This is a genomic window from Falsiroseomonas stagni DSM 19981 (genome assembly GCF_900114315.1).
GTDB classification, from domain to species: Bacteria; Pseudomonadota; Alphaproteobacteria; order Acetobacterales; family Acetobacteraceae; genus Falsiroseomonas; species Falsiroseomonas stagni.
In genome coordinates this window covers 1-54,230 of the sequence record NZ_FOSQ01000006.1, presented here as the reverse complement: position 1 = coordinate 54,230, position 54,230 = coordinate 1, and the positions used below count along the sequence as shown (strand labels likewise).

The 54,230-nt window shown below is 71.6% G+C and carries 58 protein-coding genes; 23 read left to right on the top strand and 35 right to left on the bottom strand.

What is annotated here, in order from left to right:
• Window positions 1–10: 10 nt before the first annotated feature.
• From BM041_RS16145 to BM041_RS16055, 19 genes are all read right to left on the bottom strand, one after another.
• On the bottom strand, window positions 11–883 hold the full coding sequence (locus tag BM041_RS16145) for a hypothetical protein (RefSeq protein WP_092960920.1): 873 nt from the start codon (window positions 881–883) through the stop codon (window positions 11–13).
• Window positions 884–900: 17 nt separating this feature from the next.
• On the bottom strand, window positions 901–1,119 hold the full coding sequence (gene gvpA, locus BM041_RS16140; RefSeq protein WP_092960919.1) for a gas vesicle structural protein GvpA: 219 nt from the start codon (window positions 1,117–1,119) through the stop codon (window positions 901–903).
• Between the two features lie 173 nt (window positions 1,120–1,292).
• Entirely contained in the window at window positions 1,293–1,835 is a 543-nt protein-coding gene (locus tag BM041_RS16135) for a hypothetical protein (RefSeq protein WP_092960918.1), read from the bottom strand.
• 11 nt (window positions 1,836–1,846) lie between these two features.
• Entirely contained in the window at window positions 1,847–2,356 is a 510-nt protein-coding gene (locus tag BM041_RS16130; protein ID WP_092960917.1) for a hypothetical protein, read from the bottom strand.
• Window positions 2,353–2,847 (bottom strand): hypothetical protein, encoded by a 495-nt coding sequence (locus BM041_RS16125; RefSeq protein ID WP_092960916.1) that lies wholly within the window; start codon window positions 2,845–2,847, stop codon window positions 2,353–2,355. The genes BM041_RS16130 and BM041_RS16125 overlap by 4 nt, the downstream gene beginning before the upstream one ends.
• A 108-nt stretch (window positions 2,848–2,955) precedes the next feature.
• Entirely contained in the window at window positions 2,956–5,544 is a 2,589-nt protein-coding gene (locus tag BM041_RS31870; protein ID WP_092960915.1) for a hypothetical protein, read from the bottom strand.
• Between the two features lie 12 nt (window positions 5,545–5,556).
• Window positions 5,557–5,883: a gas vesicle protein K gene (locus BM041_RS16115; RefSeq protein WP_092960914.1), complete on the bottom strand. Its 327-nt coding sequence runs from the start codon at window positions 5,881–5,883 to the stop codon at window positions 5,557–5,559.
• Complete coding sequence (locus BM041_RS16110) at window positions 5,880–6,101, bottom strand: gas vesicle protein (protein ID WP_175533972.1); 222 nt, start codon at window positions 6,099–6,101, stop codon at window positions 5,880–5,882. The genes BM041_RS16115 and BM041_RS16110 overlap by 4 nt, the downstream gene beginning before the upstream one ends.
• Complete coding sequence (locus BM041_RS16105; RefSeq protein ID WP_092960913.1) at window positions 6,094–6,837, bottom strand: GvpL/GvpF family gas vesicle protein; 744 nt, start codon at window positions 6,835–6,837, stop codon at window positions 6,094–6,096. The genes BM041_RS16110 and BM041_RS16105 overlap by 8 nt, the downstream gene beginning before the upstream one ends.
• Window positions 6,837–7,817, bottom strand: a complete 981-nt coding sequence (locus BM041_RS16100) for a J domain-containing protein (protein ID WP_092960912.1) — start codon at window positions 7,815–7,817, stop codon at window positions 6,837–6,839. The genes BM041_RS16105 and BM041_RS16100 overlap by 1 nt, the downstream gene beginning before the upstream one ends.
• Complete coding sequence (locus BM041_RS31865; RefSeq protein ID WP_092960911.1) at window positions 7,814–9,880, bottom strand: AAA family ATPase; 2,067 nt, start codon at window positions 9,878–9,880, stop codon at window positions 7,814–7,816. The genes BM041_RS16100 and BM041_RS31865 overlap by 4 nt, the downstream gene beginning before the upstream one ends.
• On the bottom strand, window positions 9,877–10,119 hold the full coding sequence (locus BM041_RS16090) for a gas vesicle protein GvpG (protein ID WP_175533971.1): 243 nt from the start codon (window positions 10,117–10,119) through the stop codon (window positions 9,877–9,879). Before BM041_RS16090 ends, BM041_RS31865 begins: the two co-directional genes overlap by 4 nt.
• Before the next feature lie 7 nt (window positions 10,120–10,126).
• On the bottom strand, window positions 10,127–10,891 hold the full coding sequence (locus BM041_RS16085; protein ID WP_092960910.1) for a GvpL/GvpF family gas vesicle protein: 765 nt from the start codon (window positions 10,889–10,891) through the stop codon (window positions 10,127–10,129).
• Entirely contained in the window at window positions 10,888–11,418 is a 531-nt protein-coding gene (locus BM041_RS16080; RefSeq protein ID WP_092960909.1) for an Hsp20/alpha crystallin family protein, read from the bottom strand. Before BM041_RS16080 ends, BM041_RS16085 begins: the two co-directional genes overlap by 4 nt.
• Window positions 11,415–11,705 (bottom strand): gas vesicle protein GvpJ, encoded by a 291-nt coding sequence (gene gvpJ / locus BM041_RS32160; RefSeq protein WP_092960908.1) that lies wholly within the window; start codon window positions 11,703–11,705, stop codon window positions 11,415–11,417. The genes BM041_RS16080 and gvpJ overlap by 4 nt, the downstream gene beginning before the upstream one ends.
• 4 nt (window positions 11,706–11,709) lie before the next feature.
• Window positions 11,710–11,967 carry a gas vesicle protein GvpO gene (gvpO, locus tag BM041_RS16070; RefSeq protein WP_092960907.1) on the bottom strand — a complete coding sequence of 86 codons (258 nt, stop codon included), beginning with the start codon at window positions 11,965–11,967 and terminating at the stop codon, window positions 11,710–11,712.
• 12 nt (window positions 11,968–11,979) lie between these two features.
• A complete protein-coding gene (locus BM041_RS16065) occupies window positions 11,980–12,312 on the bottom strand; it encodes a hypothetical protein (RefSeq protein WP_092960906.1) in 333 nt (110 codons plus the stop codon).
• Window positions 12,312–13,271 (bottom strand): gas vesicle protein GvpN, encoded by a 960-nt coding sequence (gene gvpN / locus BM041_RS16060; RefSeq protein WP_175533970.1) that lies wholly within the window; start codon window positions 13,269–13,271, stop codon window positions 12,312–12,314. Before gvpN ends, BM041_RS16065 begins: the two co-directional genes overlap by 1 nt.
• A 5-nt stretch (window positions 13,272–13,276) precedes the next feature.
• On the bottom strand, window positions 13,277–14,047 hold the full coding sequence (locus BM041_RS16055) for a hypothetical protein (protein ID WP_092960904.1): 771 nt from the start codon (window positions 14,045–14,047) through the stop codon (window positions 13,277–13,279).
• Between the two features lie 260 nt (window positions 14,048–14,307).
• On the opposite strand from BM041_RS16055, the gene BM041_RS16050 reads away from it, so the two are divergent.
• From BM041_RS16050 to BM041_RS16030, 5 genes are read left to right on the top strand one after another with little or no spacing between them, the layout of a single operon-like run.
• Window positions 14,308–16,146 (top strand): GAF domain-containing protein, encoded by a 1,839-nt coding sequence (locus BM041_RS16050; RefSeq protein ID WP_175533969.1) that lies wholly within the window; start codon window positions 14,308–14,310, stop codon window positions 16,144–16,146.
• Between the two features lie 11 nt (window positions 16,147–16,157).
• Window positions 16,158–16,469 (top strand): STAS domain-containing protein, encoded by a 312-nt coding sequence (locus BM041_RS16045; protein WP_092960902.1) that lies wholly within the window; start codon window positions 16,158–16,160, stop codon window positions 16,467–16,469.
• Window positions 16,470–16,496: 27 nt separating this feature from the next.
• A complete protein-coding gene (locus BM041_RS16040) occupies window positions 16,497–17,405 on the top strand; it encodes a methyl-accepting chemotaxis protein (protein WP_175533968.1) in 909 nt (302 codons plus the stop codon).
• On the top strand, window positions 17,402–18,037 hold the full coding sequence (locus BM041_RS16035; protein WP_092960900.1) for a biliverdin-producing heme oxygenase: 636 nt from the start codon (window positions 17,402–17,404) through the stop codon (window positions 18,035–18,037). Before BM041_RS16040 ends, BM041_RS16035 begins: the two co-directional genes overlap by 4 nt.
• A 3-nt stretch (window positions 18,038–18,040) precedes the next feature.
• Window positions 18,041–18,754 (top strand): hypothetical protein, encoded by a 714-nt coding sequence (locus tag BM041_RS16030; protein WP_092960899.1) that lies wholly within the window; start codon window positions 18,041–18,043, stop codon window positions 18,752–18,754.
• On the opposite strand, the gene tcuB is transcribed toward BM041_RS16030, so the two are convergent.
• Together tcuB and tcuA are read right to left on the bottom strand one after the other, a co-directional pair.
• Window positions 18,751–19,899, bottom strand: a complete 1,149-nt coding sequence (gene tcuB / locus BM041_RS16025; protein ID WP_217648739.1) for a tricarballylate utilization 4Fe-4S protein TcuB — start codon at window positions 19,897–19,899, stop codon at window positions 18,751–18,753. The genes BM041_RS16030 and tcuB overlap by 4 nt on opposite strands.
• Window positions 19,886–21,283 (bottom strand): FAD-dependent tricarballylate dehydrogenase TcuA, encoded by a 1,398-nt coding sequence (gene tcuA / locus BM041_RS16020; RefSeq protein WP_092960897.1) that lies wholly within the window; start codon window positions 21,281–21,283, stop codon window positions 19,886–19,888. Before tcuA ends, tcuB begins: the two co-directional genes overlap by 14 nt.
• 103 nt (window positions 21,284–21,386) lie before the next feature.
• Here tcuA and BM041_RS16015 point away from each other — a divergent pair, with 103 nt between their 5' ends.
• Window positions 21,387–22,079 (top strand): GntR family transcriptional regulator, encoded by a 693-nt coding sequence (locus BM041_RS16015; RefSeq protein ID WP_217648738.1) that lies wholly within the window; start codon window positions 21,387–21,389, stop codon window positions 22,077–22,079.
• A gap of 262 nt (window positions 22,080–22,341) precedes the next feature.
• Here BM041_RS16015 and BM041_RS16010 read toward each other — a convergent pair whose 3' ends face one another.
• The 3 genes from BM041_RS16010 to BM041_RS16000 are packed head-to-tail and all read right to left on the bottom strand — an operon-like array spanning window position 22,342 to window position 24,879.
• Entirely contained in the window at window positions 22,342–22,878 is a 537-nt protein-coding gene (locus BM041_RS16010) for a DUF934 domain-containing protein (protein ID WP_092960896.1), read from the bottom strand.
• The gene (locus BM041_RS16005; RefSeq protein WP_092960895.1) at window positions 22,865–24,556 is read right to left on the bottom strand and encodes a nitrite/sulfite reductase; all 1,692 of its coding nucleotides are present in this window, start codon (window positions 24,554–24,556) and stop codon (window positions 22,865–22,867) included. The genes BM041_RS16010 and BM041_RS16005 overlap by 14 nt, the downstream gene beginning before the upstream one ends.
• Window positions 24,557–24,561: 5 nt before the next feature.
• On the bottom strand, window positions 24,562–24,879 hold the full coding sequence (locus BM041_RS16000) for a DUF2849 domain-containing protein (protein WP_092960894.1): 318 nt from the start codon (window positions 24,877–24,879) through the stop codon (window positions 24,562–24,564).
• A 228-nt stretch (window positions 24,880–25,107) separates the two neighbouring features.
• Here BM041_RS16000 and cobA point away from each other — a divergent pair, with 228 nt between their 5' ends.
• Complete coding sequence (cobA, locus tag BM041_RS15995) at window positions 25,108–25,914, top strand: uroporphyrinogen-III C-methyltransferase (protein ID WP_092960893.1); 807 nt, start codon at window positions 25,108–25,110, stop codon at window positions 25,912–25,914.
• Between the two features lie 12 nt (window positions 25,915–25,926).
• On the opposite strand, the gene BM041_RS15990 is transcribed toward cobA, so the two are convergent.
• From BM041_RS15990 to BM041_RS15980, 3 genes are all read right to left on the bottom strand, one after another.
• Window positions 25,927–27,903 (bottom strand): methyl-accepting chemotaxis protein, encoded by a 1,977-nt coding sequence (locus BM041_RS15990; protein ID WP_092960892.1) that lies wholly within the window; start codon window positions 27,901–27,903, stop codon window positions 25,927–25,929.
• Between the two features lie 16 nt (window positions 27,904–27,919).
• A complete protein-coding gene (locus tag BM041_RS15985; RefSeq protein WP_175533967.1) occupies window positions 27,920–28,900 on the bottom strand; it encodes a TRAP transporter substrate-binding protein in 981 nt (326 codons plus the stop codon).
• Window positions 28,901–28,999: 99 nt separating this feature from the next.
• The gene (locus tag BM041_RS15980) at window positions 29,000–29,452 is read right to left on the bottom strand and encodes an RrF2 family transcriptional regulator (RefSeq protein ID WP_092960890.1); all 453 of its coding nucleotides are present in this window, start codon (window positions 29,450–29,452) and stop codon (window positions 29,000–29,002) included.
• Between the two features lie 138 nt (window positions 29,453–29,590).
• On the opposite strand from BM041_RS15980, the gene cysK reads away from it, so the two are divergent.
• Entirely contained in the window at window positions 29,591–30,589 is a 999-nt protein-coding gene (gene cysK, locus BM041_RS15975; protein WP_092961175.1) for a cysteine synthase A, read from the top strand.
• Between the two features lie 6 nt (window positions 30,590–30,595).
• On the opposite strand, the gene BM041_RS15970 is transcribed toward cysK, so the two are convergent.
• From BM041_RS15970 to BM041_RS15945, 6 genes are all read right to left on the bottom strand, one after another.
• Complete coding sequence (locus BM041_RS15970; protein WP_092960889.1) at window positions 30,596–32,353, bottom strand: ABC transporter transmembrane domain-containing protein; 1,758 nt, start codon at window positions 32,351–32,353, stop codon at window positions 30,596–30,598.
• Window positions 32,354–32,428: 75 nt separating this feature from the next.
• On the bottom strand, window positions 32,429–33,748 hold the full coding sequence (locus BM041_RS15965; RefSeq protein ID WP_092960888.1) for a TRAP transporter large permease: 1,320 nt from the start codon (window positions 33,746–33,748) through the stop codon (window positions 32,429–32,431).
• Window positions 33,745–34,263, bottom strand: a complete 519-nt coding sequence (locus BM041_RS15960; RefSeq protein WP_092960887.1) for a TRAP transporter small permease — start codon at window positions 34,261–34,263, stop codon at window positions 33,745–33,747. Before BM041_RS15960 ends, BM041_RS15965 begins: the two co-directional genes overlap by 4 nt.
• Window positions 34,264–34,333: 70 nt before the next feature.
• Window positions 34,334–35,332, bottom strand: a complete 999-nt coding sequence (locus tag BM041_RS15955) for a TRAP transporter substrate-binding protein (RefSeq protein ID WP_092960886.1) — start codon at window positions 35,330–35,332, stop codon at window positions 34,334–34,336.
• 89 nt (window positions 35,333–35,421) lie between these two features.
• Window positions 35,422–35,859, bottom strand: a complete 438-nt coding sequence (locus BM041_RS15950; RefSeq protein ID WP_092960885.1) for a MaoC/PaaZ C-terminal domain-containing protein — start codon at window positions 35,857–35,859, stop codon at window positions 35,422–35,424.
• Complete coding sequence (locus BM041_RS15945) at window positions 35,856–37,394, bottom strand: acyl CoA:acetate/3-ketoacid CoA transferase (protein ID WP_092961174.1); 1,539 nt, start codon at window positions 37,392–37,394, stop codon at window positions 35,856–35,858. Before BM041_RS15945 ends, BM041_RS15950 begins: the two co-directional genes overlap by 4 nt.
• A gap of 64 nt (window positions 37,395–37,458) precedes the next feature.
• Between BM041_RS15945 and BM041_RS15940 the strand changes: the two genes are divergently transcribed.
• The 13 genes from BM041_RS15940 to BM041_RS15880 all read left to right on the top strand — a co-directional run bounded on the left by BM041_RS15940 (window position 37,459) and on the right by BM041_RS15880 (window position 50,805).
• Complete coding sequence (locus tag BM041_RS15940) at window positions 37,459–38,187, top strand: enoyl-CoA hydratase/isomerase family protein (protein WP_092960884.1); 729 nt, start codon at window positions 37,459–37,461, stop codon at window positions 38,185–38,187.
• A complete protein-coding gene (locus BM041_RS15935) occupies window positions 38,184–39,191 on the top strand; it encodes a Gfo/Idh/MocA family protein (protein ID WP_092960883.1) in 1,008 nt (335 codons plus the stop codon). Before BM041_RS15940 ends, BM041_RS15935 begins: the two co-directional genes overlap by 4 nt.
• A 7-nt stretch (window positions 39,192–39,198) precedes the next feature.
• Window positions 39,199–40,236, top strand: a complete 1,038-nt coding sequence (locus BM041_RS15930) for an ABC transporter ATP-binding protein (protein ID WP_245762121.1) — start codon at window positions 39,199–39,201, stop codon at window positions 40,234–40,236.
• Between the two features lie 13 nt (window positions 40,237–40,249).
• Window positions 40,250–40,924 (top strand): SDR family NAD(P)-dependent oxidoreductase, encoded by a 675-nt coding sequence (locus BM041_RS15925; protein WP_245762120.1) that lies wholly within the window; start codon window positions 40,250–40,252, stop codon window positions 40,922–40,924.
• Window positions 40,921–41,196: a (2Fe-2S)-binding protein gene (locus tag BM041_RS15920; RefSeq protein WP_092960881.1), complete on the top strand. Its 276-nt coding sequence runs from the start codon at window positions 40,921–40,923 to the stop codon at window positions 41,194–41,196. The genes BM041_RS15925 and BM041_RS15920 overlap by 4 nt, the downstream gene beginning before the upstream one ends.
• Window positions 41,193–42,545 carry an NAD(P)/FAD-dependent oxidoreductase gene (locus tag BM041_RS15915; protein WP_092960880.1) on the top strand — a complete coding sequence of 451 codons (1,353 nt, stop codon included), beginning with the start codon at window positions 41,193–41,195 and terminating at the stop codon, window positions 42,543–42,545. The genes BM041_RS15920 and BM041_RS15915 overlap by 4 nt, the downstream gene beginning before the upstream one ends.
• Window positions 42,546–42,550: 5 nt before the next feature.
• Window positions 42,551–43,750, top strand: coding sequence for an NAD(P)/FAD-dependent oxidoreductase (locus BM041_RS15910; RefSeq protein WP_092960879.1), 1,200 nt, complete (start codon window positions 42,551–42,553; stop codon window positions 43,748–43,750).
• A gap of 83 nt (window positions 43,751–43,833) precedes the next feature.
• Complete coding sequence (locus tag BM041_RS15905) at window positions 43,834–45,396, top strand: ABC transporter substrate-binding protein (protein ID WP_092960878.1); 1,563 nt, start codon at window positions 43,834–43,836, stop codon at window positions 45,394–45,396.
• 151 nt (window positions 45,397–45,547) lie between these two features.
• Window positions 45,548–46,489 (top strand): ABC transporter permease, encoded by a 942-nt coding sequence (locus BM041_RS15900; RefSeq protein ID WP_092960877.1) that lies wholly within the window; start codon window positions 45,548–45,550, stop codon window positions 46,487–46,489.
• Window positions 46,486–47,373, top strand: coding sequence for an ABC transporter permease (locus BM041_RS15895; RefSeq protein ID WP_092960876.1), 888 nt, complete (start codon window positions 46,486–46,488; stop codon window positions 47,371–47,373). The genes BM041_RS15900 and BM041_RS15895 overlap by 4 nt, the downstream gene beginning before the upstream one ends.
• On the top strand, window positions 47,370–48,341 hold the full coding sequence (locus tag BM041_RS15890; RefSeq protein ID WP_092960875.1) for an ABC transporter ATP-binding protein: 972 nt from the start codon (window positions 47,370–47,372) through the stop codon (window positions 48,339–48,341). Before BM041_RS15895 ends, BM041_RS15890 begins: the two co-directional genes overlap by 4 nt.
• Before the next feature lie 70 nt (window positions 48,342–48,411).
• Entirely contained in the window at window positions 48,412–50,361 is a 1,950-nt protein-coding gene (locus BM041_RS15885) for an oxidoreductase (RefSeq protein ID WP_092960874.1), read from the top strand.
• A 111-nt stretch (window positions 50,362–50,472) separates the two neighbouring features.
• On the top strand, window positions 50,473–50,805 hold the full coding sequence (locus BM041_RS15880) for a hypothetical protein (protein WP_139226085.1): 333 nt from the start codon (window positions 50,473–50,475) through the stop codon (window positions 50,803–50,805).
• Between the two features lie 223 nt (window positions 50,806–51,028).
• Here BM041_RS15880 and BM041_RS15875 read toward each other — a convergent pair whose 3' ends face one another.
• On the bottom strand, window positions 51,029–51,994 hold the full coding sequence (locus BM041_RS15875) for a Bug family tripartite tricarboxylate transporter substrate binding protein (protein WP_092960872.1): 966 nt from the start codon (window positions 51,992–51,994) through the stop codon (window positions 51,029–51,031).
• 275 nt (window positions 51,995–52,269) lie between these two features.
• Here BM041_RS15875 and BM041_RS15870 point away from each other — a divergent pair, with 275 nt between their 5' ends.
• Both BM041_RS15870 and BM041_RS15865 read left to right on the top strand, forming a co-directional pair.
• Entirely contained in the window at window positions 52,270–53,616 is a 1,347-nt protein-coding gene (locus BM041_RS15870; protein WP_175533966.1) for an FAD-dependent oxidoreductase, read from the top strand.
• Window positions 53,613–53,843, top strand: coding sequence for a DUF1289 domain-containing protein (locus tag BM041_RS15865; RefSeq protein WP_092960870.1), 231 nt, complete (start codon window positions 53,613–53,615; stop codon window positions 53,841–53,843). The genes BM041_RS15870 and BM041_RS15865 overlap by 4 nt, the downstream gene beginning before the upstream one ends.
• A 56-nt stretch (window positions 53,844–53,899) precedes the next feature.
• Here the strand turns inward: BM041_RS15865 and BM041_RS15860 are convergent.
• Window positions 53,900–54,230, bottom strand: a 331-nt coding sequence (locus BM041_RS15860) for a transposase (protein WP_092960869.1), incomplete at its 5' end; no start/stop codon positions are given.

Genomic DNA, 54,230 nt, shown 5'->3' with positions numbered 1-54,230 from the left:
TCGCGCGCGGTCAGCCGATGGCGGCGCGCGCTGCGGCGATCCAGCTTTCCGGCCGCAGCAGCCGGCTGACTTCGCCGAGTTGCTGGGCCAGCCGCGCGGGGTCCGCCGCCGCCAGGTCTTCGCAATTGTGATAGCCGATCTGCGCCAGCCGGTGGCGCATGCCGGGGCCGAGTTCGCGGATCGCCGAGAGGTCAGTGGTCGCGCGCGCCATCGGCTCTTCAGGCGGTGCGTCCGGTGGCACCTCCGCCGCGGCAACGAGGTCGATCGCGGCCGGTGCATCCGCCGATACGTCGATCGCCGCTACGCCGATGGGGTCGTCGCCAGTGGGTGCATCCTCGCCGATGGCTTCAGCGGCGATGGGCTGCGCGATGACGGGCTCATCGGCAACCGGCTCATCGATAGCCGGCTCATCGACTTTCGGCTCGATGACGCCGGGCTTGGCGACGATGAGCGCGCCGTCCGGCGGACCATCGGCGATGGGGCTCTCCGCCGCAGCCGCCTCGGCCGCTGGAATGTCCGTCACCATCGGCTCCGCCGCCGGCGCCGCATGGTCCTCGACGGGCAGCGGGACCTCCGCCACCGTCGGTGGAAGCGGTTCCGGTGGCGCCAGGGCGCGCTCCGCCTCCACCAGGCTGGCGAAGACGGATCGCGGTGCCGCCGGCGCCGCCAGGACCGGCGGCGCGGGCGCGTCGGCCACGGTATCCGTGGCGCTGTCGGGCGTCTTCGCGCCGGCGGGCAGCACCCGGGCGGCGCGCAGCGCCTCCCGGTTCGCCCGCAGCGCGGCGCGCAGATCGCCGCGCTGGGCCACGCGCGCGGCCCGGTAGGCTTCCAGCGCCGCGCGGCCACCCAGGCCGCGCGCCGCCTGTTCCCGTTCCACCGTCACGGCGCGCGCGGCGCGCGTCAGGCCGCGGCCGCGGCGGGGTCGGTCGTCAGGCCCACTGCCTCAGCATACTTCAGGTAGGTCTCGACGGAGGCCACCACCGCGCGGATCTCGATGGCGATGAGCTCGATGCCCACCAGCGCCACGCGGATGAAGGCGTCGACGACGACACCCTTGTCGAGGATGCGGTCGATCACCTCGGCCAGGGAGGAGGATGCGAGGCTCTTGTTGATGGTCATCGGGCGACTCCGTGTTGGGTTTCGCACCGCCCCGACATCCGGGATGGCGCCGCGCCGCCCGCTCCGCGGTGGCGACGCCCGGCATTGTCATCGCGCCACATTGCGGAACGGTTCACGCGGAGGCCGTCAAGCGAAAAAGACGCGATCATCATGAATGGGCCGGCACCGTCCTGTCAGGACCGATGCATCGCCGTCAGGAAGGCGGACAGCACGGCGCGGTAGCCCGACACCGCTTCCGCCAAGCGCACCTTCAGCGTCGCCGCATGCACCATCAGCTCCGCCGGGGACAGCCCCGCATCCTCGATCGGGATGTCGCTCACCACGTCGCGCCGCGCGTCATGCGTCTCGAAGAAGCGCAGCGCCTCCTCCAGCTCGTTGAAGGTGGCGACATGGAACTGCCCGGCATTGCCATGCGTCTCCCCCAGCACGCGGATATCGGCGACGAAGCCGCCTTCATCCGTCTCGTACAGCCGCAGCTCATGCCACTGGTTCGCGCCCGCGCGTTCACCGCTGTGGTGGCTGACCAGGCGGCCCGTGAAGCTCAATGGCCGCGCGCCGCTGCGGCGCAGCGTGAAGCTGCCTGCCGCCGCCGGCCGGTCGGCGCGCGCCAGGCCGGCGCGCGCGAAGGCTGGCGCCGGGTCCCGCAGGCTCACCTTCTCATCGACCCCATACGCCTCGTAGACGCCGATGGGCTCATGCACATTGATGACGTTCATCGTGGTTCTCCTCAGGGGGCGGGATGGCGGGATGCCGTCCGGCCTGGGTCGTTCTCCGGCATGGGATCCGCCGGTGCCGCCAGCGGGCCGAAGCTCGCCGCCAGCAGGTCCCGCCACACGGCGCGCAGCCGGGGCGCCACGCTTGCCGCTTCTGCCAGCGCGGCGCGGGAAGGGCCTGGCGCTGCGGCCTGCGGCACCAGCGCCGCCGGCGGCAGGTCCCGCAGCGGGTCGTGGCCGTGCAGGAAGCGCAGCAGCGTCGGCGCATCGCCCGCCGCCAGCGCGTAGCAGCGCTCCTCCGCCCCCGCCGCATCCCGCAGCCGGTGGCGGATGGCGCAGACGAAGCCGCCGGAAGCTGCCTCATGCAGCGTGACGCAGGACGCCACCGGCAGGTCCGGCGGTGCCGCCTCCATCCGCGCCAGCAACCGTCCCTGGAAGCCGAGTGGCCGGCGCCCGTGGCGCGGCAGCAGGATGAAGTCGAAGCCGGCGGCTTCCTCCGCCATCCCGGCCTCCGGCGCCGTCATGCCGGGGTATCCGCGTCCAGCACGAACAGCACCTCGCCCAGCAGCGCGCGCCATTCGCGCGTCACCACCTCCGCCCGCCCGCGCAGCGCCGCCGCGCGCAGCGCCACCTCCACGCCGGACAGCCGCCGGTCGGAGGCATCGAAATCCACGCTGAGGTCAGCGAGCGGGTCGAAGGCCTCCAGCCAGTCCAGCGCCTCCGCCAGGTCCGGGAACAGCTCCGCGCGGTGCACATCGGCCGCGTCCCCGTCCGGACGGTGGGTGCGCAGCGCCACCGCGACCTCCCGCGATCCCGCGATCTGCCAGACCTCGACCTCATGCCAGGCGATGCAGCCCGTCGCGCGGGAATGGCCCCCGGTCAGCAGCCTGCCGCGCAGCCGCACCGGCTTCGCGCCGCTGACCCGCAGCGTCACCGGCCGTATGGCCGTATCGGCTTCCCGCGGGGCGGGCGGCCCTGCGGTGCCGGCCTGGTCCAGGATCGCCACTGACACCATTGCCAACCTCCTGTTGCCCCGCCCTTGTCGGGGCCTGGCGCGACCCTGTCGGCACGCGTCGCAGTATCCGCAGGGCCTACACCGGCCGCCGTGAAGCGGCGGTTAAGGTCATGCCGCGCGGGCTGGCGCGGCCGGCGCGGCGCCGGCCGCATCGCTCGCCAGCGCCAGCGCCGTCGCCACCGCTTCAAGCTGCCCGATGACGGTGCCGAGGCTGTCCAGCAGGGCCGGCGTCTCCGCGCCGAAGGCCGCGGGCAGGGCAGGGGGCACGGGCCCTGCGCTGGCCTCCGCCAGGCTCTCCGCCGCCGCCAGCAGGGCGGATGCCGAACGCCCCACCGCGCCCAGGTGGTCCAGCGCGTGATGCAGTGCCGGCGGCGCGTCCTGGCCTGCCATGGCCGCCATCAGCCGCCCTGCCGCACCCTCCGCCGGGGGCGGGGGAGTCGCCAGGTCGCGCAGCGTCACCACCTGGCGAGCCAGTTCCGCCACCACCTCCTGCCCCGGCCGGGTGGCGTCCTGCATCAGCCTTGCCGCGGCCTCCACCGCGCCGGCGCTCTCCTCCATCCGCTCCCGCGCCGTGCCGGCGGCCTGCGTCAACTGCGTGGCCAGCGCCACCAGTTCCCCGGTCGCCCGGGTGCGGGACGCGGCTTCCGCCTCCGCCTCCCGCGCCAGGCGCCCGGCGAGGTCGGTCGCCGCCGCCGTGACGGTCGCGCCCGCCGCCGCCGTCGCCTCCGCCAGCCCTTCCAGCCGCGCGGCCGGCGCCGCGAGCGCCGCCGCCACCTGGCCCGCGACCTCGTCCGCCATCAGGGCCGGCAGCGCGCCCAGGCCCGTCTCCAACTGTTCCGCCACGGCGGCCGACAGCGCCGATGCCTGGGCCGAGAGGCTGTCCTCCAGCCGCTGGTCCAGCGCGTCCCCGATACGCCCCGGTAGCCCTTCCAGCGCGGAGAGCCCGGCCTCCAGCCGGTCCCCAGTCGCCGCGCCGCCTGCCTCCAGACGTTCGGCGACGGCCGCCGGCAGTGCCGCCAGCCGGTCCGCCAGGGCCGCGGAAACGGCCCCGGCCTGCGCCACGCCAGCCGCCGCCAGGGCCGGCTCCATCCGTGCCGCCACGGCCCCGGGAAGGCCCGCCAGCGCCTCCGCCAGGGCGCCCTCGACAACACCCGTCAGGGCGGCCGTCACGGCCTCCGCCTGCGTGGCCGTGGCCGCCTCCAGCCGCTCCGTCACCACGATCGAGACAGCGTCGGCCACCGCGACGCCCTGCGCCGCCGTCGCCGTTGCCAGGCCGGCCTTCACCCGGTCCGCGATCGCGCCCGGCAGCGCGGCGAGCCCGGCGCCGACCCGCTCCGCCAGCCTTTCGGCCACCGCGGCCGAGACCTCCGCGCCCTGCGCGGCGGAAGCGCCCAGCAGCGCCGCCTCCACCCGGTCGCCCACCTGTCCTGGCAGCGCGACCATGCCCGCTTCCAGGCGTTCCGCCGCCACGGCCAGGGCCAGGCGCCCTTCCTCCAGCCGGGGGGCCAGCATGTCGGCGACCTTGTCGCCCAGCGGGGCGGGCAGGGTGGCCAGCAGCGCCGTCTCCACACGCTCCCCCACCAACCCGGGCAGGGCCACCATGCCGCCTTCCAGGCGCTCCGCCGCCACGGCCAGGGTCACGCGGCCTTCCTCCAGCCGCGGTGCCAGCATCGCGGCGACCTGCGCGCCGGTCTGCGCGGGAAGCGCCGCCAGCGCTTCCTCCAGCCAGGCGGCGCGCCCGGCGCCCTCCACGCGGCTGCTGGCCAGCACCGCTTCCAGCCGCACCGCGAGGGGCGTGATGGTGTCTTCCACCCGCGCGGCCGCTTCCTCCCCCTGGCGCAGCACTTCCGCCGCCACCGTCTCCGTCGCCGCGGCCACGCGCGCTTCCAGCCGGGCCGCCGCCGCCTCCGCCCGGGCCTCCGTCTCCTCGGCGATCCGCGTCATCACGGCGCGGGCCTGCGCGGCTTCCTCCGCCAGCGTCGCGGCCACGGCCGCGACCGCCGCCCGCATCGCCTCCGCCGGCGGCGCGGCATCCCCTGCCGCCTGAAGCCGGGCGAGCAGCGCTTCCAGACCCTCGCCCGCGCGGTCGATGCGCGCGGCGGAGGTGCCGAGCCGCGCTTCGGTCCCCCGCGCCAGGGCCTCCATCTGCCGTGCGGAATCCTGCGCGCTGGCCAGGGCGTTGCCGATCGCCGCCTGGTCGCCCGCCGCATGGCCTCGCGCCGCATCGCGCGCCGCGCCGCCGGCCAGCGCGGCCAGCGCCGCCGCCAGCGCCAGCCCCGCCGCCAGCAGCAGCCGCAGGTCCACGGGGCCGGATCGCCCCTGTTCGCGCAGCGCCGCCACGGTGCCGTCCAGCCGCTGCACCAGCGATGTCAGCACCAGGGCGGGCGGCGCTTCCTGCGCCCGCCGGTCCTCCGCCGCCGCCACCGCTTCCAGCCTGGCGCGCGCGACGCGCGCCGGCAGCGGCAGGTCCGCGCCCTGCAGCAGCGCCGCCACGCCGCGCAGGTCATCCACCAGCGCGCCGCGGTCCCCCGCCGTCAGCGCCGCCACCAGCGCGGCCGGATCGGCCGCCGCCATGGTCCCGCCCGCCGGCATCACCGGCTGCGGCCGCAGCACCGCCCAGCCCAGCAGCGCCGCGCTGGCCAGCGCCGTCCCGCCCGCCAGCCAGCGCCCCAAATCCGTCCCGCCGGGAACCCGCATCGGTATCGCCCCTCAGAGCAGACGGCCCAGCGGGCCGAGATCAAGGTTCAGTTCCTCCGGCCGGATGCCCAGCCGGTCGCACAGCGTCTCCACCGCGCCGCGCAGTTGCATCAGGCCAAGGCCGAGCCGCTCCGCCTCCTCCGCCGTCACCGTGCCGGCCTCCAGCCGCCGCAGCGCCTGGCCTTCCATCAGCCGGCGCACCAGTTCGACAAGCGTCAGCACCAGGCGGGCGAGGTCCTGTTCGATGGTGGCGGGATCGAGCGCGATGCGCGCCAGGGGCTCCAGCGGCTGCACCAGGGGTGGTGCCTCCCGCAGCGGCGGTTCCTGCCATCCGATCATCGCATCCCCTCCGGCCGCGCCGTGGTCAGGCAGGCCGCGCGGTCGACGGAAGCGAGCAGCGCCCGCAGCCCGACATGCACGAGGTCCACGCCCGCCAGCGACAGCACGATCTGCCCGTCCACCACCACGCCGGTGTCCAGCAGCCGGTCCAGCACATCGACCAGCGCCTGGGGTTCCGCCCCCAGCGGCGGCAGCGGCGCCTTCAGCCCGTCACGCATGCGACAGCGCCGCCCGCGCATAGGCGTAGGGCGGCCAGGGCCCCACCAGCCGCAGCGCAATCCCCGAACCGTCCAGCTCCCGCGCTGCCTCGGCCAGGTCCTCCATCAGCGCGGGCATGTCGGCGCGCCGCACCAGCGCCGTCATCGGCTCCGGCATCAGATGCGCATGCCGGCCGAGCCTGGCCGCGACATCCCGCGCCATCATCGCCGCGCGTGCCGCGCGCGCTTCCGCCAGCCGCTTGTCGCGCGACCGGGCCAGCAGGAAGGCCGTGCCCGCCGCCGCGTCCCGCGCGCGCCGCGCCAGGTCGCGCAGGTTCTCGTCATGCGCGTCCAGCCAGGCGGCGTGGCGCGCCGGGTCTTCCTCCAGCTTCGCGGTACATTCCGCGCAGCCCTCCACCTGCGCCAGTGCCGCCAGCAGCGCCTCCTCCCGCGCCGCCAGCCAGGCGGCCAGCGGTTCCTCGCCGGAGAACAGCGCCCCGAAGGCCAGCGGCAGCACCGCCCCCGGCAGCGAGGCGACGACGGCGTGATGCGCCGCCGCGCGTTCGGCGACCCAGGCGGGATCATTCCCGCGGCAGCCCGGCCCGGGCTCGAAGGGTGCCCGCGCCACCCGGCTCGCCAGCGCGGCACAGCCGCCCGCCCGCACCAGGAAGAAGCCCGCGCCCGGCAGGATCGCCTCGACATCGCTCGGCAGCGCCGTCTCCGGCGGCACGACCGCATAGGCGTAGAGCGCCTCCATCACCGGGCCTCCGGCAACAGCAGCCGGCAGGCATCGCGCCCCACCAGCGCGGCGCGCCGCACCTCGCCCGCGCCCGCCAGGCTGTGCAGCAGCCGATAGGCCTCGGCGGCTTCCGCGAAGCGGCCGGGATCGGCTTCCGGCCCGGTGTGGTCGGGGTGCAGCCGCCCGGCGATGCCGCGCCAGCGCCGCTGCAATTCGGCCGGCGCCACCGCATCCGGCAATTCCAGCAGGCTCCACGCCCGGTCGATCGCATCCGCCGGCACCGCCGCCACGCGGGCCGCGGCGAAGGACAGGGGCGGCAGCGGCCCCCGCAGATCCGCCGCCACATCCTTCGTCAGCTCGCCCGGCATGGCGAAGAGAGCCGCCTCGATCGCCGCCTCCCCCCCCGCCGGCACGCGCACCGTCAGGCCCACGCCCGTATCCTCCGCGACCGGTGAGGCCTCCGCCACCGCCAGCACGCGCCCCGTCAGTGCCGCCCGCAGCGCCGCCAGCCGCGCCATGCGCACTTCCGCCAGCAGGCCGGACACCGTGGCCGCCATCGCCGCGCGGCCGAGGCCCCGGAGGCTGTCCCGCGCCGGCCCCAGCACGCTGTCCGGCGACCAGCGCAGGATCACGTCCCATTGATGCGTGCCGCCGTGATCCGCCAGCGCCCGCGCGGCGGCTTCCGCCTGTGCCGCCAGCAAAGCGGGCCAGGTCTCCGCGGGCAGGGTCGCCGCGCCGGGATCGGCGGGCAGGAAGGGCCCCGCCATGCATCCCGCTTCCAGCCGCCGCTGCAGCGCGGCGAGCTTCTTCAGCAGCCCCGCGCGATCCTTCGCCAGCAGCAGCGCCTGCGCCGGTGCCTCCGCCTGCTGCATCAGCGCGGCGATGCTGCCCGCGCGCAGCAGTGTCATGGGCGGCCCCGGCAGTGCTTCCATCCGCGCCAGCAGCGCGCCCGCATCCCCGCCCGGCGCGATGCCGAGCATCCGCAACTCCGCCGTCATGGCGCATCCCCCCGTGTCGTTGCCAGTGCTGCCTCGAAATGCGCGGCGGAGACCACCGCGCCCATCGGGTCCGCGGCCTCTTCCATCGCCGCCAGTGCCGCGCGCCGGCACAGCCCCGCCAGATCCGCGCCCACCATCCCGTCGCTGGCCTGCGCCAGCGCATCCAGATCCACATCCGCCGCCAGCGGCATCCGCCCGGCGTGTAGGCCGAGGATGGCGCGACGCGCCGCCGTGCCCGGCGCTTCCATCCGCACCACCAGGTCGAAGCGCCCGGGCCGCAGCAGCGCGGGGTCCATCGCCTCCGCCCGGTTGGTCGCGCCCAGCACCACGATCCCGGGCGGGTCCGATATCCCGTCGAGTTCCGCCAGCAGCGTCGCGACCATGCGTTCCACCGTCGCGCCATCGCCGCCGCCGCGCCTGCCCGCGATGCAGTCGATCTCGTCGAAGAACACGAGGCAGGGCCGGGACTGCCGCGCGCGGTCGAAGACCCGTCTCAACGCCGCCTCCGACGTGCCCTGCCAGGGGGAGAGCAGCTCCGCCCCCCGAACCGCGATGAAGGCGATCCCGGCCTCCGCCGCCAAGGCGCGGGCCAGCAGCGTCTTGCCCGTGCCCGGCGCGCCATGCAGCAGCACGCCCCGCGGCGGCCGCAGTCCCATGCGCGCGAAGGCGCCGGGATGGCGCAGCGGCCACAGCACCGCCCGTTCCAGCGTGCCGCGCAGCGCCTCCATCCCCGCCACGTCGCCCCAGCCGCCGCGCGGCATCTCCAGATGCGATTCCCGCAGCGCGCTCGGCACGATCCCGGCCAGCGCCTCCGCGAAATCCGCCTGCGTCACGGCCAGCCCGGGCGCGATTTCCGCCGCCTCCAGCGCCCCCGCCCGCCGCAGCGCCGCGATCGCCGCTTCCCGGCACAGCGCCGCCAGGTCCGCGCCCACATACCCCGCCGTCAGCCCCGCCAGCACGCCGAGGTCGACATCCCCGGCCAGCGGCATCGCCCGCGTATGCACGCCGAGGATCTCCCGCCGCCCTTCCTCATCCGGCGGATCGACCCGGATCTCCCGGTCGAAGCGCCCCGGCCGGCGCAAGGCGGGGTCGAGGCTGTCGGCCATGTTGGTCGCCGCCAGCACCACCACATCGCCCCGCGCGCCCAACCCATCCATCAGCGTCAGCAGCTGCGCGACAATGCGCTTTTCCACCTGCTTCTCGCCGGACAGCCCATCGCGGCGCGGCGCGATCGCATCCAGCTCATCGATGAAGATGATGGCGGGCGCTTCCTTGCGCGCACGCTCGAACACCGCCCGCAGCGCGCCCTCGCTGGCGCCGTAGTAGCGGTCCATGATCTCCGGCCCGTTCACGGCGATGAAAGCGGCGCGGCTTTCCGTCGCGACGGCGCGCGCGATCAGCGTCTTGCCCGTGCCCGGCGGCCCTACCAGCAGCACCCCGCGCGGGGGCGAGATGCCGAGCCGCGCGAAGGCATCGCGATGCCTCAGCGGCAGCTCCACCACCTCCCGGATCCGCTCCACCACCCGCGACAGCCCGCCGAGGTCCTCATACCGGACGGCGCCCGCGGCTTCAGGTGCCGCCGCGCCTTCCAGCACCACCGCCGTCGCGCCATCCACCATCGCGGGGCCGCCGGGCTGCACGGATTGCACGCGCAGCTCCGCCTCCCGCCCGCCGGGCAGGGCGATGCGGATCGTATCCCCCGCCGCCAGCGGCATGCCTTCCAGCGCGCGTCCCAGGGCGATCAGTCCCGGCTTGATCGCGGGGCCTGCCAGCGTGACGCGGCCCGCGCGCGGCACGGCCCCCGCCGCGCGCACCGTCACGGTTTCCCCCAGCGCCGCACCCGCATTGCCGCGCGTCACGCCATCCAGCGCGATGCGCCCGCCACCGCGCTGCACCACCGGCAGCGGCAGCGCCCGCGCATGGGCGGTGCGGCGTCCCTCGATCGCCAGTACATCGCCGATCCGGCAGCCCAGCGCCGCCATCGCCGCCGGATCCAGCCGCGCGATGCCGCGATTGGCGTCGTCGATCGTGGCGCCGATGACGCCGAGCGACAGCGTGCTCATCCCCGCGCAGCCCGGATCGCGGCGAGTTCCGCCAGCTGCTCGGCCTCCGCGGCCTCGAACTGCTCCTCCGTGATCTCGCCCGCTTCCAGCCTGCGTTCCAGCGCCAGCAGCGCGGCCTCCACCCGGCGCGGATCGTGCCATTGCTGGTCCACCGCCTGCGCCACCTGGTTCGCCACCCAGCCGATGCCGCCGATGGGGGCGGCGATCGGCAGGGTCAGCAGCGTGCGCAGGATGCCCATGGGTGCCTCACGCCGCCTGTGCCGGCGCGCCGAACCATTCGGCGCGCAGCGAGACGAAGTTGAAGGGCGGCACCGGGCCGACATAGCGGAACAGCAGCCTGGCACCCTGCTGCGCCTCCAGCGCCGCCACCGCGGCGTCGAAGCGCTGTTCGTCCTGCCGCCGCACCAGGAAGGCGCGGTTGGCGAACATCGCCTCATCCACCTCCCGCAGCGTCACCACCTGCGCGGCCAGGGGCGCGAGCGCCGCATCCAGCGCCGCGGCCTCCGCCGCCCGCCGTGACGCCAGCGCGGCTTCCACGCGCCGGCCGAGCGCGATCCGGTCCTGGTAGGTTTCCTGCATCGGCCGCGTCGCCAGCCGGTCGCGCATGGCGCGCAGCGAAGGCTCCGCGGCCAGGATCTCCTCGAAGATCACGCCCTCCCGCCACGAGACGCGCAGCCCGAGTTCCACGCAGTCGCTGATCCCCGCCATGGCGTCGCGCAGCCTGATCGCATTCACCGCGAGGCACCGGGCCAGCGTCACCGCGCAGGGCGCCACCGTGCCGAAGCGCACCGGCAGCACATCCGCCGCCGCCGTCGCGCGTTCCAGCACGGCGGTATGCGTCAGCATGTGGCGCCGCGTCGGCGCCGGCCGTTCCGCCGGCGCCTGCGACACCAGGGCCACGAAGCCCGCCGCATCCATCGCCTCCACCGCCGCGCCGGCGACACCCTCGCCCAGCGGCGCGCCGCCCGGCGCCTGCATCCCGATGCCATAGAGCCACAACCCGCCGCTCATGCGCCCGGCTCCGCCCGCATCAGCCGTACTTCCAGGATTCCGTTGCGCAGCGCGTGGCTCATCCCCGTCGCCGTCACCGCGCAGGGCAGCGTCACCAGGCGGTGGTAGCGCGCGCGCCCCTGGCCGGTGATCTCCAGCGCGCCCGCCCGCACCGCCAGGGAGAGCCCTTCCGGCTCCACCCCCGGCAGTTCCGCGACGACGAGGATCGCCTCCGCTTCCTCGAAGACATCCACCAGCGGCTCCCGCGCCGCCGGCTCCTCCCTCCTCGGCTGGACGGACGGCGAGAAGCCGCCCTGCGCCGCGCCCTCCATCGTCCGCACCGAATAGCCGAAGGCGATCTTCCGCTCCCCGTCGCCGGTCTTGGCCTGGTCCGCGAGTTTCCCGAGCCCTTCCGCCAGCCCCTTCAGCCCCTCCATCATGCCCGCTATGGAGGCAACGGGATCGATGGCCGGCCGGTCTGCCCGTGCCTGTTCCGACATCGCCCGCGCGACGGAGAGCGGCCGCCGCGGCCCGCGCGCGCCGCTCATGCGCCGACCCCCGCCAGCCGCTTCTCCAGCAGCGCCACGCGTTCCGCCAGCATCGCATTCTCCTGCGTCAGCTTCTGGGTCTGGCCGGTCAGCGCCGCATCCGCTTCCCACCAGCGGATGCCCATTTCCAGCGCGCGATCGACGGAGGCGACGACCAGCCGCACCCGGATGGTCAGCAGTTCCACGCCGACAAGGCTGACGGAGATGTCGCCCGCCACCACGATTCCCTTGTCGAGGATCCGCTCCAGGATATCGGCGAGGGAGGAGCCGCCAACCGCGTGCTGCATGGGATCAGGCTTCCTCGCGCGCCTGGCCGCGCTGGAAGCGGCCCGTGCGCTTCCAGCGCAGGATGCGCCCGCCATTGTCCAGCGTGACCTCGAAGGCCGCGATCAGGTCATGCGTGCGTGGGATGGCGCGATGTTCCAGCATGTCGATCGCCACCGCCCAGCCATCCTCCGCCGGGTCCAGCCGCGCGACGGTGTCCGCCGGCAGGCCGGTGATCACCGTCATCTGCCGCTTCGCCGTCTCCACGATCTCGGTGAGTTCCATGGGGCTCGTTCCTCAATAGGTCATCGGCACGCCGCGGCGGCGCACCACGGGCGGCGGCTTTTCCGCCTGGATTGTCGGGGTCTCCGGCAGCGAGGGCGGTGCTGCCTCCTCCGGCACCAGCGCGCCGATGCGGGTGGACAGCGCGGCCATGCGCGCCATCACCTGCCCCATCGTCAGGGCCGCGGCCTCATGCTGCCGGCGCAGCAATTCCATCTGCCGAGACAGGCGCGACCGCCGCTGCGCCAGCAGCGCGAATTCCGTGGCGGCGCCTTCCAGCGCCGTCTCCACGCCCTGCCGCCGCGGGCGCGGCCGCGTGGTGGCCAGGCTGCTGCGCGGGCGGGCCATCACACCACCGGCCCGGCCACACGCGGCCCGCAGAAATGCTCCACCAGCCGCACCAGCATCTGCCGGTGCTTGGGGTCCGGCACGCCGGCCACCGATGGCTTCACCCGGCTGCCCAGCACATCCAGCACGATCTCCACGAAGCGCTCCTCCTCGGCCGAGGCGTCGATCCCCTGCGCCTTCGTCAGCCGCGCGATCATCACGGAGGCGCGCAAGGTCGGCCGGCGCGTCCATTCGCGGGAGATGCGGAAATCGCGCACCAGGTCCACGATCCGCCCGGCCTGGTCGGGATCGAGCCCCGACCGCGCCACCGCGATCGCCACTTCCGTGTCCCGGTCGAAGCCATCGAGGTCGATGGTCACCATCCGGTCCAGCAGCGCATCCTGCGCCTCCTCCGTCCCTGCATGGTCCTCGGGGTTGGAGGTGAAGATGGCGCGGAAATTCGGATGCACGCGGATCGCGGTGTCGCTGCCGCGCGCCTTGGGCAGCGCCAGCACGCGTTCCTCCAGCACCGTCAGCAGCACATTGTTGGCGGCCGGCGGCGCGCGGTTGAATTCGTCATAGACCAGCGTGCAGCCTTCGGTGCAGGCGACCGTCAGCGCGCGATCCAGCCAGACCGGCACCGTCTCCGTCTCCACCTTCATCACGCTTGTGATGTAGCGGTCGACCACGCGCCGCGTGCGGCTGCCGGATTCACGGCCGACCAGCGCCGCCGTGTCGAAGCTGGCATCGCCCACCAGCAGCAGCACCGGGCGCCCGAGCCGGTCCGCCAGGTCGAGCGCCGTCTTGGTCTTGCCGCTGCCCGCCGGTCCCCGGAAATGCACGGGAAACCCGGCATCCAGATAGGCGAGCGCGCGCGCCGCCAGCCTTTCCGTCGCCGGCGTGCGCACATGGTCGGGGCCCGGCTGCAACTGCAGCAGCCCCTCCGATTCCGCCGCCGCTGCGGGTTGGGGACGCGCCATGCTCTTCATGCTCCGCTGAGTTCAAGCGCGACGCCGCGCCGCCAGGCCATCACCACGGCGGCGTGGCGCGCGGGATCGTCGGTCCAGTCCAGATGCTGTTCCGCCAGCAATGCCAGGCGCGGCAGCGCTGCATCGCGGAAGCCACCACTCACCGCATCCTCCGCCGCCAGCGACAGTGCCGCGTCGGGCGCGAAGCCGCCGGCCGCCAGCAGGGCGGTACCGATGTCGCAGGCCGACTGCAGCGCGGGATGCACGACGATCCCGCCCAGCGCATGGCCGCTGGCCGCGCCGAAATCCGTGGCCAGCCCCGGTGCGATCCCGCGCCGACGCGCCGCCAGCTGCGCCAGCGCCGCCACGCTGCGCGCCAGGGCCGAAGCCGCGTGCGGCGCCGGCCCCGCCAGCGCCAGCCCATCGGCCCAGGCCAGCCGGGGCATGGCGCCCGGCGCTTCCGCCGTCGGCCACAGGGTGATCGCGCATTCCGCCAGCGGCACGGCGCCACCCTCGAAATCCATGGCTTCGGCGAGCAATGTCCAGAGGCGCCCGAACGCCGCGCGCGCCGCCGCCAGGTCCGGCTGCAGCACCAGTTCGGGGCGCAACCCGTCACGCAGCGCCACGCGGCAGGCCAGGCCCGCCAGGCCGCGGAACGCCGGGGGCAGCGTGACCTCCACGCTGCCGCTGCCCTGCCCGGAGGACCGGATGCTCCGCGTGCCGAATTCCATGCGCGCCGTGGCCTCCTGCCACTTGCGGCCCGCCTTGATCGCCGGGCCTAGCAGCATGGCTAGCAGGGCAGTGGTTTCGCCTTCGTGAAGATGCGGGACAGGGCAGTTCGCTTCCCATCCTGGCAGTCTTGCAGGCACTTTGCCGCGAATTCATGCGATGCGACGTCGCGGTACCCCACTGGGAACCGATCCTTAAGTCTCCTCTCGCCATGATGGCGGCGGCCACCGTCGCTGACGGGATGCCGGGCGATGCCGCCGGGCGTTGGTGTGACGTCCACGGATGTCCACGTGGCAGGGCCGAGAAGGGAAGCCGACGCATGGCGAGCATCCGAGCACATATCTGGAACGGGCGCCCCACGCCCTGCGAGCATGATGCACTGCCGCTCGCGCGCATCGGCTCCGTCCAGCCGCATGGCGTGATGATGGTGGTGGTGCCGGAGACCGGCATCGTCGAGCATGTCAGCGCCAATGTGCAGGACATCCTCGGCATCCCGCCGCAGGCGGTGCTCGGCCACTCGCCCGCCGTCGCCTTCCGCGATGGCGAAAGCCTCGCCAGGATCGGGGAGATCCTGCGCCCTGGGCGCCGCTACTTCGACAACCCGACGCAACTCGTCGCGCAGGGCAGGCGGTTCGAGGCCATCTGCCACATCCGCGAAGGCCGCCTCTTCATCGAGATCGAGCCCTATGTGGAGGCCGAGCACGACTACCAGACGATGGTCGCGACGGCCCTTGATGCCGTCGCCCGCCAGACCACCGTGCAGGGGCTGTTCGAGGCCGCGGCGAAGATGATGCACTTCGTCACGCGGTATGACCGCGTGAAGCTCTACCGCTTCCTCGCCCATGGGCACGGCGTTGTCGCCGCGGAGTTCCATGCGCCGGACAGCAAGCTGCCGCATTCCTTCCTCGGCTATCACTTCTCCGCCTCCGATGTGCCGGAGAATGCGAAGGAGATCCTGCGTACCGGCAAGACCCGCCAGAAGCCGACGCAACGCGGATCCGTGCCCCTGCTGACCATGGGAAGCGGTGGCGAACCGGTGCCGAGCGGCGATGCCGTCGACATGACGGATTGCTGGCTGCGCGGCATCCATCCCTGCGACAACGGCTACAACCGCAACCTTGGCGTCGGCAGCAACATCATCTTCCCCGTCAACATCGACAACAATGTCTGGGGCCTCTTCGTCGTCCACAACAAGGACGAGAAGTTCCTGAACTACGACAGCCGCGCGGTCATCGAACAGCTCACCATGATGTTCGCCTCCCGCCTCGTGGAGCTGGAGGCGCAGGAAGCCCGCATTGCGGATCGCCAGCGGCTGAGCGCCGAGATGATCGCGACCGTCGATGGCAGCCAGGCCATGCTCGCCGCCGCGGCGGCGATGCGCGGCGACCACCTGACCAGCGCAAGACTGCATGCGATGCATGCGGTGTCCCGCCATGTCGCGGCGCTCGCGCCCACCTATGTCTCGATCAGCGGGGTGGAGGTCGCGGCGGCGGGGCGGGCGGAGGACCGCTTCTCCTCCGACCTGCTGCGCCTTGCGGATGCGGATGGCGCGGCCGTGCTGCGCGCCGGTCCTGCCGGGCATGTCCATCTGGTCGGCGCGACGCCGGATGCGCTGACGGTGCGCGGCATCGCCTCCCTCTTCGGATCCCGCCTGCCCAGCTTCGACAGTTCTGAATGGCGCGTCTTCGCCACTGATGCGCTGGGCGACTACACCCCGGCAGGCCCGGAACTGCGCGCGGTGGCCAGCGGCCTGCTCGCCGCCCCCATCGGCCACCGCGGCGACATGATCATGTGGTTCCGTCGCGAACGCATCGTCGATGCCGTCTGGGCCGGCCGCCCGCCGAGCGCGGCGGAGTTGAACAGCGAGAAGATGTTCAGGCCCCGCGACGATTTCGCCGCGCATCGCGCGCCGCTGGCCGGCGCGTCGCGTCCGTGGCTGGACCAGGAGATTCTCCTCGCCGCGCAATTCGCCAGCGCGATCGGCGACATCTGGTCGCGCCAGGCGCGGGGCGTCTCCGCCCCCGCCTCCGACCAGCCCGGCGATCCCGTTGTGGTCGATGTCCGTTCGGAAGCCGATCTCTTCGCCCCGCGCGGCGCGGGCACCCTGCCGGCCACGCTGCCTGCCGCCCCCGGCAGCCGCTGGCATTCCCTGGCCTGAGGAGACCCGCCATGTCCATCAATGTCTCCGTCCAGGCCAGCGGTTCGCAGGCCTCCGTCACGCTTCGCGGCGTGCTCGACAGCATGAGCCAGGCGACGCTGAAGCAGCAGCTCGAACCCGTGCTCGCCAACGGCGCGGTCACGCAGATCCGCCTCGACTTCGCGGGTGTCCAGAGCATGGAGGCCGCGAGCGCCGGCATGCTGATGATGCTCAGCCACACGGCGAAGTCGAAGAACAAGTCCGTCGGCATCGTCAATGCCAACCCGGCGGTGCTGTCCCTGATGCACAAGGCCAATCTCGGCAAGGTGCTGCAGATCCAGTAGCAACGGCCGGAGGCCATCATGGACGGCATGTCGATGGTTGCCGGTGCCGAGGGTTCCGCGGTGGTGAATGACCGCCGCGGCAAGCCCCGGCCCGAAGGGGAGAAGGATTTCTCCCGGCTCGACTTCCTGTCCTCCCGCGTGCTGGCGGAATGCGCGGTCATCCGGGATGCGGGGGCCAAGCTCTCCAACACGCTCGAAGGCACGATGATGGAGGCCTGCTCGCTTTCCGTCAGCGCGGCGGAGACGTCGGACTTCCTGCAGCGCTCCCAGGCAGCGGGAGAGGCCCTGCTGGCGTCGACGCGGGATATGACGAGCCTGACCGATACGGCCCGCGCCCAGGCGGAGGATGCGGAGACCCGCGCCGCCGCCGGTGCGACCTCGATCGACGCGCTGGTTTCCACCTTCGGCACGATCGGGGAGTTCCTCCGCGGCATCAACAAGATCTCCGCCCAGACCAACCTGCTGTCCCTGAACGCGAGGATCGAGGCGACGCGCGCCGGCCAGCACGGCGCCGGCTTCGCCGTCATCGCGCAGGAGGTGAAGGTGCTGGCGGGGGAGGCCGGGACGCTCAGTGCCAACATCGAATCCCGGTTGCGCGACCTCGTCGCCGCCACTCGCGGTGTCCAGGCGGATTTCGGCGCCATCGTCGGTGCGGTGCATGGCGCCACCGCCACGCTGACGGACCTCCTCAACCGCCAGAAATCCCTCGCGGACCGCATCGGCGATGGCTGCAAGCAGACCGTCGAGGCCGCGACCATGATGGCCGGCGTGAACGATGTGATCACGCGCATGCAACTCGCGATCAGCGAGACGGGGGAGGCCTATGTCCAGCTCACCCGGTCGCTCGACACGCTCACCGTCTCCGCCGAAGGCGTGGTGCGCAACCGCGAGGGCCTGCTGACCGCCACGATCGAAACGCAGAAGGCGCTGACATGATGTCCATGGCACTGGCGGAAGCCCCGGTCTTTCCGGCCCTGGCCCCGCCGCTGACGCTCCGCCTGAGGCAGGAAACCCGCGACCTGCACGACAGGATCGAGGCGAATGCCCGCTTCGCGCGCCTCATGGCGCCCGACCTGACCCTGGCGGAATACCGCCGACTGGTGGCGCGCCTGCATGGCCATTACGCGCCTCTCGAAGCCGCGCTGGAGGGCATGGCGCATCGGCTGCCGGCCTGCCTGGCGCTGCACCGCCGCCTGAACCGCCGCGCGGCGCTTGCCGCGGATCTCAGCGCGCTCGGCTTCGCGCCAGACGACATCGCCGCCCTGCCGCGCTGCGAGGCGTTCGTCATCCGCAGCGTGGAACAGGCGCTTGGCGCGCTCTACGTGCTCGAAGGCTCGACGCTGGGCGGCCAGCTCATCGCACGTCATCTGCAAGCCACGCTCGGCATCGGTCCCGCCGCCGGCGCCGCCCATGTCGTGCCGCATGGGGCGGAGACCGGCACGCTCTGGCGCGATTTCCGCCTGGCGCTGGATGAGGGGGCGGAAGCCGCGCAATTCGATCCGGACGCCGTCATCGCCGCGGCCCGGCACGCCTTCGACAGGCTGGATCGCTGGGTTGCGGGCGCCTGATCCATGTCCCTTCTGCAGCGCCTGGAAGCGGCGGCCGATGCGCTGGCCGCCACCGCCGCCGCGCTGCCCGGCGCGCGCAGCCTGCCGATGGAGGATTGGCTGGCCCGCGCCGTATCGGAAGGCACGCTGCGCCGCCCCATCGCCTGGCGCAACACGGTGGTCCGCACGGCCACGCTGCGCCGCCTCCATGTCGAATACTTCGCCATCCCCGGTGAGATCGCGGTGCTGCATGCCTGCGCCTTCCCGCATCTCGACCAGGCGCTGCCGATCTACGGCTTCGATGTCATCGCCGGCCAGGATCGCGCCACCGGCTGCTTCCTCGACCTGTCGCCGACGGTGCAGGAGGCCGATCCGCTGATCGCGGCCTGGGCCGATGGGATGGAACCGCGGCGCGGCGCGCTTGGCGCCTCCCGCATCCTGCCGGAATGGACGGCCATCTTCTCCCCGCGCGTTGTCGCCGTGCGGCCCGGCGATGCCGCGGCCTTCGAGGCCGGCCTTGCCCTCGGCGCCGAAACCCTCGCGCAGCTTGTCGCCGCCACGCCCATTGCGCGATGCGACGCCGCCACCATGGCCGCGGCGCAGGCCCGCTACATCGAGGGCCAGCGCCGCAACGACCGCACGCGCCGCATGCTGGCCGGCTGCATCGGCGTGGACCTCGCCGATGCCTTCATCGCGGAATGCCTCTTCCCGCCCGTGCCGGCGGTGGAAACCGCCTAGCCGCGCGCCCGCCGCTCCCGCGCATTCCGCAGCAGCGCGATGCCGCGATACACGCCATGCACCATCTTGCTGTAGGGCAGCACGACGAACAGCGCGAGAACCAGGCCGAAATGCAGGGCCAGCATGCAGCCCATGGCGCCGGTATGCCGGACCGCCAGCAGCAGCAGGCCCGTCGACCCGATCAGGAACAGCAGGCCGAGCATCGCGAATTCGCCGCCCAGCAGCTTGCGCGCCACCGGCACGGGATCGGTGATCACCTTCACGCGCATCAGCCCCGCCGTGCCGATGCACAGCAGCACGCCGCCCCAGGTGCCGAGCTGCACGGGCAGGCTCAGGAAGGCGTGGGGCGACTTCCAGCCGAAGACATGGTGGTAGATGGCGCCCGTCGTTGTCGCCGCGAAGCACAGCATGAAGCCGTAGAACATCGCCTGGTGCAGCCAGCGCCGCTGCTGGGCGAAGCTGTCATCCACATCGTTGCAGCCATGCCCGCCACCGCCCAGGTTCCGCAGCGTCAGCACATCCACCGCGGCATCCGCCACGGGCGCCGGCGCGATCGGCCCGCCCAGCCCCCCGGTGCCCTTCAGGTAGCGCAGCGCGCCCATCGCCATGGCCAGGATCGCGAAGCCGAAGCTTGCACCCGCCAGCGTGTTGATCAGCCAGAGCGGGATGATGCGGAAGAAGGCCCCCGTGCCCGTCTGCGCGGTCCACAGCCGGGACGGATCGACCAGCGCCACCGCCAGCAGCAGCGCCAGCGTCACGAACAGTGTGGCGACGGCGACGACGACGGTGCCGTTCTTCTCGAAGGCGCGCCCCATCGCCGGCGGCCAGGCGTATTGCGCGTAGCTTTCCTGCCGGATGGTCGCGAAGGTGGCGGGGATGTTGATGGCGAAGGCGTGCGGCGGCGCGTACTGGCAGGCGTGGTAGCAGCCCTTGCACCCATGGCAGAGATTGGCGAGGTGCGTGAGGTCCGCCGTCGCGAATTCCCGCCGCGCCGCCATCGCCGGGAAGACGGCGCAATAGCCTTCGCAATACCGGCAGGCATTGCACACCGCCATCTGGCGCCGCGCATCCTGGTAGGCACCGCTCTCCGTCACTTCCGCCTCGCGCAGCAGCGCGTCCAGCTTGCTCATCTCAGTTGCGGACATGCTTCGCCGCTCCCTCTCCGGCCAGGCGGCCGAACACCGTGCCCAGCGTCATGCCGAAACCCGCCAGGTAGCCCTGGCCCAGGATGTTGCCGGACATGATCTCGCCGCTGGCGAACATGTTCCCGGAAGGCTTGCCATCCGCCATCAGCACGCGGGCCTTGTCGTCCACCTTCACGCTGAGGAAGGTGAAGGTGATGCCGGGGCGCAGGGGATAGGCGTAGTAGGGCGGCTTGTCGATGCGCCGCGCCCAATGGCTCTTCGGTGGGATCAGCCCCTCCGTGCGGCAATCATCGGGCACCATCGGCGTGAAGGTGCCGGGCACGACGGCGGCGTTGTAGTCGGCGATCACCTTCTCCAGCTTCGCCGCGTCCATCCCCGCCTGTGCGGCGATGCCCGCGATGCTGTCGGCCTTGTAGGGCGGATAGACGGACGGCAGGAAATTCATCACCGCCTTGCTGTCCGTGACGGCCAGCGCCACCTGGCCCGGCTGCTGCGCGATCAGGCGCCCCCAGATGGCATAGCGCTTCGGCCAGACATCCTCGCCCTCATCGTAGAAACGCTCGACATCGCGGTTCACCACCACGGCGAAGGGCACGCAATCCAGCCGCATGGCGAGCCCGCCATCCTCCATGGGTGCGCGCGCGTCATTCGCCACGGCGTGGAACTGCGTGGGATCGCCCACTTCCTGCACGCCCTGCGCCAGCAGATCCTTCAGCACGACGCCCTGGGCATAGGGCGTGCCGCGGATCTGGAAATTGTCCGCCGCATCGCCCCAGTATTCCCGCAGCCAGTTGCGATTGGCCTGGAAGCCGCCGCTGGACGCCACCAGCGCCTTGAAGCGGATGCGTTCGGGGAAGCCGGCATGGCTGACCACCGCCTCCGTCGCCCAGCCTTCCTCCACCTTGATGTGCTGCACTTCCGTGTCGAACAGCGTGACGATGCCAAGCCGCGCGCATTCCCGGTACAGCGCATTCACCAATGCCTTGCCGCCGCCGAGGAAGAACGCGTTGGTCCGTGACAGCGACAGCGTGCCTGACAAGCTCGGCTGGAACACCACGCCGCAACTCGCCAGGAAATCCGGCGCGTGCTGGCTCGCCCGGATGCACATCCGCGCCAGGTGCTCATCCGTCTTGCCCGCGGTCACGCGCTTGAGGTCGTCCCAGTATTCCTCCTCCAGGTAGCTGTCCGTCATCACCTGGGTCGGGCCGGGATGCATGGTGCGCAGGTTGCGCGTGTGCCGCGAATTGCCGCCGCGCAGCGGGGGAGGGGACGCCTCGCACAGGATCACGCTCGCCCCCGCCCGCGCGGCGGTGATGGCGGCGCAGAGCGCGGCATTGCCGCCGCCCACGACCAGCACGTCATAGACTCGGGAGAAATCGGGCATGGCGGCCCCTCGGACAGCTTCTGGGCGCCCTTGTATCCAACGGTATCCACCGATGTCCAGATAGCCGTTCCAATCCCGCCCCGCCCTGCGCTAGACGGGGGCCATGGACATGCACCTGCCAACCCGGGAACCCAGCCGAGATCGGGGCCAGGAAGCCTATGCGCGCATTCGCGCCGCCATCCGGGACGGCACCCTCGCTCCCGGGTTGAGACTGACGGAAACGGACCTCGCCGCGCGCTTCGGCGTCTCCCGCACCCCCGTCCGCCAGGCCATCGCGCGGCTGGAGTCGGAGGGGCTTCTCACCCACGAGGCCCGCCGCGGCCTGACCGTCACGCGGCCGGACCACGCCCAGGTGGTCGAACTCTACGTCATGCGCGAAGTGCTCGAAGGTGCGGCCGCACGCCTGGCCGCGCAGCACGCCAGCGCGACGGAAATCGGCGCCATGGCGGAACTCGTCGCCTCCGAACCCGCCTGTTTCAACGATGCCCGCGCCCTGGCGGAGACCAACCAGCGCCTGCACGGCCTGCTCTACCTGGCCGCCCACAACCGCTACCTGCTGCGCAGCCTCGAACAGCTCGGCGCCACCATGGCCCTGCTGCCCACCCTGCTGACGGTGGGCGGCCGCGCCGCCCAGGCCCACGCCGAACACCAGGCCATCCTCGCCGCCCTGCAAGCCCGGAACGGGGAAGCCGCCGAGGCCGCCGCCCGCGCCCACGCCCAGGCCGCGCAACGCCACCGCCTGGCCTGGCTGGTGCGCACGGTGGGCGTGCCCTACGCGGCGCCGGGCGGGGTGTAGCGGAGCGGGGTTTGCTGGTGGTCCGCGGGGGAAACGCCGTTTCCCCCGCACCCCCTTTGCCAGGGGCCAGCGGGCCCCTGGACCCCAGGCTGTTCATCGATGGGTGATGGGAGGGGCATGGAGCGCGCGTCGAACAGGAACGCGCTCCGCGCCCCTCCCATCACCCATCGATTGACGGGGGATCGAAGGGGCCGCTGCCCCTTCGCAGGGGGTGCAGGGGGACGGCGTCCCACTGCAGATCAACCGGCGTCACCCCGCCCCGCTACACCCCGCCCGGCGCCCCGTTGGCGCCCGCATCGTGCCGCGCCAGGCTCACGCGCCGGCGCAGCAGGTTCGTGTCGCCGTCGCCGGTCATGGCGGGTTGGTAGGCGAGGGGGATGGTGTCCCGCATCCGGGTCCAGGTGGTGGCGTCGGTGCCCTCCGGCACAGCCACGGTGGTGACGCCGCAGCGCAGCAGGGCCGCGTACTGGTCGGAGATCACATGGCCGGTGGCGCGGATCTCCCCGGTGTAGCCGTGGTATTCGCGCAGCGCCCGGGCCTGGGTGAAGGCGCGGCCGTCGCGGTGCTTGGGCAGGGTCAGCGCGACCAGCGCCAGGCGGGGCAGCCAGGGCTTCAACGTGGCGGGGTTGGTGCCTGGCGGCAGGGCCACGCCGAGGGGCGCGTTGCGCCCGGCCAGCGTATCGCCTTCGCGCTGCAGCCGGTCGATCGACACCAGCGCCGCGCCTTCCGGCAGCGGCTCGTCATCCGCCACGCGGGCGAAGATGTCCTCGACCAGCCGGTCGCCATCAAGCAGGGGCATAGAGGGCTTCCTTGAAGGGCGCCGGGCCGATGCGGCGGTAGGTGTCCTTGAACAGCTCGCCGGGGCTGCGATGCGCGACATAGGTGCGGATCAGGGTTTCCACCGCATCCACCACGCTGTCGTAGCTGAAGGCCGGGCCGATCAGCTCGCCGATCGTCGCATCATTGGTCGCCGATCCGCCGAGGGTGATCTGGTACACCTCCTCCCCCCGCTTATCCACGCCGAGCAGCCCGATATGGCCGACATGGTGATGCCCGCAGGCGTTGATGCAGCCGGAGATGTTGACGTGCAGCGTCCCGATGTCCAGTTGCCGGTCGAGGCTCGCGAAGCGTTCGCTGATGCGCTGCGCCACGGGGATGCTGCGCGCTGTGGCCAGCGCGCAGTAATCCATGCCCGGGCAGGCGATGATGTCGCTGATCAGCCCGACATTCGGCGTGGCGAGCCCGTGCTGCTTCAGCCCCTGCCACAGCGCGTGCAGATCCTCCTGCCGTACATGGGGCAGTACCAGGTTCTGCACATGGCTGACGCGGATCTCACCGAAGGAGAAGGCCTCCGCCAGCTCCGCGATCGCCTCCATCTGGTCGGCGGAGGCATCGCCCGGGATGCCGCCGATCGGCTTGAGGGAGACGACGACGGAGGCGTAGCCCGGCGCGCGATGCGGGTGCGTGGAATTGCGCGCCCAGGTCGCGAAGGCCGCGTCGGCTTCCAGCGCGCGGCGGTAGCGCGGCGGATCGTCCTGCAGGTCCGCGAAGGGCGGCGGCGCGAAATGCGCGCGGATCGCGGCGACGATCGCGGGGTCCAGCCGGTAGTGGCCGGCGGGCATCGCCGCCAGCTCCTCCTCCACCAGGCGCCGGAATTCGTCGCCGAGGTCGCGCACCAGGATCTTGATGCGGGCCTTGTAGATGTTGTCGCGCTGGCCGAGCGCGTTGTAGACGCGCAGCACCGCTTCCATCGTCTTCAGGAAGTCGGCTTCCGGCACGAAGTCGAACAGCTTCGTGCCGATGATCGGCGTGCGCCCCAGCCCGCCACCCACCCAGATCTCGAAGCCGATCGCGCCGGCCGCGCCGCGCTTCGCCGTCACGCCGATGTCATGCACCTTGATCGCCGCGCGGTCATGCGGCGCGCCGGTGATGGCGATCTTGAACTTGCGGGGCAGGTAGGTGAATTCGGGGTGCAGCGTGGACCATTGCCGCAGGATCTCGGCATAGACGCGCGGGTCCACCAGCTCATCCTTCGCGGCGCCCGCGAATTCGTCGGTGGTGACGTTGCGCACGCAGTTCCCGCTGGTCTGGATCGCGTGCATGTCCACATCGGCCAGCGCCTGGAGGATGTCGATCACCTCCTCCAGCTTCGTCCAGTTGAACTGGATGTTCTGCCGCGTGGTGAAGTGCCCGAAGCCGCGGTCCCAGCGCCGCGCGATCTGGCCCAGCTGCCGCATCTGCCGGGCATCGATCACGCCATAGGGGATGGCGACGCGCAGCATGTAGGCGTGCAGTTGCAGGTAGAGGCCGTTCATCAGCCGCAGCGGCTTGAACTCGTCCTCGGTCAGTTCCCCGGACAGGCGCCGCGCCACCTGGTCGCGGAATTCAGCGATCCGCGCGGCCAGGAAGTCCCGGTCCACCTCGTCATAGCGATAGGTGCGGGCATGGGGCGGGATGGCGTGGGTGATCTGGTCCATGGCGGTCAGGAAGCCTGTCGCAGCGCCGCGCGCGGCTCGGCGTCAATGGAGGGTCCGGCCGCGCGCAGCCTTTCCCGGAATTTGAGCGGCACCGGCCCCGCCGTGACCTCCACGGTGTAGGCGGCGACGACGATCCGCGCCTTCTCCGCCGCCTGGCCGAGCGCGAGCGCCGCGGCGGCATCCGCGGCCGGGAAGACGCGCGCGCCGGCGACGTCGCCGGTCCAGCCCGCATCGGCCAGCCAAACCACGCGTCCGGAGCGGAGATCGTTGGCTGTGACCACCACCGGGGCGGTGGCAGGGCGGATCTTCGCCGGTGCGGACATGGCTGCTTCCTTCCCGGCGGCGTGGATCGCACGCCGCGATGACCTGGGACTTCCCAATTAACGCACAGACGCCGCGCGTTCAATGCGACTCACCCGTAAGAAATCGCGGAAAAGCAAAAAAAAGCTCTCCGTGTCGCGTGATAGACGGCACCGTTACCCCAAAGACCCTATTGTTGATCGTGCTGGAGTGTGGTTTTCTCTGATCGGCAAAACACACGATGGTATTTCGTGAATAAGCATTCAGCCCTCGGCCCTGCGCATGGTCCCCTGCCGGGCGAGGTCTGGCTGATCGGCGCTGGTCCGGGCGATCCCGGGCTCCTCACGCTCCGTGCTGCGGAAGCGCTGAAGCGCGCCGACCTGGTGTTGCACGATGCCCTGCCGGGCCGCGCCGTTCTCCGCCTCATCCGCCCGGGGGCGGAGATCGTGGCGGTCGGCAAGCGCAAGGGCGCGGCCCCCGTCAGCCAGGCCCGGATCAATGCCCGCCTTGTCGCCGGCGCGCGCGCGGGCCTCCGCGTCATCCGCCTCAAGGGCGGCGATCCCTTCGTCTTCGGGCGGGGTGGGGAGGAGGCGCAGGCGCTGGACGAGGCCGGCATTCCCTGGAAGGTGGTGCCCGGCGTTACCGCGGGCACCGCCGCCCCCGCCGCCGCCGGCATCCCACTCACGCATCGCGGCGTCGCCAGCGCCGTCACCTTCGTCACCGGCCATGATGAGGGTGGCAACCTGCCCGGCGCGGTGGATTGGCAGGTGCTCGCCCGGCTCGGCGGCACCATCGCCGCCTTCATGGCGCTGTCGCGGCTGGATGAGATCGCGCTGCAACTGCTCGCCGGTGGCCGCTCTCCCGCGACGCCGGTCGCCGTCATCGCCCAGGCGACGACGCCGGACCAGCAGGTGCTGCACACCACGCTCGGCACCTGCACCCTCGATGCCCGCCGGGCCAACCTGCCGACGCCGGCCCTGGTCGTGATCGGGGAGGTTGCCTCCCTCGCCCTGGGCGCGCCCCGGGCGGCCGCGGTGCCGCGCCGGGTCGCGCTATAGCGCACGGCCGCGTCAGGCCGCCGCGCGCAGCCCTCTCAGCAGCCCGTCCAGCGATTCGCGGAGCGCATCGCCCTGGCGCGTCACCTGGCCGGTGGCGTCGCGCAGCGTGCGCAGCGCCTGGCTGTTGGCATCCACGCCGGCGCTGACATGGGCGATGTTGGACGATACCTCCTGCGTCCCGACCGCCGTCTCCGCCACGTTGCGCGCGATCTCCCGCGTTGCCGCGCCCTGCTGTTCAACGGCGGCGGCGATCGTGGCGGCGATCTGGTCTACCTGCTCGATCACGCCGGCGATGCCGCGAATAGCCTCCACCGCCTCTCGCGTCGCGCCCTGGATGTCGGCGATCTGCTGGCCGATCTCCTCGGTCGCCCGCGCGGTCTGCCCGGCCAGGGCCTTCACCTCGGACGCCACCACGGCGAAGCCCTTGCCCGCATCGCCGGCGCGCGCGGCTTCGATGGTCGCGTTCAGCGCCAGCAGGTTCGTCTGGCCTGCGATGTCGCCGATCAGCTTCAGCACATCGCCGATCCGCCCGGCGGCCTCCGCCAGCCCCGTCATCCGGCCATTCGCCGCGCCCGCTTCCATCACGGCCTGGCGGCTGACCTCCGCGGCGCGCGCCACCTGCCGACTGATCTCCTGCACGGAGCCCGCCAGTTCCTCGGTCGCCGCCGCCACGGTCTGCACATTGACCGTCGCCTCCTCCGCCCCACGGGCAACGGCGTTCGCGCGGCTGGCCGTCTCATCCGCGTTGCCGGACAGGCTGGCGATGGACCCATCCAGCACCCCCGCGGACTGGCCGAGGCCCTTCACCACCGCGCCGAGCTGCGCCTCCACGCGCTCCGCCAACTCCCGCTGCGACGCCAGCCGCACGGCTTCGGCCGCCTGCCGCGCCTCCTCCGCCTCCGCCTCCAGCGCGCGGGCGCGCAGCAGGCCGGCGCGGAATGTCTCGGCGGAGCGTGCCATGGCGCCGATCTCGTCGTGCCGTTCGCCGCCCGGCACGGGGGCATCCAGCGCACCAGCCGCCATGCCGTCCATGCGCTGGCCAAGCGCCAGGATCGGCTGCGTCGTCGCCCGCCCGATCAGCACGGCAAGCGCGAGCCCCAGCGCTGTCGCCACCGCCGTGCCGACCAACAGCGTCACGCGCTGCGCCTGCGCCGCCGCCGCCGCATCGGCGGCCATGGCGGCGAAGCGGCGCTCCGCCGTCCCGCCCGCTTCGTTCACCATGGCGGATGCCTGGCCCAGCAGAGCCTCCAGCGCCCCGGCGCGGGCCTGCCGCGCTGTGATCGCGGCTTCCAGCCGTGCCTGCGCCTGCAGGATGGCGTCGCCCGCGGTGATGACGGATTGCGTCATCCGCAGCGCGCGGGCCGTCAGCAGGCTGTTGCCGGCGATTTCCTGCGCGATGGCCCGCAGCCGCCCGGCCTCCTCCGAGGCAAGGGCCGCGTCCCGCCGTTCCTCGCCGCCGGCGTAGCGGCCCGTCGCCCCCAGGATGACGGCGTAGCTCGCCTGCAGCCGCATGGCCTGGCCGACCATGCCGGCGTCGCCGCTGCGTCCCGCGATGTCCGCCAGGGTCGCGACCGGGCTGCCGAGCGCGCCGCTCGCCCCGGCCAGGGCGCCCGCGGCGGCGGCACGCTCCGCCTGCGCGTCCGCCAACGCGCGGCCCGCCTGCGGCACCGAACCGAGGCTGCCTGTCCCCGGGATCGCCGCCAGATGTCCCGCCAGGGCGTCGAGTTGCGCCAGCATCGCATCGCGTTCGGCGGCCGCGTCGCTGGCCTGGTAGGCGGCCAGCCGCTGGCGCGCATCCGCCACCGCCCGGGCCGCCGACGCCGTGCTGCCCAGCGTGGCAAAGGCGGCGTCGCGCCCTTCGTTTGCCACCCGCAGCCGTTCCGCCTTCACCAGTGCGAGGCTCGTCGCCAGGCCGAAAGCCGCGACGACGGCCAGGAAGCCGCCCAGCAGCTTGAACCGGATGGACCGGGGATCGAGGCGCATTGCCATGGTCCCGTCGTGCCGCTCAGGAGACCAGGCCGGTCATCCGCCGCACCGAATCGGCCCCGAAGACGGCGGACAGCCGCTCCCGCGCCGGGGCGGTGGCCGCGCGCATCGCGGCGCCGTCGACATCCGTCACCACCGTCATGCCCGATGCCCGCAACTGGTCCAGCCCCGCGCTTTCCATCCGGTCGGCCAGCTGGCGGGACGCAACCGCGCCGGCCGGCATCGCCGCCAGGATCAGCGCCCGGTCTGCCGCGGGCACCTCCTCCAGCACCTCGTTCGACACCGCCATGGCGGCAGGCGTGTAGACATGGCCGGTGAGCGACAGGTGCGACTGGAAGCGCTGCAACTGCGCCGCGACGATGATGTTGACGGGATTCTCCTGCGCCTCGAACCGCCCGGTGCGCAGCGCCTCGGGCAATTGCGGGAAGGGCAGGGCCTCCGCCGCCGCCCCCATGGCGCGGAAGCTTTCCATGATCGCCTCCGACAGCGGCACGCGGATCCGCAGGCCCCGCAAGGCCGACGGGTCGCGGATCGGTCGGTTGGCGGTGATGTGGCGGAAGCCGACCTCGCCCCAGGCGCCCACGACCAGTCCCTTGTCCCGCAGCAGCGCGGAACAGTGCTGGCCGAGCGCCCCATCCAGCGCGGTGCGCGCCTGCGCCGCATCCCGGAACAGGTAGGGTGTCTCCAGCAGCCCGACTTCCCTGACCAGCGCCGCCGTGGTGCCGACCGGCGCGATCGTCATGTCGAGCGTCCCCTCCGTCACCGCCTTCAGCATCTCCGCCTCGCTGCCCAGCGCCGAATTGGGCACGATCTCCAGCCCGTAGCGCCCGTCGCTCGCGGCCTTCAGCGCGGCATCGAAGCCCATGGCCGCGGCGTGCAGCACCGAATCGGTGGAGTTGTTGTGCCCAAGCCGGAAGCGCCGGCTCTGCGCCCGGGCCACGCGGGGCACAGCGAAGAGCATGGTGGCGGCGCCGAACGCGGCACGACGGGACAAGCGCATGAGAGTCTCCTCCGGTTGAGCAGCCGGAAGATGCCGTGACTTCCCTAGCATCGGCTTAAGCGCGGGCGCGTCGACCCAGGGCGCCGGCAGCGGAGACGCTCAGATCGCGAAGTTCAGCGGCTCCGTCGCCGGCCGCTTCAGCCCGGCGGCCTGGGCGCGCTTCAGCAGGTCGTCGAGCGTCAGCCCGGCGAAGCGTTCCCGCAGCCCGTCCTCCATCTCCCGCCACAACGGGGCCACCACCGCCACCTGCAGCTTGCCGGTCAGGTCGCCCGGCATCGCTTCCGGCTCCTCCGTCACTGCGCTGATGATCTCGATCAGCTTGATGTCGCGCGGCCGCCGCCCCAGCCGGTAGCCGCCGCGCGGCCCGCGCACGCTGTCCAGCAGCCCGGTCCGCGACAGCGCCTGGAAGACGGGCTCGATGCCCCGGCGCGCCGCGCCCATGCGCTCCGCCACCTCGGCGCCGCCCGTTACCTCTCCCCCGCGCCCGGCGTGGAATCCCACATCCAGCATTACGGCGATGGCGGTCATGACACGGTCCTGGCGGAGCAGCATTTTTCTCGAATCCCGCGGGGTGGAGAGGATGCTATCTACGGCTTTGCCGCGTGATTTACCAGCCCCGGCATGGACAGCACCCGCGGGCCGGGCCAGAACAGCCGCGTCAACGCCGCGCGCAGCCGAAGGCTTCCCCGCATGCCCGACCGTTCCAGCCGGAAATCCCCCCCCGCGCCCCGTTCCGTCGCTTCGCCCGGCCATGGCCGGGTCTATGGCAGCGTGCTGGAGATCGTGGGCAACACCCCGCTCGTCCGCCTGCCGCGGCTGGAGGCGAAGGAGGGGCTGGCCGCGCAGCTCGCCCTCAAGCTTGAATTCTTCAACCCGCTTGGCTCGGTCAAGGACCGCATCGGCCTGGCGATGGTGGAGGCGGCGGAGCGCGAGGGCCTGATCGCCCCCGGCCGTTCCACCCTGGTGGAGCCGACCTCCGGCAATACCGGCATCGCGCTGGCCTTCGTCGCCGCCGCCAAGGGCTACCGCCTGATCGTCGTCATGCCCGACGGCGCCAGCATCGAACGCCGCAAGATGATGAAGCTGATGGGGGCGGAGCTGGAACTCACCCCGGCCCGCCGCGGCATGGCCGGCGCCATCCAGCGGGCGGAGCAGATCATCGCCGCCACCCCCGGCGCCTGGATGCCGAAGCAGTTTGACAACCCCGCCAACCCCGCGGTGCATGAGGCGACGACGGCCGAGGAGATCTGGGCCGACACCGGCGGAGAGGTCGATGCCATCATCGCCGGCGTCGGCACCGGCGGCACGCTGACCGGCATCGCCCGCGCCCTGAAGCCGCGCCGCGCCACACTCCGCATCATCGGCGTGGAACCCGCCGAATCGGCGGTCCTGTCCGGTGAGGAACCGGGCCCGCACGACATCCAGGGCATCGGCGCCGGCTTCCGCCCCTCCGTCCTCGAACTGGAAAAGCTCGACGCGGTCATGCGCGTGTCGGAGCGCGAGGCCCTGGCCGCCGCCCGCGCCTGCGCGCGAGAGGAGGGGCTGCCCATCGGCATCTCCTCCGGCGCCGTGCTGCACGCGGCGCTGGAGGTGGCGCGCAACCCCGCGATGAAGGGGCGCCTGGTCGTCGGCGTCGCCGCGAGCTTTGCGGAACGCTACCTCAGCACCAGGCTGTTCGAGGGAATCTGAGGGCGCTCACCCCTCGCCGAACTGCAAGGCGGCTAGCCGGGCATAGAGGCCGCCCTCCCGCACCAGCGCCTCATGCGTGCCCATCGCCACGATGCGCCCGGCTTCCATCACCACGATGCGGTCGGCGTTGCGCACGGTGGCCAGGCGATGCGCCACCACCAGCGTGGTGCGGCCGCGGGAAAGCGCCTCCAGCGCCTGCTGCACCGCCTGCTCGCTTTCCGCATCCAGCGCGCTCGTCGCCTCATCCAGCAGCAGGATCGGCGCATCGCGCAGGATGGCGCGCGCGATCGCGATCCGCTGGCGCTGCCCGCCGGACAGCGTGACGCCCCGCGCGCCGAGATGCGTGTCGTAGCCCTGAGGCAGCCTTGCGATGAACCCGTCCGCCGCCGCCGCCTCCGCCGCCGCGCGCACCTCGGCATCGGTCGCGTCGGGCCGCCCGTAGCGGATATTCTCCGCGACGGAGGCCGAGAAGATCGCCGGATCCTGCGGCACGATTCCGATCCGCGCCCGCAGCGCCGCCGGATCGGCCTGTGCGACATCGACGCCATCGACCATCACGCGCCCGGCCTGCGGGTCATAGAAGCGCAGCAGCAACTGAAAGACCGTCGTCTTGCCGGCGCCCGATGGCCCCACCAGCGCCACCGTCTCCCCCGGCTCCACAATCAGCGAGAATCCGTCCAGCGCCGCCGTGTCCGGCCGCGTCGGGTAGCGGAAGCCCACCTCCTCGAAGGCCAGCCGCCCGGCCGCCGGCACGGGCAGCGCCACCGGATGGGCGGGCGCGGCGATGGCGGGCTTCGCCGCCAGGATTTCCAGCAGCCGGTCCGCGGCCGCCGCCGCGCGTTGGATCTCCCCCCACAGCTCGCTCATCGTCGCGCCCGAACTGGCCAGCAGGACCGCGTAGAAGACGAAGGCGGATAATTCGCCCCCGGTCATCCGCCCCGCCACCACATCCTGCCCGCCGACCCAGAGGCTGAAGGTGATGGCGCCGAAGCCGAACAGGATGACCGCCAGGATCAGCGCGGTGCGGGACGCGATGCGGCGCAGCGCCGCGCCCACGGACCGTTCCACCTCCTCCCCGAAGCGCTTGCGGTCCTGCGGTTCATGCGTGAAGGCCTGCACGATCCGCAGCCCGTTCAGCGCTTCCTCCGCCGTCGCCGCCAGGTCGGCCACCCGTTCCTGCGCGGTCCTGGACAGCCTGCGTTCCCGCCGCCCGAACAGCACCAGCGGCGCCACCACCAGCGGCAGCACCACCAGCATGATGCCGGCGAGCTTCGCGCTGGTCGCCACCAGCATCGCCAGCGCCCCCAGCCCCGTCAGCGCGTTGCGCAACCCCATGGAGATGGCGGAGCCGATCAGCGATTGCAGCAGCCCCACATCCGCCGTCATGCGGGACAGGATGTCGCCGGTGCGCGCCGTCTCGAAGAAGGCGGGGGACAGGGACAGCACATGGTCGAAGACCCTGCGCCGCAGATCCGCCGCCACCCGCTCCCCCAGCCATGACACCAGGTAGTACCGGGCCGATGTCGCCACCGCGAGCACGGCGACGATGCCCCCCATGGCCAGCGCGGCGCCGTTCAGCCCCTCAGCGCCCCCGCTGAAGCCGTTGTCGATCAGCCCCTTCAGCCCCTGGCCGATGGCCAGAGTCATGGCCGCGGCCAGCAGCAGCGCGACGCCGGCGCCGATGGCGCGCGGCAGGTACGGGCGAAGCTGCGGCAGCAGCAGGCGCAGCGAGGCGATCGGCGCGCGGGTGGGATTCGGGTTCACCCCCCCAAGGTGGCGCCTCCCCCTTCACTCGAAAAGCCCTCTCCCCAGCGGGGAGAGGGTTGGGTGAGGGGAGATCTACTTCAGGAAGTCAGGCTCGATCAGCCGCGGCAGCAGCAGCGCCATGTCCGGCCACATGATCAGCGTCGCCAGCACCGCCAGCATCGGCACCAGCATGATCATCGTGTCCTTCAGCGCATCCGTGATCCGGATGCCCGCCACCGAACAGGCGATCATCAGGCACAGCCCATAGGGCGGTGTCACCAGCCCGAAGGCCAGCGACACGATGGAGATCATCGCGAAGTGGATGGGGTGCAGCCCCGCATGTTCCGCCATGGGCTGCAGGATGGTGCCGACGATGATGATCGCCGGGATCGCATCCAGGAAGCACCCCACGATCAGGAACACGCCCGCGATGAAGAAGCCCGTCGCCACAGGCCCCATGTCCCAGGCGATGACGCCGGACAGCATGGCTTCCGGAATCTTGTAGTAGGCCAGCAGCCAGCCGAAGGCGGAGGCGGTGCCCACGCAGAACAGCGTGATGCCCGACAGCTTGCCCGTATCCATGAAGGCCGTCCGCAGGCCCTTCATGTCCATCTCCCGGTAGACGAAGATGGACAGCGCGCCGGCATAGAGCACCGCGATGCAGGCGGCTTCCGTCGCCGTGAACCAGCCGAAGATCTTGCCGCCGATGATGATGAAGGGCGTCATCAGTGCCGGCACCGCCACGATGAAGGCGGCGAAGAATTCGCGCAGCGTCGCCCGCGTATAGGTCGGGTAGTTCCGGATCTTGGCGTAGACATGCACGGTTGCCATCTGCGCCACGCCGATCAGCAGCCCCGGCAGCACGCCCGCCAGGAACAGCCCGCCGATCGACACCGTCAGCACCCCGCCCCAGACGATCATCAGGATCGACGGCGGGATGATGACGGCGAGCACTGCGGAGACGGCGGTGATGGCGACGGAGAAGCTGTCATCGTAGCCCTCCCGCCGCTGCGCATCGATGAAGATCTTGGACTGGCTGGCCGCGTCGGCGGTGGAACTGCCGGAGATGCCCGCGAAGAAGATCGAGAGCACGACATTGATCTGCGCCAGGCTGCCCGGCATGTGGCCGACGATGGCGCGGGAGAATCGCACCAGGCGGTCCGTGATCCCGCCGATGTTCATCAGGTTGGCGGCCAGCAGGAAGAAGGGTACCGCGATCAGGATGAAGCTGTTGAAGCCGTTGAAGGTCTCCTGCACTAGGATCATGGGCCAGAGGCGGTCTTCCAGCAGCAGCAGCGGCAGGCACGAAAGACCGAGTGCGACGGCGACGGGCACGCGCAGGAACAGCAGTCCGAAGAACCCGCCGAACAGGAACGCCGCGGCCTGCCCGGCCGTGAGGGTGGAGGCCATCATGCGCGCGGTTCCTCGGCACCGGTCAGCACCGCCAGGTCATCCCAGATGCGCTCGGCCATGAAGATCAGGAAGCTGAGGCCCGCGACGGGCCAGGCGATGTAGATGGTCCAGAGCGGGAGTTCCGCCAACTCGCTGATGCGGAACCAGGCGCTGTCCACGAATTCCCAGCCCCACCAGACGAAGACCAGGGCGAAGACCACGATGAAGAAGCCCGCCACCAGATCCGCCGCCGCCTTGCCGCGGCCCTTCAGGTTCGGGAAGAGGTCCACGTTGAAATGCGTGCCCTCCCGGATCGCGACCATGGCGCCGATCATCACGGTCCAGACCAGCAGGAAGCGGCTTGCTTCCTCCGTCCAGATGTAGCGCGGCAGCAGTTCGGTGAAGCGCGCGAAGATCTGCAGCGTGACAGGCGGGATGATGCTGGCGACCGAGAAGACCAGCAGCCATTCCAGGAAACGGGCATAGAGTTCGTTGAAGCGGCGAAGTGCGCCACGAACGCCGGATTGCGGCGCCATGCGATGATTCCTTGCAATCGGGCGGGGCAGGGCGGGGGGCGGGGTGGCGCGCGCCACCCCGCCCCTCAACTCACGAGGTGATGGCGTTGATACGGGACTGGATGCCCTCGGCATCGATTTCCCGCGCATAGGCGGCCATCACCGGCAGCACGGCCGCGTTCATCTGCGCGCGCTCGGTGAAGGGGATGCGCCGCAGCCGGCCGGCGGCTTCCAGCGCCGCCACCTTCTGCTCATCCTCGCTGCTCTCGGTCTGGCGGCCGAAGACGCCGGCTTCGCGACCCGCGCGCCGGATCGCCTCCTGCAACTCCCGCGGCAGCCGCGCGAGCGTCTGGGAGGAGAAGCAGAGCGGGCGGATGGTGATGGCGTGCTGCGTCATCAGCAGGTTCGGCCCCACCTCGAAGAACCGCATCTGCTCGACACCCGCGGCCTCGTTCTCGCCGGCCTCGATGACGTTGTTCTGGATGGCGTTGTAGACCTCGTTATAGGCGATGACCTGAGGCGCCATGCCGATCGCCTGGAAGGTGCGGCTCCAGATCGGCGCGCCCTGGACGCGCACGCGAAGCCCGCGCAGCTCCGCCATGTTGCGCGCGGGGCGGGAGGAGAAGATGTTGCGGATGCCGCCGCCGGCATAGCCGATCAGCTCCACCCGCGCGCGCCGCGCCACCTCATCCGCCACCGGCTTGAACAGATCCTGGTCCAGCACCGTGTTCCAATGCGCGAGGTCGCGGAACAGGAAGGGCGCGTCGATGAAGGGCGCCGCGCGGCTGAAGGTCGACATGTGCGCGGGGCTGACGATGGCGTAGTCCACCGCGCGGCCGGCCGACATGTATTCGAAGAACTGCTTCTCCAGCCCCAGGGAGCTGTTCTTGTGCATGACGAAGTTGATCGGCCGCCCGTAATACTGCTTCACCAGCTCCTCGAACCGCGTCATGCAGCGGTTGAAGACGTGGTCGTCATTGAACTGGCTGGCGCCGTTCAGCGTGACCGGGGCCTGGGCGATGACGACGTTGGGCGCGGCCAGCAGGCCGGAGGCAGCGGCGATGCCGCCGAGCAAGGCGCGACGTTCCATGAACTTTCTCCCCATTGGTGCGGCCGGGTCATGCGCCCGGCTCCGGCGGAGAGGCTAGCGCGGTCCCGCCCCGCTTGGGAACCGCCTAGTTACCGGGATTCCGCCACCCATTTGAGGATGTGCCGCGCCACCAGGCAGCGTGTTCCATCGGCCTTCACGACCTCGCAGGCCGCTTCGCTCCGCCCCCTGGTGCTGTCCGTGCTCTCCACGATGTAATGCGCGGTCAGCGTATCGCCCACGAAGACCGGCGCCAGGAATCGCACGCGGTCATAGCCGATCGAGACCGGCACCCCCTCCGCCCCCGCCGCGATGGCGCGCTGCGCGATGCGGGACGCGGTGGAGGACAGCAGCCCCAGCACCAGCGCCCCATGGGCGATCCGCTGTCCATAGGCGGTGCGGGCGGCATAGGCCTCGTCCACATGCAGCGGGTCATGGTCCCCGGTGATCTCCGCCGTCAGCAGCAGGTCGCGCTCCGTCACCGTCTTGCTGAAACGCTCCTCCGCCCCCGGCTCGATGCCGAGCTTCACAGCGCCGCCAGCCGGGGATTGGCGGGCTTGCCGGCCTTGCCCGCGATCTCTGCCGCCAGCCCCATCCGCGCCGGGTCGAACAGCCGCGCATCCATCGCCCGCAGATCGGCCGCCACCGCGGGCCGGAAGCCCATCCGCCCGGCCACCGCCTCCACGGTCAGCCCCGGCGCGATCTCCACCAGTTCCGGCCCCGAATCGCCCAGCCGGAACACCGCCGCCTCCGTCACATAGAGCACCGGCTGCCCCCGGCTGCGGGCATAGGCGCCGGAGAAGGTGATCTGTTCCACCTGCGCCACCGCCTTGGGTTTCCCCCCGGCCGTCAGCGTGCCACCGAACACCACGCGCTTGGCGTTCTGGCTGATGTTGATGAAGCCGCCCGGCCCGATCAGCTTGTCCCCGAAGCGGGAGACGTTGACATTCCCCGCCGCGTCGAATTCCGCGAAGGACAGGAAGGCCAGATCGAGCCCCCCGCCATCGTAGAAGTCGAACTGGTAGGGCTGGTCGAGCTGCGCATCCGGGTTCATCGCCGCCCCGGCATCCCCCCCGCTCGCCGGCGCGCCGCCGACATTGCCCTGCTCGTTGGTCAGGCAGATGGCGTCCAGGCACCCTTCCTCCGCCGCCACATTGGCGATGCCGGTGAAGATGCCGGAGCCGAGGTTGCAGATGGCGCGGGGGAACAATTCCAGCGCCCCGCGCCGGGCCACCACTTTCCGGGCGTCCTGCTTCAGCACGGGAATGTCGTCGAGCGGGATGCGGAGTTCGCCCGAATAGGCGGTGGAATAGGGCACCAGGAAGGTCTGTTCCTGCGCGGGCTCCACCACCACCAGATCCACCAGGATGCCGGGGATCTTCACCATCTTCGGGTGCAGCGTGCCCCGCGCCGCCATCCGCTTCACCTGCACCACCACGATACCGCCGCAGCGCTTCGTCGCCTGCGCCTCGCTCAGCATCTCCAGCGTCACCGCCTCCTGCTCCATGGAGACGTTGCCATCCTCATCCGCCGTGGTGCCGCGCAGGAAGGCGATGTCGATGTGATAGGGCTTGAAGAACAGCATCTCCTCGCCCCGCACGATCTCCAGCGTCACCAGGTCTTCCCGGGCGCAGGCGCTCTGCCGTCCGCCCTGCAGGCGCGGATCGACGAAGGTGTGCAGCCCGGTCTTCGTGAACAGCCCCATCCGCCCCGCCGCCATCTCCCGCATCAACTGGGAGAGTGCGCCCTGCGGCAGGGACCAGGCCTCGATCTCGTTGTCCAGGGCCATGCGCCCCACGGGCGGGCTGTTGACGAAGCTGCCCGCGATGTTGCGCCGCAGCAGCCCCTTCTGCGCCAGATGCCCCATGCCCCGATGGCCGCCATCGCCCACCCCCACGGGATGCAGCGCCGTGATCCCGCGCGGCGATGCCTCATCCCGGAAGCGCTGCCCGAGTGCCGCCAGCAGCGCATCCGGCACCGCATGGCCGCCGCCCGACCCGCCGATCAGCAGCGTGTCGCCATCCCGCACCAGCGAAGCCGCCTGCGCGGCCGAGACCCTGCGCATCCCGCCCATTCCCTCCGGTTCATTTGCGGCTACCCTATCCCCCAACCAACGGGGATGGAAACGCATGGACGGGCAGGTCACGCTGGCCAGGGATGGCGCCGTCGCGCTGCTGACGCTCGACCGCCCCGCCAAGCACAACGCCATCACCAACGCGATGGCCGACCAGTTGGCCGCCCATGCCCACACGATCAACGCCGATGACACGATTCGCGCCGTGCTGCTGGAAGGTGCCGGCCCCCGCGCCTTCTGCGCCGGCATGGACCTCAAGGCGATCGAGGCGTTTCCGACCGCCTGGGATTTCCGCCACCGCCCGGACTATCCCGGCGCCGTGCGCTCCATCCGCAAGCCCGTCATCGCCGCGCTGAAGGGCTGGGCGCTGGGCGGCGGCTTCGAACTCGCACTTGCCGCCGATATCCGCCTGGCCGCCCCCTCCACCCGCATCGGCTTCCCGGAGGTGACGCGCGGCTGGGTCGGCGGCGGCGGCGCGAGCCAGCTCCTCCCCCGCCTCATCGGCCAGGGCCAGGCCCTGCGCCTGCTGCTGACCGGCGACACCATCGATGCGGAGGAAGCCCAGCGCCTGCGCCTGGTCGAACAGATCGTCGCGGAGGATGCGCTGCCGGCCGCGGCCCGCGCGCTGTGCGAAAGGATCGCGTCCTTCCCCCCCGTCGCCACCCAGGCCGTGAAGGCCGCGGTGCGCCAATCCTTCGAGGCCCCGCTCACCGCCGGCCTCGCCTATGAGAACGAACTCAACGTCCTCTGCCTCGCGGCATTGCGTGAAGGGACCGCCCCATGATCGGCATCGGCATCATCGGCCTCGGCATGGCCTCCCAGCCCCACATGCTGGCGCTCAAGGACCTGGAGGCGGCGGGCCAGGCCCGCATCGCCGGCGGCTTCTCCCCGAGTGCCGATCGCCGCGCGGCCTTCGCCGCCCGCTGGTCGGTGCCGGTCTTCGACACGCTGGATGGCGTCATCGCCGCCAGCGACCTGCTGCTGGTGCTGACACCCCCCGGCACCCACCTGCCGCTGATCCAGGCCGCCGCGGCCGCGGGGCGGCATGTGCTGGTTGAAAAGCCGCTGGAGATCACCGCGGAACGCGCCCAGCGGATGCTGGATGCCGCCGGCGGCATCACGCTCGCGGTGGTGTTCCAGCACCGCTTCCGCCCGGCCTCGCTGCGCCTGAAGCAGGTGATCGATTCCGGCGCATTGGGGAAGCTTCTCTCCTGCTCCGCCTCCATCCGCTGGTGGCGGGACGCCGCCTATTTCGCCCAACCCGGAAGGGGAATGAAGGCGCGCGATGGCGGCGGCGTGCTGCTCACGCAGTCCATCCACACGCTCGATCTGCTGCTGCACCTCGCCGGCCCCGTGGACCGCCTGGCGGCCCTCGCCGTCACCAGCCCGCTGCGGTCCATCGATACGGAGGACATCGCGGCGGCCACCCTCCACTTCGCCAATGGCGCCATCGGCGTGCTGGACGCGACGACGGTGGCGGAGCCCGGCTTCCCCGAACGGATCGAGATCGCGGGCACCAGCGGCAGCGCCGTGCTGGTCGCCGAGCGCCTGGAACTCCACCTCAAGGGCCAGCCCGTCGAAACCCTGGACCGGGGCATGGCCGGCGGCGGCGGGGCGGACCCCATGGCCTTCGACCACGGCCCCCACCGTTCCATGATCGCGGAGGTCCTGGCGGCGATCGCGGAAAAACGTCCACCCAGCAACAGCGGTGCCTCCGGCCTTTTCGCTCAGCGGACGATCGAGGCCATTCTCCGCAGTGCGAAGGACGGAAGCTTCGTCACGCTGTAGCCCCCGCTTGAAGCCGGCCCGTCGCTGGCGCAACGTGGCCGTGATGGACAAGCCCGCCCTCGAACTCCCCGCCTTGCAGCTGATCGGCCTCCGCACCGAATTCCGCATCGGCGGCCAGTGGCACCCCGCCGTGCGGGACCTGTCGCTGACGCTGAACAGGAACGAGACGCTGGCCCTGGTCGGCGAAAGCGGCTGCGGCAAATCCGTCACGGCGCTCTCCGTCATGGGCCTGGTCCAGCCGCCCTATGGCCGCGTCGCCGCCGGCCGCATCGTGCTGGATGGCCAGGACATCGCGGGCCTGTCGGAAAAGCAGCTGGAATCCGTGCGCGGCAACCGCATGGCGATGATCTTCCAGGAACCGATGACCAGCCTGAACCCGGTCATGACCGTCGGCGACCAGGTGGCGGAGGCGCTTCGCCTGCATCGCGGCATGGATCGCCGTGCGGCGCTCGCCCGGGCGCGGGAGTTGTTCGAGGAGGTGAAGATCCCCTCCGCCGCCACCCGCCTGTCGGAATACCCGCACCAGTTCTCCGGCGGCATGCGCCAGCGCGTGATGATCGCCATCGCGCTGGCCTGCGAACCCGCGGTCCTGCTGGCGGATGAACCGACCACGGCGCTGGACGTCACGATCCAGGCCCAGGTGCTCGGCCTGCTTGCGGACCTTCGCGCGCGATACGGCATGGCGGTGGTGTTCATCACCCACAACCTCGGCGTCGTCGCGCAGATCGCGGACCGCGTCGCCGTCATGTATGCCGGGGAGATCGTGGAGCAGGGCCCGGTCGAGGCCATCTTCGCCAACCCCCAGCACCCCTATACCCGCGCCTTGTTCTCGGCGATCCCGCGCCTCGATGCCGCCGGCCAGGCGCTGTCCGCCATTCCCGGCCGCGTGCCGCCGCTGGATTCCATGCCCGCCGGCTGCCGCTTCGCCGCCCGCTGCCCGCAGAAGCGCGCGGGCTGCGAGCAGGAACAGGTCCTGGCCGAGACCGAGCCCGGCCACGCCGCCCGCTGCCACGTCGCCACAGGAAGGGTCTTCGCCAGTGCTTGATCCTGTCGGGAGGGTGGTCCTGATCACCGGTGCCACCCGCGGCATCGGGCGGGAGATCCTGCGCCGCCTGCACGGCTCCGGCTGGCTCGTCTCCGCCGGCATCCGCGGCAGCGCCTCGAAGCTCGCCGCCGGCCCCGACCTGATGCTCCACCCCTGGGATGCGGAGAAGGATGGCGCCTCGGAGGCCTGGGTGGCCGCCACCATGGCCCGCTTCGGCCGGATCGACGCCGTGGTGAACGCCGCCGGCATCAACCCCATGGGCCGCCTGCTGGATGAGGATGAGACCCCCATCGACCAGCAATGGCGCGTGAATGTGAAGGGCCCCATGCGCCTGATCCGCGCCGCCTGGCCGCATCTGGTGGCCGGCGGGCAGGGCAGGGTGGTCAACCTCGCCTCCCTCTCCGGCAAGCGCGTGGCCAACGAGAACCTCGGCTACGCCATGAGCAAATTCGCCGTGGTGGCGCTGACGCAGGAGGTCCGGCGCCTCGGCTGGGAACACGGCATCCGCGCCACCGCAATCTGCCCGGGCTTCGTCGCCACCGACATGACCGCCCGCGCCAAATGGCCCCGCGAAGCGATGAGCCGGCCGGAGGATGTGGCCGTGCTGGTGGAGACGGTGCTGCGCCTGCCGAACTCCGCAACTGTCGGGGAGATTAAGGTTAATTGCCGTTTCGAGGCGCTGGCATGACCGTCACCCGCCTGGTGGACCAGGACCGGCCCGCGCTTTCCTTCACCGTGGATGGGCTCGAAATCGTTGGAAAACAGGGGGATACCCTGCTGACAGCGATGCTCGCCGGCGGGCTCACTTATGTCCGGACCAGCGAATTCGGGGATGGCGGCCGGGCCGGCTTCTGCTGGATGGGCGCCTGCCAGGATTGCTGGGTTCTGGTGGAGGGCTCTGGAATCCGCCGCGCCTGCACCACATTGGCGAAACCTGGAATGAAGGTGATCCGTCGATGAAGACTGTGGTGGTGGTTGGTGCCGGCCCCGCTGGCATCCGTGCGGTTGAACAGCTTGTCCGGTCGGGCCTCCGCCCGATCTGGATCGACGAGGCGCCGGATGGCGGCGGCCGCGTCACCCAGCGGCCCCCCGCCGGCTTCACGCGGGATGCCGCCGCCCTCTACGGGGCGGATGCGGGCCGCGCGAAGCGCCTCCACGCGACGCTCGATGCGATGAAGCCGCGCACGGATTGGCGCCCGGACACGCTGGTCTGGAACATCCGCCCGGAAACCCGCACCCTCCAGACCCTGACCGGCGGCAGCGAACAGGGGGAGGTCAGCTACGACGCCCTCATCCTCTGCACCGGCGCGGTGGACCGCGTGGTGCCCTTTCCCGGCTGGACCATGCCCGGCGTCACCACGCTGGGCGGCGCGCAGGTGGCCCTCAAATCCCAGGGCGTGGGGATCGGCGTGTCGCCCGTCCTCATCGGCAGCGGCCCGCTGCTGATCCTGACCGCGCTGCAATACATCAAGGCCGGCGCGAAGCCTGCCCTGGTGCTGGACACCACCCATTTCCTGCAGAAGTTCTGGGAAACCTCCGGCCTGCTCTGGAACACGCCCACCTTCCTGCGCGGCGTGATGATGGATTTCCGCCTGCGCCTGTCCGGCGTCCAATACGTCGAGGATGCGACCCCCATCGCGATCGAGGGCGACAGCGCCGTCACCGCCGTGCGCTGGCGCGACACCGGCTGGAAGGAACATGTCACCCCCTGCGATGCCGTGGCGCTGGGCTGGGGCCTGAAGCCCGAAAGCCAGCTGGCCGACCTGGCCGGCGTGCCCTTCGACTACGACACGAAGCAGCAGAACTGGGTGCCCCGCCGCGATTCCGCCGGCCGCACGGCCGTGCCCGGCCTCTTCCTGGCCGGTGACGGCGCCGGGATCGGCGGCGCGGAGGTCGCTGAACTCGCCGGCGCCCGCGCGGCCCTCGCTTTGCTGGCCGACAACCACCTGCCCAGCGACGCCGCGCTGACGGTCCACCTGGACACGCGGCTGCGCACCGAAGCCCGCTTCCGCGCCGCGCTGGACCGCGCCTTCCCCTATCCCGCCAAGTTGGCGGCGAAGATGGCGGATGAGGTGTCGGTCTGCCGGTGCGAGGTGATCAGCGCCGGCGAACTCCGCGCCGCCGCCGCGGCGGATGCGCCGGAGATGAACCGCGCCAAGGCCTTCTCCCGCGTCGGCATGGGCCGCTGCCAGGGCCGCCTCTGCGGCCCGCCGGCTGCCGAGGTCCTGGCCGATGCGCTGGGCGTGAAGGTCGATCAGGTCGGCCGCCTGCGCGGCCAGCCGCCCGTCAAACCCATACCCGTTCAGTAGGTCGGATGCAGCAGGACGCCCCCAGCGTATCCGCTTGGCCGAAGGCGCCGCGCTCTGCCGCGGCGGTCGAGGCCGACCGGATACGCTGTGTCGAAACAGAGGTCATCATCATCGGGGGCGGCGGGGCAGGGACCTCCGCCGCCCTTCACCTGGCGCTCCGCGGCGTCTCCGTCATCCTGCTGGAACGTGGCCTGGTCGGCAGCCAGGCCACGGGATCGAATTACGGCGGCGTCCGCCAGCAGGGCCGCCACCCCGCCGGCATCCCGCTGGCCATCAAGTCCCGCGCCATCTGGGCGCGGCTCCCCGAACTGACCGACACCGACGCCGAATTCGACCCCTGCGGCCACCTGAAGCTGGCGCGGACGGAGGCCGAGGAGCAGTCCCTGCTGGACTGGAACGCCACCGCCGCGGAATACGGCCTGCGCCCCCGCATGATCGGCCGCAACGCCATCCGCGACCTGCACCCCTATTTCAGCGACACGGTCATCGCCGGCAGCCTGATGGAGGAGGATGGCACCGCCAATCCCCGCCTGCTGGCCCCCGCCCTGGCGCGCGCGGCGAAGGCGGCCGGTGCCTCCATCCGCGAACACCACGCGGTCACGGCGATGGCGCATGACGGCGCGCTGTTTCACGTCACCGCCAATGGCCAGGATTTCCGCGCCCCCTGGCTGCTGAACTGCGCCGGCTTCTGGGGCGGCCAGGTCGCCGCCAGCTTCGGGGAAGCCGTGCCCATCGCGGCGCTGCACCCCAACATGCTGGTGACGGAGCCGCTGCCCTATTTCCTGCGCAACAGCCTGGGCGTCGTCGGCGGCGATCTCTACCTCCGCCAGATTCCACGCGGCAACGTCATCTTCGGCGGCGGGCATGGGGAGGGCGACGAGGATGCACTCAGCACCCGCCCCACGCCGCAGGCGAGCTTCGGCGCCATGCAGCGCGCCATCGCCGTGCTGCCCGGCCTGCGCGATGCGATGATCATCCGGTCCTGGACCGGCACCGATGGCCAGATGCCCGACAAATTTCCCGTCATCGGCGCGTCGCACACGACACCAGGCCTGTTGCATGCCTTCGGCCTTTGCGGCGAAGGTTTCCAGACCGGGCCCGGCATCGGCGCCGTGCTGTCGGAACTGGTGATGGATGGCCGCACCGACGTGCCGCTGGACGCCTTCGACATCGGGCGCTTCAGGGTCCAGGATGCGGCTGCTTGAAAAAGCCCGGCCCGTCATCGGGCCTCGGGTTGAATGAACCGGCCCCGAAGGGGCCATCGACTGGGACGGGGAAGGCGAAAGCAATGCGAGGATTCAAGGCGGCGCTGCTCGGCAGCGTCATGGCGCTGGCGGCGGCCGTCGGCGCGGTGCCGAACGAGGCCCAGGCGCAAGGCCAGACGCTCCGCGTCGGCATGGCCGCGCAGGATGTCGGGCGGCTCGACCCGCATTTCGCCGTCTCCACCATCGACCGCGTGGTCGTGGCCTGGATGTTCAACGGCCTGGTCCGCTTCAAGCCCGGCTCCATCAACCCCGCGGAGATCGAGCCCGACCTGGCGGAGCGCTGGGAAAGCAGCGCGGATGGCAAGACCTGGACCTTCTTCCTCCGCCGTGGCGTGCAGTTCCATGGCGGCTTCGGGGAACTGACGGCGGAAGACGTGGTCTTCAGCCTGCGGAAATCCGGCACGGCCGCCTCCTCCGCCTTCGCCGCGGATTATCGCGCCTTCCAGAATGTGGAGGCGGTGGACAGCCACACCGTCCGCATCACGCTGCGGGAGAATGTTCCGAGCATGCTCGGCATCCTGACCAATTATTCCGGCGGCTACATCGTCAGCCGCCGCGCGGTGCAGGAACGCGGCGACGCCTTCGCCCGCAACCCGATCGGCACCGGCCCCTTCGCGCTGGATCGCGTCACGCCGAACCAATCCGCCGAACTCGTCGCGCACCAGCAGTATTTCCGTGGCGCGCCCCAGCTCGGCCGCATCTCCTACCGCTTCATCCCCTCCGACGCCTCCCGCGACCTGGCCTACCAGAACCGGGAGCTGGACGTGAATTACGGCCGCGCGGACCAGACCTGGCTGAACCGCACGCGCGCGCTGCCCAACACCGTGGTCGATGTCTTCGAACCCGGTGAGCTGGCAATCCTCAACCTCAACACCCGCCAGCCCCCCTTCAACGACATCCGCATCCGCCGTGCCCTCGCCCATGCCGTGAACCGCCAGGAACTGGTCCGCTTCCGCGGCCAGGACGTGACGCGGGAAGGGCAGAGCCTGGTGCCGCGCGGCTATCTCGGCTTCTCCAACGCCACGCCGCTGCTGCCCTTCGACAGCGCCCGCGCCCGCGCCCTGCTGGCGGAGGCCGGCCACCCCAACGGCCTGACCATCCGCGTCATCCACACGCAGCTGCCGGAAATGCTGACGATGATGCAGGTGCTGCAGCAGCAGCTGCGCCGGTCCGGCATCACGCTCGATCTGCAGGTGGTGGAACACGCGACCTGGCACCAGCAGATCCGGCAGGACCTTTCGCCGCTGGTCTACTACTCCGCGGCGCGCTTCCCGGTGGCGGACATCTACCTGACGCAGTTCTACCACGGCCGTTCGCGCGTGCAGACGCCGACGGCGGTGACGAACTTCTCCCATTGCGACCAGGCCGACAGCCAGATCGATGCCGCCCGCGTCTCCACCAACCCGGAGGAACAGAACCGCCTCTGGGCGGAAGCGCAGAAGATCCTGCTGGAGAATGTCTGCGGCGTGCCGCTGCTGGAAACCCTGCTGGTCTTCGCCCGCCGCGACAATGTCGACTACGGCTATGAGCTGAAGGGCAGCATGTCCCTCGGCCCGCTCATCACCGAAGCGACCCGCATCCGGTGATCGGCCGCACCCTCATCGCCCACGCCACGGCTCCCTCCCCCGCGCTTGCGGGGGGTCGCGGCACTGCCGCGACGCCGCAGGCTGGTTGGGGTGGGGGGCATCGGCACATTGGTGGGGGTTGCGCACACCAAGACCCGATCGCGCATACCCCATGATCGGCTTCGTCCTCCGCCGCCTTCTCGCCGCGATCCCGACGCTGATCGCGGTGCTGACGCTGGTCTTCGTCATCGTCCGCATCGTCCCCGGCGATCCCGCCCTCGTCATCCTCGGCGACCAGGCAACGCCGGAGGCGATCGCGGCGCTCCGCACCCGCCTCGGCCTCGATGCCTCCCTGTGGGAACAGTATTTCCGCTTCATCACCAATGCGCTGATGGGCGATTTCGGCAACTCCATGGTGACCAACCGCCCCATCATGGCGGAGGTCGCCGCCGTGCTGCCCCACACTATCGACCTGACGGTGGCGGCGATGATCTTCGGCATCATCGTCGGCGTACCCGTCGGCATCTGGGCCGCGCTGCACCGCAACGGCATCATCGATGTCGGCGCGCGCATCCTCTCCCTGATCGGGCTGTCCTTCCCCGTCTTCGTCTCCGGCATTTTTCTTCTGTTGGCCTTCGCCCTGCACTGGCGGATCTTCCCCGTCATCGGCAGCGCGAACCTGGAGGATTACGGGGACCGCCTGCACAAGCTGATCCTGCCGGCGATCACGCTCGGCCTCGTCATGGCCGCCTACATCACCCGCGTGACGCGCAGCGCCATGCTGCAATCGCTGGGGGAAGACTACATCCGCACCGCCCGCGCCAAGGGCGTGCCCTGGCGCCGCGTCGTCTGGGTGCATGGCCTGCGCAACGCCTCCATCCCCATCGTCACCGTGGTCGGGCTCTATGTCGGCATCCTGCTCGGCAATTCCGTGCTGACGGAGATCGTCTTCAACCGCCCCGGCCTCGGCAAGATCATCGTCGGCGCGCTGAACCAGCGGGACTACACGATGCTCCAGGGCCTCATGGTCATCTACTGCTTCCTGATCGTGGTGGTGAACCTCGTCACCGACCTGCTCTACGGAATCCTCGACCCCCGGGTGAAGCAGGCATGAGCGCGTCCGACACGACGGGTGAGCTTGTCGCCCCCGCCGCCATCCCCGCCTGGAAGCGGGCACTCGGCAAGGCGCGCAGCAACCCGACAACCCTGGCCGGCGCGCTGATCTGCCTGGCGATCCTCCTGGCCGCGGTGCTCTCCCCCTGGCTCGCCCCCTATGACCCGGCGGAGCAGGACATCATCAACCGCCTCCAGCCGCCCTCCGCCGAATACTGGCTCGGCACCGACCAGTTCGGCCGCGACATCCTCTCCCGTCTCATGTGGGGCGCGCGCATCTCGCTCACCGTCTCGCTCGGCGCCATCGCCGCCGCCATGGTCATCGGCGGCGCCATCGGCCTGGTCTCCGGCTATATCGGCGGGAAGTTCGACCTGTTCGTGATGCAGGTGATGGATGTGCTGCTCTCCTTCCCTTCGCTCATCCTCGGCCTCATCGTCGTGGCGCTGCTGGGGCCGGAGCTGGAGAACCTGGTGGTCGCCATCGCGCTGACCGCCATCGCCCCCTTCGCCCGCGTCGCCCGCGCCCCCACCATGGCGCTGAAGGAACGCGCCTTCGTGGAGGCCGGCCGCGCGCTCGGCTTCAGCCACACCCGCATCCTGTTCCGCCACATCCTGCCGAACATCCTGTCGGAGGTCATGGTGATGGGCACGCTCTGGCTGGCCACCGCCGTCCGGGTGGAGGCGTCGCTGTCCTTCATCGGCCTCGGCGTGAAGCCCCCCACCCCCACCTGGGGCGGCATGACGCGCGACGGGTTCGAGAACATCCTCGACGCCCCCTGGCTGGCGGTGTTTCCCGGCGTCGCCATCCTGCTCCTCGTCCTCGGCCTCAACATGGTCGGCGACGGCCTGCGCGACGCCACCGACCCGAAGCTGAGGAACGAATGAGCCCGGTCCTCGAGGTCACGAACCTCCGCAAGCACTTCGTCTCGAAGAAGGGCTTCCCGACGCCGAGGACGGTGACGGTCCGCGCGGTGGAGGACATCTCCTTCACCATCAACCAGGGTGAGGCGTTCGGCCTGGTCGGCGAATCCGGCTGCGGCAAATCCACCGCCGCCCGCGCGCTGCTGCGCCTGATCGAACCCGATGGCGGCAGCGTGCGCTGGAAGGGGGAGGATGTGCTGGCCGCGCGCGGCCCTGCGCTGAAGGCGCTGCGCCGTCGCATGCAGATCGTCTTCCAGGACCCCTATTCCTCGCTCGATCCCCGGCAATCCATCGGCTCCGCGCTGATCGAACCCATGGCCGTGCACGGCATCGCGGAGGGTGCGGAAGCGCGCCGCCGCGCCGGTGCGCTGCTGGAGGAGGTGGGCCTTCCCGCCGCCGCCCTCGACCGCTTCCCGCATGAATTCAGCGGCGGCCAGCGCCAGCGCATCGGCATCGCCCGCGCGCTGACGGTGGAGCCGGAACTCATCGTCGCCGACGAACCCGTCTCCGCCCTCGATGTCTCCGTCCAGGCGCAGGTCCTCCTGCTCATGCAGGAACTCCGCAAGCGCCGGGGCCTGTCATTCCTCTTCGTCAGCCACGACCTCAGCGTCATCCGCTGGTTCTGCGACCGCGTGGCGGTGATGTATCTGGGCCGCATCGTGGAGGAAGGGCCGGCGGCGCGCGTCCTGGCCAACCCGCTGCACCCCTACGCCCAGATGCTGCGCGACGCCTCCCCCATCCCGGATCCGTCCCGCCGCGGCGTGCTGCCGCGCATCATCGGGGAGATTCCGAGCGCGGCGAACCCACCGCCCGGCTGCCCCTTCCACCCCCGCTGCATCCACGCCATGCCACAATGCTCCCGCGACATGCCCGCCTGGACCAGCGCGGAGGGGCAGAACCAGGGCGGCGTCGCCTGCCACCTGCACGGCTGAACACACCGCCGCCGGATTGCCACCCATCGTCGCGCCCGGCATCGTCCCCTCTGTCCAGGACAGAACAACGATGCCCAGCACGCTCTTCACCCCCATCACCCTCGCCGGTCGCGTGCTGCGTAACCGCATCGCCTACGCTGCCATGTCCACCCGCTTCCCCGCGGGCGGCCGCGTCACCGACACGCTGGTGAACCACCTGGCCGCCCGCGCCGCCGGCGGCGCCGCGATGGTGATCACGGAGGCCCTCTGCGCCGCCCCCTCCGCCGCCACCGCCGTCCGCATCGCCGCCTATGACGACGCGACGCGCCCGGGGCTGGAGAAACTCGCCGCCGCCATCGCCCGTCACGGCGCGCTGCCGATCGGCCAGCTCTGGCATGGCGGCAGCGCCCATCACGGCGCGCGGGGCCTCGATTCCGTCGGCGCCTCCGCCGTCGCGGATGGCATGTCCTGGACCGTCCCCCGCACCCTGACGGCCACCGAGATCGAAGGCCTCATCGAGGATTACGCCGAGACCGCGCACCGCCTGCTCCGCGCCGGCTTCGCGGGGGTGGAGGTCTCCGCCGCCCATGGCTTCCTGCCGTTGCAGTTCCTCTCCCCCGTCACCAACCGCCGCACGGATGATTGGGGCGGCGACATCCAGGGCCGCACCCGCTTCACGCGGGAGATCATCCGCGCCATCCGCGCCCGCTGCGGCGCCGGCTTCATCGCGGCCCTCAAGATGCCCGCGCATGATTTCGTCCCCGGCTCCATCGACCAGGCGGAGGCCGCGCGCCTGGTCGCCGCCATCGTCGCCGATGCGCCGCCCGATGCCCTGACCTTCAGCCAGGGCAGCCACGCCCATGGCTGGGCGCTGCACCGCCACGCGCCGGACATGCACGAACCCGTCGCCCCCTATCGCGACCTGGTCGCCGCGATGCGCGACGCCGCCGGCCCTGTCCCCATCGGCTTCATCGGCCGCGTGCCGACGCCCGCCTTGGCCGAGGACCTGCTCGCCAGCGGCACCGCCGACCTCATCATGCTGGCCCGTCCGCTGCTGGCCGATCCCTTCTGGCCTGCCAAGGCGGAAGCGGGCCAGGCCGACGCCATCACCCCCTGCATCCACTGCAACACCTGCTGGGGGGAGATCCATCGCGGCGCCGCCATCGCCTGTTCGGTGAACCCGCATATCGGCACGCCGCGCGATGCCGCCCCCGCCGTCCCCCGTGCGCCCGTGGCGAAGCGGATCGTGGTGGTCGGCGCCGGCATGGCCGGCCTCCAGGCCGCGACCGCGGCGGCGGAGCGCGGCCACGCCGTGACGCTGCTCGGCACGGGGCAGGGCGGTGCGGCTTCCCTCCATGCCCGCCTGCCCGGCTGCGGGGACATCCAATCCGCCATCGCGCAATCCGCGCGCCGCGCGCGGCTGGCCGGCGTGGAATTCCGCCTCGGCGCGCCGGCCTCGGCCGCCGATGTGCTGGGGCTGCGACCCGATGCGGTGGTGCTGGCCACCGGCGCCACCATGGTCCCGCCGCCGGGCTTCACGGACCAGGATGGCACGGCGCTCGACATCCGTGCCGCCAGCCAGGCGCTGCTCGCCGATCCTGCACGTCGCGGCAGCCTGGCCGTGGTCTTCGACATGGATGCGACCCCCGGCGCCTATGATGCGACGCTGCTGATCGCGCGGCACTTCGACCGCGTCATGCTGGTCACGCCGCGGGAGGTCATCGCGCGGGACAGCCCCGTCCTGACCATGCAGGCCATCCATCGCCGCCTGGCCGCGGCCAAGGTCTGGATCATGACCTGCCAGGAACCCATCCGCCTGGCCCGTGGCGCCCTGACGCTCCGCCACCTGCTGACGGGGGCGGAGACGGAGATCCCCGGCGTCGCCCTCTTCGCCCATGCCACGCCGCGTGCGCCCCGCGACGCGCTGATGGCGCCCCTGCTGGCGGCGGGCGTGAAGGTCAGGGTGGTGGGCGATGCCCTCGCGCCCCGCCTGATGATGTCCGCGGTGCGGGAGGGCCAGGCCGCCGGGGAGGCCGCCTGAAGGCAGCGCCTCGGGGCGGGTGCTGCCGGACCATCGTCAATCAGATCGGGGCCTGCCACCCGATGGAGATGGAACGGCTGCTCGCGATCCGCAGCGGCGCGTCACGCCTCCTTGGCCGCTGACAGGCGCACGCGGACGCCCTCCGCCTCTCCAGCGCCCAGCGCCCAGCGGGCGGCGGCCGAGGGGCTGCGCAGCCGCATGCTGGACGAGGCGCGAGCCCTTGGTGCCCGCATCGTCGCGCTGGAGCAGGAACTGGACCGGCTATTCGCGGGCGGGACGGCGGATACGGGAAGCCTGGCCGCCCTGACCGCCTCGCTCGGCTCCCCCAGCGGGAGGCTCCGTGAGGTTCACCTCACCACGCACATCGCCATGCGGGATGCTCTCCGGCCGGAGCAGCGCGCGCTCTATGCGCAACTCCGTGGCTACGGGAGCGGGCACCGGTAACGCCGCGTGCCAGCACCGCGGGCGCCTGCTCCTCGTCCGTCCCGAACCCTCCGCCACCAGTCAGGGATCGGGGGGGCGTAGGCATTATTTCCTTGATCGCGCGAGCCGCCCGGGGCATTATCCATTGGCTAGGCGCCACAGCCGCGCCTGCCGGGATAAACACTGAACGTCCGTTCAGCGAATTCAATGCCCCCCGGCCAGGATATCCTGACCGCGCGCTCAGCTAATCCACCCGCGCGCCCGAAAGCTCCACCGCGCGCCGCCACTTCTCCAACTCCCGCCGGTGGAAGGCCGTCGTCGTCGCCGGGTCGCTCGCCACCACCGTCGCGCCAAGGTCCAGCAACCGGTCCCGCACCTGCGGGCGATTGAGGGACGTCCGGATTTCCGCCGACAGCCGCTCGATGAAGGGCGTGGGCGTGCCCGTGGGCGCGAAGAAGATCACCCAGGCCGCCGCATCGAAGCCCGGCACCGTCTCCGCCACCGCCTGCACGTCCGGAAGCTTCGGCGACCGCTGGGCGGAGGTCACGCCGATCGCCCGCAACTGCCCGCCGGAGAGGAAGCCGGGGAGGGAGGGCAAGCCCTCCACCGCCACCTGCACCTCATCCTGCATCACCGCCTGCACCGCCTGGGTGCCGCCGCGGAAGGGGACATGCACCATGTCGATGCCCGTCGCCGCGCGCAGCAGCTCCACCGCCAGATGCGCCGTCGATCCGGCGCCGGAGGACCCGTAGTTCAGCGCCCCCGGCCTGGCCCGCGCCGCCGCCACCAGATCGGCGATGCTGCGGATAGGCCCGTTCGGGTTCACCACCACCACCTGCGGGAAGGACACGGTATGCGACACCGCCACGAAATCCCGCGTGGCGTCATAGGGCAACGTGCGGAACAGGAAGGGATTGATGCCCATGGTGCCGGGGGAGCCCACCAGCAGCGTCTGCCCATCCGGCCGCGACCTGGCCACGAACTCCGTGCCGATATTGCCGGAGGCGCCGGTGCGGTTGTCGACCAGGAATTGCTGGCCTAGCCGTTCGGACAGATCCGTCGTCACCAGCCGGGCCACCACATCGGTCGCCGACCCCGCCGTGAAGGGGTTCACCAGCCGCACCGGGCGGTCCGGCCAGGGCGCCTGCGCCCTGGCGCCCTTCAGCGCGGGCAGGGCAAGAGTCGCGGCAAGCAGGCTGCGTCGGAACATGGTCAAGGCACCCCCGGTTGGCGCGCCAACTCCGCGGTCTGCGGGCGCCGCTGTCAAGCATCTCAAGCCCTCTCCCCCCAACGGGGGGAGAGGGTTGGGTGAGGGGGGGCGTCAGGGGTAATAGAAAGAAGATCAGTCACTTAACGCCAGCAGATCGGTGGGGAAGGCGCTGCCTTCCCCACACCCCATCCGCCAGGGCCGAACCGGCCCTGGACCGTCTCGAATCAAGCCACCCCGCCTTCACAGCACCCGCAACCCGCGCGATGGTCCGACCCATGAAAACCCACGACGTTCTCGTCGCCGGCGCCGGCGCCGCCGGCCTCGTCGCCGCCCTCGCCGCGGCCGAACGCGGCGCCCGCGTGCTCCTGCTCGATTCCGGCCAGCCCTCCACCTTCGCCACCTCCGGCGGCCTCTTCTCCGCCCCCGGCACGCGCTGGCAACGCGAAGCCGGCATCGAGGATTCGCCGGACCTCTTCATCCAGGACGTCCGCGCCAAGAACGGCGATACCGTCCCCGACCTTCTGCTGCGCACCGTCGCCGAAGGCGCGGCCGCCACGGCCGAGTTCATCGACGGCCCCGCCGGCGTGAAGCTGCACCTCCACACCACCACCAACTGGCCCGGCCACGCCGTGAAGCGCCTGCACGCCACCGCCGGGGAGAGCGGCGCCGAATTCAACACCCTGCTCCGCGACGCCCTCGCCCGCTTCAGCACCATCACCTTCGAGGACGGCGCGGAAGTCACCGCCCTGCTCCCCGGCATCACCGGCGCCACCTTCACGCGCGACGGCGCCACCCACCATGCGGAGGCCGGCGCCACCATCCTCGCCACCGGCGGCTATGGCGGCGCGCCGGACCTGCTGGCGCGCTTCGCTCCCCCCGCCCGCCACGCCGTCCATGCCGGCGGCGCCGGCTCCACCGGCTTCGGCGTGCGCGTCGCGGCGGAGCTCGGCGCGGAGATGCAATGCATGGACGCCTATCAGGGCCAGCCCCACGTCTCGCCCCACCTGATCGGCACGGTCCGCCCCCGCTACGGCGCCTCCCTCCCGGCGCTCGGCTCCGTCATGGTGAACCGCGAAGGTCGCCGCTTTTGCGCGGAGGATATGGGCCCGTCGGAGATGACCGGCGTCCTGCTCTCCCAGCCCGGGGGCCGCGCCATGGAGATCTGGGACGAACACGCGCAACAGGCCGCGCAGGCCGGCGGCCCCTTCCGTCGCGCCGTCGAACTCGGCGCGATGCGTCGGTTCGAGACGGTGGCCGCGATCGCCGCCCATTTCAGCCTGCCGGAGGCCGTGCTGGCCGAAACCCTCGCCCACGCGGTGGCCTGCGCGAAGGGGGAGGCGACCGACCCCTTCGGCCGCCGCAACTGGAAGGCCCCGATCGCCGCGCCCTTCCATGCGGCGGAGATCACCGGCGCCCTGGCCCATACCCAGGGCGGCGCCCGGGTGGACCAGGCCGCCCGCGTGCTGCGCCCCGATGGCACCGCCATCCCGCGCCTCTTCGCCGCGGGCGGCGTCGCCTGCGGAATCAGCGGCACCGGCACCGCGGGCTACATCCCGGGCAACGGCCTGGCGCAGAGCTTCGTGCTCGGCTTCCTCGCCGGCCGCGCGGCGGCGGGCGCGTGACGGCGCCGAGCCCCCGCCTTCAAAGTCCCTGCATCCAGGTCTGCGTGCTGGACCGGCTGACCGGCCATTGCATCGGCTGCGGCCGGACGGGGGAGGAGATCGGCGCCTGGTCCCTGCTGCCGGAGGTCGCGCAACGCCGCCTGCTGGCCGCACTGCCCGCCCGCCTGGCGGCGCTGGAGGCCCGCGGCCTCCGCGCCGACCTCACGCCCCGCCTGCCGCCGGCCTGACGGGGGGGGCGCGAAAACGGTGCTAAACGTCCTAAATCGGCATAATACCAACGCCCTCAACGGTTGACCTGTGCGTAGTCGCGGGTGGCGATGGAGGTGATGCGGCTTGGATCGTTGATGAGGGCGTTCCAGGCATCGCAGCACGCATCGACGATAGCGTCGTAGGTTTCGTAGACCCGGTTGCTGAGCTGGTTCTGGCGCAGGAACTGCCAGACGTTCTCGACCGGGTTCAACTCGGGCGAGTAGGGCGGCAATGGTAGCAGGCTGATGTTCTCCGGGACCTGGAGCTTGCCGCCGGTCTGGTGCCAGCCCGCGCCATCGAGAGTGATGACGGCATGGGCGCCTGGAGCGACATGACGGCTGATTTCTTCGAGGTGTAGCGACATG

Excerpts from the sequence above, each read along its gene's own strand:
- BM041_RS16065 (WP_092960906.1), bottom strand. The coding sequence starts at position 12,312 with ATGGCCCGCCCGCGCAGCAGCCTGGCCACCACGCGGCCGCGCCCGCGG.
- BM041_RS15990 (WP_092960892.1), bottom strand. The coding sequence starts at position 27,903 with ATGGCAATGCGCCTCGATCCCCGGTCCATCCGGTTCAAGCTGCTGGGC.
- BM041_RS15885 (WP_092960874.1), top strand. The coding sequence starts at position 48,412 with ATGCCCAGCACGCTCTTCACCCCCATCACCCTCGCCGGTCGCGTGCTG.
- BM041_RS15870 (WP_175533966.1), top strand. The coding sequence starts at position 52,270 with ATGAAAACCCACGACGTTCTCGTCGCCGGCGCCGGCGCCGCCGGCCTC.
- BM041_RS16135 (WP_092960918.1), bottom strand. The coding sequence starts at position 1,835 with ATGAACGTCATCAATGTGCATGAGCCCATCGGCGTCTACGAGGCGTAT.
- BM041_RS16115 (WP_092960914.1), bottom strand. The coding sequence starts at position 5,883 with ATGATCGGATGGCAGGAACCGCCGCTGCGGGAGGCACCACCCCTGGTG.
- BM041_RS15875 (WP_092960872.1), bottom strand. The coding sequence starts at position 51,994 with ATGTTCCGACGCAGCCTGCTTGCCGCGACTCTTGCCCTGCCCGCGCTG.
- BM041_RS16125 (WP_092960916.1), bottom strand. The coding sequence starts at position 2,847 with ATGGTGTCAGTGGCGATCCTGGACCAGGCCGGCACCGCAGGGCCGCCC.
- BM041_RS15895 (WP_092960876.1), top strand. The coding sequence starts at position 46,486 with ATGAGCGCGTCCGACACGACGGGTGAGCTTGTCGCCCCCGCCGCCATC.
- tcuB (WP_217648739.1), bottom strand. The coding sequence starts at position 19,899 with ATGTCCGCAACTGAGATGAGCAAGCTGGACGCGCTGCTGCGCGAGGCG.
- BM041_RS16105 (WP_092960913.1), bottom strand. The coding sequence starts at position 6,837 with ATGGAGGCGCTCTACGCCTATGCGGTCGTGCCGCCGGAGACGGCGCTG.
- BM041_RS16005 (WP_092960895.1), bottom strand. The coding sequence starts at position 24,556 with ATGGACCAGATCACCCACGCCATCCCGCCCCATGCCCGCACCTATCGC.
- BM041_RS15905 (WP_092960878.1), top strand. The coding sequence starts at position 43,834 with ATGCGAGGATTCAAGGCGGCGCTGCTCGGCAGCGTCATGGCGCTGGCG.
- gvpJ (WP_092960908.1), bottom strand. The coding sequence starts at position 11,705 with ATGCAGCACGCGGTTGGCGGCTCCTCCCTCGCCGATATCCTGGAGCGG.
- BM041_RS15955 (WP_092960886.1), bottom strand. The coding sequence starts at position 35,332 with ATGGAACGTCGCGCCTTGCTCGGCGGCATCGCCGCTGCCTCCGGCCTG.
- BM041_RS16100 (WP_092960912.1), bottom strand. The coding sequence starts at position 7,817 with ATGACGGCGGAGTTGCGGATGCTCGGCATCGCGCCGGGCGGGGATGCG.
- BM041_RS16110 (WP_175533972.1), bottom strand. The coding sequence starts at position 6,101 with ATGCGTGACGGGCTGAAGGCGCCGCTGCCGCCGCTGGGGGCGGAACCC.
- BM041_RS16010 (WP_092960896.1), bottom strand. The coding sequence starts at position 22,878 with ATGCCCCTGCTTGATGGCGACCGGCTGGTCGAGGACATCTTCGCCCGC.
- BM041_RS31870 (WP_092960915.1), bottom strand. The coding sequence starts at position 5,544 with ATGCGGGTTCCCGGCGGGACGGATTTGGGGCGCTGGCTGGCGGGCGGG.
- BM041_RS16045 (WP_092960902.1), top strand. The coding sequence starts at position 16,158 with ATGTCCATCAATGTCTCCGTCCAGGCCAGCGGTTCGCAGGCCTCCGTC.
- tcuA (WP_092960897.1), bottom strand. The coding sequence starts at position 21,283 with ATGCCCGATTTCTCCCGAGTCTATGACGTGCTGGTCGTGGGCGGCGGC.
- BM041_RS15965 (WP_092960888.1), bottom strand. The coding sequence starts at position 33,748 with ATGATGGCCTCCACCCTCACGGCCGGGCAGGCCGCGGCGTTCCTGTTC.
- gvpN (WP_175533970.1), bottom strand. The coding sequence starts at position 13,271 with ATGGCGCGTCCCCAACCCGCAGCGGCGGCGGAATCGGAGGGGCTGCTG.
- BM041_RS15985 (WP_175533967.1), bottom strand. The coding sequence starts at position 28,900 with ATGCGCTTGTCCCGTCGTGCCGCGTTCGGCGCCGCCACCATGCTCTTC.
- cysK (WP_092961175.1), top strand. The coding sequence starts at position 29,591 with ATGCCCGACCGTTCCAGCCGGAAATCCCCCCCCGCGCCCCGTTCCGTC.
- BM041_RS31865 (WP_092960911.1), bottom strand. The coding sequence starts at position 9,880 with ATGAGCACGCTGTCGCTCGGCGTCATCGGCGCCACGATCGACGACGCC.
- BM041_RS16040 (WP_175533968.1), top strand. The coding sequence starts at position 16,497 with ATGTCGATGGTTGCCGGTGCCGAGGGTTCCGCGGTGGTGAATGACCGC.
- gvpA (WP_092960919.1), bottom strand. The coding sequence starts at position 1,119 with ATGACCATCAACAAGAGCCTCGCATCCTCCTCCCTGGCCGAGGTGATC.
- BM041_RS16035 (WP_092960900.1), top strand. The coding sequence starts at position 17,402 with ATGATGTCCATGGCACTGGCGGAAGCCCCGGTCTTTCCGGCCCTGGCC.
- BM041_RS15900 (WP_092960877.1), top strand. The coding sequence starts at position 45,548 with ATGATCGGCTTCGTCCTCCGCCGCCTTCTCGCCGCGATCCCGACGCTG.
- BM041_RS15945 (WP_092961174.1), bottom strand. The coding sequence starts at position 37,394 with ATGCGCAGGGTCTCGGCCGCGCAGGCGGCTTCGCTGGTGCGGGATGGC.
- BM041_RS16050 (WP_175533969.1), top strand. The coding sequence starts at position 14,308 with ATGGCGAGCATCCGAGCACATATCTGGAACGGGCGCCCCACGCCCTGC.
- BM041_RS16015 (WP_217648738.1), top strand. The coding sequence starts at position 21,387 with ATGGACATGCACCTGCCAACCCGGGAACCCAGCCGAGATCGGGGCCAG.
- BM041_RS16055 (WP_092960904.1), bottom strand. The coding sequence starts at position 14,047 with ATGCTGCTAGGCCCGGCGATCAAGGCGGGCCGCAAGTGGCAGGAGGCC.
- BM041_RS16030 (WP_092960899.1), top strand. The coding sequence starts at position 18,041 with ATGTCCCTTCTGCAGCGCCTGGAAGCGGCGGCCGATGCGCTGGCCGCC.
- gvpO (WP_092960907.1), bottom strand. The coding sequence starts at position 11,967 with ATGGAACTCACCGAGATCGTGGAGACGGCGAAGCGGCAGATGACGGTG.
- BM041_RS15910 (WP_092960879.1), top strand. The coding sequence starts at position 42,551 with ATGCAGCAGGACGCCCCCAGCGTATCCGCTTGGCCGAAGGCGCCGCGC.
- BM041_RS16000 (WP_092960894.1), bottom strand. The coding sequence starts at position 24,879 with ATGTCCGCACCGGCGAAGATCCGCCCTGCCACCGCCCCGGTGGTGGTC.
- BM041_RS15980 (WP_092960890.1), bottom strand. The coding sequence starts at position 29,452 with ATGCTGCTCCGCCAGGACCGTGTCATGACCGCCATCGCCGTAATGCTG.
- BM041_RS16130 (WP_092960917.1), bottom strand. The coding sequence starts at position 2,356 with ATGACGGCGCCGGAGGCCGGGATGGCGGAGGAAGCCGCCGGCTTCGAC.
- BM041_RS16090 (WP_175533971.1), bottom strand. The coding sequence starts at position 10,119 with ATGGGCATCCTGCGCACGCTGCTGACCCTGCCGATCGCCGCCCCCATC.
- BM041_RS16085 (WP_092960910.1), bottom strand. The coding sequence starts at position 10,891 with ATGAGCGGCGGGTTGTGGCTCTATGGCATCGGGATGCAGGCGCCGGGC.
- BM041_RS15940 (WP_092960884.1), top strand. The coding sequence starts at position 37,459 with ATGGACGGGCAGGTCACGCTGGCCAGGGATGGCGCCGTCGCGCTGCTG.
- BM041_RS16080 (WP_092960909.1), bottom strand. The coding sequence starts at position 11,418 with ATGAGCGGCGCGCGCGGGCCGCGGCGGCCGCTCTCCGTCGCGCGGGCG.
- BM041_RS15915 (WP_092960880.1), top strand. The coding sequence starts at position 41,193 with ATGAAGACTGTGGTGGTGGTTGGTGCCGGCCCCGCTGGCATCCGTGCG.
- BM041_RS15960 (WP_092960887.1), bottom strand. The coding sequence starts at position 34,263 with ATGGCGCCGCAATCCGGCGTTCGTGGCGCACTTCGCCGCTTCAACGAA.
- BM041_RS15920 (WP_092960881.1), top strand. The coding sequence starts at position 40,921 with ATGACCGTCACCCGCCTGGTGGACCAGGACCGGCCCGCGCTTTCCTTC.
- BM041_RS15890 (WP_092960875.1), top strand. The coding sequence starts at position 47,370 with ATGAGCCCGGTCCTCGAGGTCACGAACCTCCGCAAGCACTTCGTCTCG.
- BM041_RS15935 (WP_092960883.1), top strand. The coding sequence starts at position 38,184 with ATGATCGGCATCGGCATCATCGGCCTCGGCATGGCCTCCCAGCCCCAC.